Raw genomic sequence first — 57154 nt, forward strand, 5'->3', positions numbered from 1 at the left:
CCTGATCTGGTCATCTTTGTAGTTTCCTGGACTTGGAAACTCATGGATAACCATTCGTCAACTTAGTTCGGCTTATTTTTGAGACACCACACTAGGACGTGCCCGCGAAAGCGTTAGGAGAAGCCCGGCTGCAGCGTTGCGGTGCTTGCCAAGACAGCAAGCCTTGGCGCCACGATCACGCAGCGCGAGCCCTGCTTCAACCGCGCAAACGCGCCAGCAATCCGGCGGTCGAGGGATCGAGCCCCCGCGCATCGCCGGAGGCCAGGCGCGGCTCGATGTCTTTGGCCAGCACTTTGCCGAGTTCCACGCCCCACTGGTCGAAGCTGTTGATGCCCCAGATCGCACCGCTGACGAAAACGCGGTGCTCGTAGAGCGCCAGCAGCGCGCCGAGGGTGGCCGGGTCGAGCTTTTCCAGCACGAAGAAGGTACTCGGCCGGTTGCCGGGAAAATCCTTGTGTCCGTCCGCGTCCGCCTGCCCTTGCAGCAGCGCCTGGGCCTGGGCCAGCGCGTTGGCCAGCAGCTTGGGGTGGTGGCCGGGCAGGTCGTGCGCCGCGTCGCGCACCGCGATGAATTCGAGCGGCACGACGTCGGTTCCCTGGTGCAGCATCTGGAAGAACGCATGCTGGCCGTTGGTGCCGGGCTCGCCCCAGACGACGGGCGAGGTGGCGTAGCCCACCGGCCGGCCGCCCTGGTCCACCCGCTTGCCGTTGCTCTCCATCTCCAGCTGCTGCAGGAAGGCCGGCAGGCGTTTCAGGGCCTGGTGGTAGGGCGCCACGCAGCGGCTGGCGAAGCCGTGGAAGTTGCGGTACCAGACGTCGAGCAGGCCAAGCCGCACCGGCAGGTTGCGCTCCAGCGGGGCAGTGCGGAAGTGCGTGTCCATCGCATGGGCGCCGGCCAGGAACTCCTCGAAGGCCCGGGCACCGATGGCGATCGCGATCGGCAGCCCGATCGACGACCAGAGCGAATAGCGCCCGCCCACCCAGTCCCAGAAACCGAAGGTGGTCGCGATGCCGAAGGCCTGCGCCGCCGCGACGTTGGTGGTGAGGGCCGCGAAGTGCCGCGCCACGTCCCGGCCCCCGGCCGCCGCGAACCACGACCGGGCGCTCTCGGCGTTGGCCATCGTCTCGGTGGTGGTGAAGGTCTTCGACGCGACCAGGAACAGCGTGCTCTCCGGCCGCAGTCCGCGCAGCACCGCCGCCAACTCGTGGCCATCGACGTTGGAGACGAAGTGGAAGCGCTTGCCCGCCGCCCGGTAGCCGTCGAGCGCCAGCACCGCCATCTGCGGCCCCAGGTCGGAGCCGCCGATGCCGATGTTGACGATATCGGTGATCGCCACGTCGCTCCGCACCTGTTCGGCATAGGCCAACATCGCGTCGCGGGTGGCGTGTACCGCTTGTGCGGCCTTTGCTACATTTTCTATAGCATCTAGTCGGCTCACAACGCCGGCTGCGGTCTCTTTTTGTTCGGATTTCGGTGCGCGGAGCAGCGTGTGCAGGACCGCCCGGCCCTCGGTGGCGTTGGTGGCGGCGCCGACGAGCATCGCGTCGCGCTGCGCCTCCACGCCGCATTCGCGGGCCAGCTGCATCAACAGGGCCTCGGTGGCGGCGTCGGTGCGGTTCTTCGAGAGGTCGGCGAAGAGGTGCGGCGCGTCCTGGCTCAGGGTGTCGAAGCGCGCCGGCTCGGCGACGAAGGCGTGGCGCGCATCGAATGTGCGGCCCGTGGCCTGGTAGTGGGCCTGCAGCGCGGCCCAGGCAGGCGCGGCATCGCAGCGGGGAAAGCGGGAGAGATCGTCTTCTGGTCGGGTCATCGGGGCTCCTCGCGGCTCAGGCGGCCTGCTGCTGCAGCAGTTGGTCGAGCTTGCGCGCATCGGCGGTGAAGCCGCGGATGCCTTCGGCCAGCTTCTCGGTGGCCATCGCGTCCTCGTTCAGGGCGAAGCGGAAGCCGGCCTCGTCGTAGTTCACCGGCTCCAGTTCCTTGTGGCGTGCGGCGGCGGGGTCGAGCCCCGGCTGCAGCGGCGCATCGGTGGCGGCCAGTTCGGCCAGCAACTCGGGGCTGATGGTGAGCAGGTCGCAGCCGGCCAGCGCGGCGATCTGTCCGGTGTTGCGGAAGCTCGCGCCCATCACCTCGGTGGCGATGCCGAAGCGCTTGTAGTGCTCGAAGATCTGCCGCACCGACCGCACGCCCGGATCGTTGGCGCCGGCGTTGGCCGCCTCGTCCCAGGCGCTGCCGGCCGATTTCTTGTACCAGTCGTAGATCCGGCCGACGAAGGGCGAGATCAGCTGCACCTGGGCCTGGCCGCAGGCCACCGCCTGGGCGAAGGAGAAGAGCAGCGTCAGGTTTGTATGGACGCCGCGCCGCTCCAGCCGCTCGGCGGCCTGGATGCCCTCCCAGGTGGCGGCGACCTTGATCAGCACCCGGTCGATGCGCACGCCCTCGGCTTCGTACAGCTCGACGATGCGCTCGGCCCGGCTGTAGGTGGCCTCGGTATCGAACGACAGGCGCGCATCGACTTCGGTGGAGACGCGGCCGGGGATGATCGAGAGGATCTCGGCGCCGAAGCGCACCAGCAGGCGGTCGGTCAGCTCATCGAGCGGCCGATCCTTGAACCGGGCGACGGTCTGGTCGAGCAGCGGCCGGTAGTCGGGCTTCTGCACCGCCTTGAGGATCAGCGACGGGTTGGTGGTGGCGTCTTGCGGCTGGAATTGCGCCAGCTGGCGGAAATCGCCGGTGTCGGCCACGACGGTGGTGAACTGCTTGAGGGCGTCGAGTTGGTTCATGCGCATCCTGAGGTTGCTGCTGCTGCGGGAGAAAGCGGGCCGGAGACGGAGTCCGGAACGGTAAAAGTGTAGTGGCCCTCCCGCCGCAGGCCTGTGCGCAGCCGCACGGCGGCGCGGCCGCGGCGCCCGGCCGGTATCGGTCGGCATCGGCAAACCCCGTTAAAGTCGAAGCCTCACAGCACCTGCATCCCCATGTCCTTCGAACTCGTACTGTTTGGCGGCACCGGCGACCTGGCCTGGCGCAAGCTCATGCCTGCCCTGTTCCAGGCGTTCCGCCACGGCACCCTGCCGGCGCGAGGCCGCATCATCGGCGTGGCCCGCGACGATCTGAGCGACGGCCAGTACCGCACGCTGATCCAGTCGCGCTTCGAAGAGGTGGAAGGCGCCAAGCGGCCCAATGCCAAGGAATTCGCCAAGTTCGCCGAGATGCTGCACTACGTGCGGCTCGACGTGTCCAAGCCCGGCGACTACGCCCGGCTGAAAACCCGGCTCGACGAGCGCAACGCCGAGACGGTGGTGATGTACATCGCCACCGCGCCGACGCTCTTCACCACCGCCTGCGAACAGCTGGGCGCCGCGGGCCTGGCCACGCCGCGCACCCGCATCGTGCTGGAAAAACCGTTGGGCCACGACCTGGCCTCCAATCGCGAGATCAACGCCGCGGTGCGGCAGGTCTTCAGCGAGCAGCAGATCTTCCGGATCGACCACTACCTTGGCAAGCCGTCGGTCCAGAACCTGTTCGCCCTGCGCTTCGGCAATGCGCTGTTCGAGCCGTTGTGGCGGCGCGAGCTGATCGCCAACATCCAGATCACCATCGCCGAAGACCTGGGCGTGGAGAAGCGCGGCGCCTTCTACGAGACCACCGGCGCGCTGCGCGACATGGTGCAGAACCATGCGCTGCAACTGCTCTGCGCGATCGCGATGGAGCCGCCGATCAGCGCCGACGCCGACGCGATTCGCGACGAGAAGCTGAAGGTTCTGCGCTCGCTGCGCCTCTGGACGCCCGAGACGCTGGGCCTGCACGTGGTGCGCGGCCAGTACACCGCCGGCACCGCCTACGGCGAGCGGGTGCGGGGCTACCGCGAGGAGCCGGGCGTGGACCCGGCCAGCACCACCGAGACCTTCGTGGCGCTGCGTACCGAGATCGACAGCTGGCGCTGGGCGGGCGTACCCTTCTACATCCGCACCGGCAAGCGGCTGGCCTCCCGCGATTCGCGCATCGAGATCAACTTCCGGCCCGCGCCGCACCCTATCTACGGCACCCCGGTGGGCGGCGCCTTCAATCAGCTGGTGATCAACCTGCAGCCCAAGGACGGATTGGAGTTGCACCTGCTGGCCGAGGGTCAGGTCGAGCGCAAGGGCACCAAGGCCGGCACCCGGTCGGGCACGCAGACCCTCTCTCCGGTGCAGCTGGACCTGGACTTCGACAAACGCTTCGGCTCCGAGCGGGTGGGTGCCTACGAGCGGCTGCTGCTCGACGTGATCGACGGCCGGCTCAACCTGTTCGTGCGCAGCGACGAGCAGGAGGCCGCCTGGCGCTGGGTGGAGCCGATCCTCGACCACTGGCAGAGCGGCCATCAGGAGCCGCGCCCGTATGCGGCCGGCACCTGGGGACCGAGCGCGTCGAGCGCGATGATCGCGCGGGACGGGCATTGCTGGAGCGAAGCCATTTGAGCCCGCCCCCAGGCTCCGCTCACTGCGTGTGCTGCGCCTTCCCCCTCGCCGGGGGCACCACCGGCGGACCGGCGGAGCCGGATCTGCGGTAGTCCTGGGCGTGTGGGGGGCGCGGGTGCCGCTGTGCGCTGTTTTCGGCGGGGCGCGGCGGAAGCGCTTTGTTTGCGGGGGGCGTCCGTGGTTGACGCCGGGGGCATGCTGGATCGGGTGCGGGCGTCGTTGCCATCGCTGGCGCCGGCGGAACAGCGGGTGGGGCGGCTGGTGCTGGCGGATCCGCGGGCGTTCTCGCTGTTGCCGGTGGTCGAGCTGGCCGATAGGCCGCATGTGAGCAAGCCGACGGTCGTGCGGTTCTGCCGCAGTGTGGGCTACGACGGGCTGTCGGACTTCAAGCGCAAGCTGGCCGGCACCGTGGTCGAGGGCGTGCCCTTCATCCACCGCAGCGTGGATGCGGACGACAAGACGGCCGACGTGCTGGTCAGGATGATCGACAACACCACCGCGGCGCTGCAGAAATACCGCAACGAGGCGAGCCCGGTGGCGATCGAGCGGGCGACCTCCGCCCTGGCGGCCACCTACCAGACCGGGCGGCGGATCGAGTTCTTCGGCGTGGGCAATTCGGGCATCGTCGCGCTCGACGCGCAGCACAAGTTCTTCCGCCTGGGCGTGACCGCCATCGCCTACAGCGACGGCCACATGCAGGTGATGAGCGCCACCATGCTCGGGCCGGGCGACTGCGTGGTGATCATCTCCAACTCGGACCGCACCCGCGACCTGATGGACGCCGCCGACATCGCTCGCCGCAACGGCGCCACCACCATCGTGATCACCACCATCGTGATCACCGCCAGCGGCTCGCCCCTGGCCTCGGCCGGGCCTATCCACCTGGCGGCCGACCATCCCGAGGGCTACGACCGCTACAGCCCGAGGGTCTCGCGCCTGCTGCACTTGACCATCGTCGACATCCTGGCGACCTGCGTGGCCTTGCGGATCGGCAACGCACTGCAGCCGGTGCCGCAGCAGATGAAAAACAACCTGCGCAGCAAACGCTACGCCGAAGCAGGCTAGCGGACCGGGGCCGGGACTGCAGGAACGTCCCGCACGTATCCAGTGTGGCCTGCGGCTTCTCAGGGATTGGAAGCGACCGACTGCGAAGTGTCGACCAGGGGCGCCAGCCGCACCGGGCCGTACCAGGCCAGGGCGCGCGAGACGGTGTTGTCGCTGTCGGTCATGACACCGATGCCCGCCAGCATCCCCGGCGCCTCGCCGAACGCCTTTTCGAAATCGGCCCGCACGTCCCGGTCGTAGGCCAGCCATTGGCCCAGCCGCGCGGGGCCGTACTCGACCACGATCGACTTGATGCGCTCGCTGCGCGGATGGGCGATCACGCTGCCGACCGGGCGCTTGTTGCACCATACGTACATCAGCGTGGCATAGGGCATATCTTCGCCGGTCAGGGTGCGGGCCAGTTCCGACAGGATCGCGTCCTTGGTGGAGAAGCGGCTGCGGTCGCCTTCGAATGCCAGGACCACGCGCGAGGGCGCATCGTCGGCATCGCGCCGCGTCATGTCGGCGTCGGTGATCAGGGCCGGCACCTTCCAGGAGAACTGCAGATGGCCGATCGCCTCGGGCGGCACCTGCAGCGGGGTCTTCAGCATGCTGGCCGAGCCGTCGGACCGGGCGCGGACACTCGGCGTCTTGCCGTCGAAGGCGTACTCGTACTCGGTGGACTGCTTGCCCGGAAACTCTTTGTGGACCCATTGCCGGGCCGCGCCGCTGGCATCGGTGCCGCCCCAGCCGAGGGCCGCATCGCTCGCTGTCGCGGCCGGTCGTATCGGCACGGCACAACCCGCCAGAAGTGCCACGACAGGCAGTACCGTGATCCACGCAAAGATTTTCTGCATGGCATGCACCTTACGACAGCCCCTGTTACGCAAGCTAGGTATTTGCCACCATTTCCGGGGGCAAATGGAGCTTCTGAGCACCAGCCCATGAAACCGCATATAAAAAAAGCCGCTGACCCGAGGGCCAGCGGCTTTTCGCTTCGAATTCCAACCGGCTCACGCCGGCGGGAAATCAGAAGGAGTGGCGAACGCCGATGTCGAAGCCGGTCACATTGCGACCTGCCAAGCCAACGCCTGCCAGACCTGCGACGCCTTGACCAACGGTGGTCAGGGTACCGCCACCGGTGCCGACACCGTAAGCAGCGCCACCCTTGTTGCTCACACGGGAAACCGTCGTGTACACCTGGGTACGCTTCGACAGGTTGTAGCCGTAGCCGAGAGCGAACTTGTTCGCGTCGGCGTTGCTGTTCTTCAGGTCGTAGCGGGCCACGGAAGCGCGCAGTTCGCCAGCACCCAGAGGAGCGGTAGCACCGATCAGCAGGGTGTTCAGCTTGGTGTTGGCGATACCGTTTGCGACGGTGCCGTTGTCAACCTTGGACTGAGCGTAGTAAATCACAGGCTTGACGATACCGAAGTCGTACGAAGCGCCGATGTTGGCTTGCTTCAGGTCGCCACCGACTGCGCCGTTGGCAGGCAGGAAGGCTTGCTTGGTTTCGCCGAGCGATGCTGCCACGTTCAGAGGGCCGTTGGCGAAGCCGACGCGACCACCGATGTAGCGGCCCGCCTTGTCGTTGACGGCGGTGGAGGCTGGCTCCGAGCCGAAGCCGTACTGCAGTTGGCCGTAGAAGCCGCCCAGGGTGGCAGGCAGGAAGTAGCCAATGGTGTTGTTGTTGCGGACGGGGTTCGCAAGACCTGGACGGTAGACGTCCATTGCCTGGCCGACGCCACGCGTACCGAACGGATCGAACGTGGTGATGTTCCAGAACGACGGCGAGTAGTCGCGGCCGAGGCGGACTTCACCGAAAGGACCGGCCAGGCTCACGGTGGAGCGGCGGTCGAAAGAAAAGCCAGACGCCTGGCCGTCGTCGACACCGACCGTACCTTCGAGCCAGAAGCTGGCAGCCAGACCGCCGCCGAGGTCTTCGGTACCGCGGAAACCCAGACGGCTGGCGCTGTTACCACCTTGCGACAGACCGACGCGGTTGCCCGCGCCGCCGGAACCGCCGATACGCGTCACAGCGGCGTCGACCACGCCGAACAGGGTGACGGAGGACTGTGCCATCGCGGCGCCGGAAGCAGCCAGCACAGCCAGGGCAATCAGGGATTTTTTCATTGCGAGTTTCTCCAAGGTTAAACATAGGGCTCCGGTACGAGGGGCAAGGCCGGCTCGCACCGTAGCCTGATCCCGCCGGTTCCCCGGGCCAACCTCCTTGATGGAAGTTGGTGTTATTGCAACAGACGCTCGGAGGTTGCGCAAAGGATTTAGGCCGTAAACAGAGAAGAAAAGCCGTTTCGTTGCGACGATGCAACGAAACGGCCTTCACTGCCGAGACGGGTTCTCGTCTGAGGGGGCCTGCCCCTATTTCGACCGAAAACCCGCCGACTTGAGCACGGATCAGAAACCGTGGCGAACGCCCGCCGCGCGGCCGGTCGATTTTCCACCGGCGACCACGTCCGGGGACGCCGATCCGTCGATCGAGATGCCGCGGGAGGCGGCCGTTTGAAGTTTCCGGCGCTTGTGCGGGGCGTGCTATCTTGGCCGTCCGCCGAGCCCTGGAGCACCTTCCGTATGGACCGTTTTCTGATCGCCGCCGACGCCGCGCTCCGCACCCTCTTCGCCGTTCCGCACGGAGGGCGCCCCGCGCCCGAGGGCGTCGCCGCCGAACTCGATCCGGCGCAGCGGCGGCTGGCCGGCGCGCTGATGCGGGTCAACCATGTCGGCGAGGTCTGCGCCCAGGCGCTCTACACCGCGCAGGCCGCGGTCACCCGGGATCCGGCGCTGCGGGCGCATTTCGAGGAAGCCTCCCGCGAGGAGACCGACCACCTCGCCTGGACGCGTCGGCGGCTCGACGACCTGGGTGATCGCCCGAGCCTGCTCAATCCGCTCTGGTACGGCGGCGCCTTCGCGCTGGGCCTGCTGGCCGGCGCCGCGGGCGACCGCGTCAGCCTGGGCTTCGTGGCCGAAACCGAGCAGCAGGTGGGCGAACACCTGGGCAGCCACCTGGAGCGGCTGCCCGAGGGCGACGGCGCCTCGCGCGCCGTCGTGGCGCAGATGAAGGCCGACGAGGAGGCGCACGCCGCCGAGGCACGGGCCGCCGGCGGGGTCGAGCTGCCCGCCCCGGTGCGGCTGCTGATGCGCGGCGCCGCCCGCATCATGACGACCACTGCCCACTACGTCTGAGCAACGGCGCTCGGCAGGCCGGCCTTCAGCTCTCGACCAGGTCGAAGCCGGTCGTGATCGTGGCGGTCGCGCCCAGCATGATGCTGGCCGAGCAGTACTTGTCGTGGCTCATCGCGATCGCGCGCTCCACCGCCGCGGCCGGGATGCCCGTGCCGGTCACGGTGAACTGCATGTGGATCTTGGTGAACACCTTCGGGTCGGCCGGCGCGCGCTCGCTGCTCAGGTGTACCGAGCAGCCCTTCACCGCGTGCCGGCTACGGCGCAGGATCAGCACCACGTCGTAGGCGGTGCAGCCGCCGGTGCCGGCCAGCAGCATCTCCATCGGGCGGGGGGCGAGGTTGCGGCCACCGTTCTCGGGGCGGGCCTCGTCGGGCGCGCCGTCCATCGCCACGACGTGGCCGCTGCCGGTCTCGGCCACGAAGCCCATGCGGGAGCGGGTTCCGGCGGCGCCGGTCCAGCTGACGGTGCATTCCATGGAAGTTTCTTCTTTCTGCGCGGTGAATGTGGCGATTTGCCAACCATTGACGGAAATCGCGGACGGTCTGTTGCATCGCAACAAAGCCTCCCGCTATACTGCATCCAAGCATAACGACTCGGGAACTCCATCAGGAATTACCCGCTCCGCTTGCAACCGTTGTCTCCTCCACCTCCTCTTTTGGTGGATTTAGCCCCTAGCCGTAAGGCTCGGGGCTTTTTTCTTGGCACCGTATGATCGCCCCGCTGCGCACGGCGCGGGCGCCCGGCCCGCTCAACCGCCTGTCATGCCGCTGCCGGCTTTCCCCATGACCGCTGTTCCTACGCCCTCCCCGCTCTCGCCCCATTCCCTCACCCCGGCCGACTACCTGACCCGCATCCTGAATGCGCGGGTCTACGACGTGGCGATCGAATCCCCGCTGGAGCGGGCGCGCAACCTCAGCGAGCGGCTTGGCAACACGGTGCTCCTGAAGCGCGAGGACCAGCAACCGGTCTTCAGCTTCAAGCTGCGGGGCGCCTACAACAAGATGGCGCACCTCTCGGCCGAACAGCTGGCCCGCGGCGTGATCTGCGCCTCGGCCGGCAACCATGCCCAAGGCGTGGCGATGAGCGCCCGCAAGCTGGGCACCACCGCGGTGGTGGTGATGCCGACGACCACGCCGCGGCTCAAGATCGACGCGGTGCGCGGCTTCGGCGGCGACGTGGTGCTGCACGGCGAGAGCTATTCCGACGCCTACCAACACGCCGCCCTGCTGGAGCAGGCGCGCGGCCTGACCTTCGTGCACCCCTTCGACGACCCCGACGTGATCGCCGGCCAGGGCACCATCGCGATGGAGATCCTGCGCCAGGTGCAGGGCATCGGCCAGGGCCCGGGCTCGGATCGGCTGGATGCGGTCTTCGTCGCCATCGGCGGCGGCGGGCTGGTCTCGGGTGTCGCCAACTACATCAAGGCGGTGCGCCCGGGCGTCAAGGTGATCGGGGTGCAGATGAACGATTCCGACGCGATGATGCAGTCGGTCGCCGCCGGCCACCGGGTCACGCTGCCCGACGTGGGGCTGTTCTCGGACGGCACCGCCGTCAAGCTGGTCGGCGCCGAGACCTTCCGCATCGCCGCCAGCGGCCTGGTCGACGGCTTCGTCACCGTCGATACCGATGCGGTCTGCGCCGCGATCAAGGACGTGTTCGTCGACACCCGCAGCATCGTCGAGCCGGCCGGCGCCCTGGCGGTGGCCGCGATCAAGCAGTACGTCGCCACTCACGGCACCACCGGCGAGACCTATGCCGCGGTGCTCTGCGGCGCCAACATGAATTTCGACCGGCTGCGCTTCGTGGCCGAGCGGGCCGAGGTGGGCGAGGAGCGCGAGGCGCTGTTCGCCGTCACCGTGCCCGAGGAGCGCGGCAGCTTCCGCCGGTTCTGCGAAAGCATCGGCACCCTGCAGGGCGGCCCGCGCAACGTGACCGAGTTCAACTACCGGATGGCCGGCCCGTCGGAGGCGCATGTCTTCGTCGGCCTGACCACCGTGGCGCGCGGCGAATCGGTGCGCATCGCCGCGCATTTCGGCGCGCTGGGCTTTCCGGCGCTCGACCTGACCCACGACGAGATGGCCAAGGAGCATCTGCGCCACTTGGTCGGCGGCCGGGTGCCGGTCGATGCGGCCGACGCGGGCGCGTCCGAGCGGCTGCTGCGCTTCGTCTTCCCCGAGCGGCCGGGCGCGCTGCTGAAGTTCCTGCATCTGATGCGGCCCAACTGGAACATCAGCCTGTTCCATTACCGCCACCAGGGCGCCGACTACGGCCGCATCCTCGTCGGCCTGCAGGTGCCGGCCGAGGACGACGCGGCCTTCGCCGCCTTCCTGGCCGACCTGGGCTACCCGTGGATCGAGGAAACCGCCAACCCGGCCTACCGCCTGTTCCTGCGCTAATGGGCGGCCGGGCATCGCCGCGATGAGCCTCGACCCGGTGCGCCGCTTCCTGGTGGCACTGCAGTTCTTCACCCGCATCCCCGTCACCGGCCGGCTTGCCGACTGGGTGGGCTTCAGCCCCGCGATGCTGCGCGCCAGCGCGGCGCATCTGCCGGGCATCGGCTGGATCGTGGGCGGCTTCGCCTGCGTCGTCTACGCGCTGGCCGCCTGGGTCCTGGGCCCGGGGCCGTTCACGCCGCTGGCGGCCGCCGCGCTCTGCACCGTGGCCACCGTCTGGCTGACCGGCGGTTTCCACGAGGACGGCCTGGCCGACGTGGCCGACGGCCTGGGCGGCAGCGCCGACCGCGAGCGGGCGCTCGACATCATGAAGAACTCGCGGATCGGCGCCTACGGCACGCTGGCGCTGGTGCTGGGCCTGCTCTGCAAGGTCGCTTTGCTGGCGGGACTGGGTGCACGCGGCACCGGCACCGCCGTGGTGGCGCTGTACAGCGCCCATGTGCTGTCGCGGTTCGCGCCGCTGCTGCTGATCCGCGCGCTGCCGCACGTGGGCGACACCGCCCGCTCCAAGAGCAAGCCGCTGGCCGACCGGATCGGCCGGTGCGCGGTGGCCATCGCGTTTTTATGGTGTTTCGTGCCGTTGGCCGGCGCCGCATACCGACATGGCGCTATTTATTTAATAGCATGCATGGCGGCGACGGCGCTGGCATGCTATGCCGCCTACCGCTTGTTCAGGCGCCGGCTGGGCGGCTTCACCGGCGACTGCCTGGGTGCCACCCAGCAGGTCTGCGAGATCGCCTTCTACCTGGCCGCGGCCGTGGCGCTGCGATGACCCGGCTCTGGCTGGTGCGCCACGCGGTGCCGCTGCTGGCGCCGGGCATCTGCTACGGCCGCACCGACGTGCCCGCCGACCCGGCCGCCACCCGGCGCGCGGCCGAGGCCCTGGCCGCCGCGCTGCCCGCGGGCTGCCGCGTCGTCCGGTCCCCGCTGCAGCGCTGCACCGCGCTGGCCGACGCCCTGCACCGGCTGCGGCCCGACCTGCCCTCCACCCCCGATCCGCGCCTGGCCGAGATGGATTTCGGTGACTGGGAAGGCCATGCCTGGGACGCGCTCGGCGCCGAACGGCTCGATGCCTGGACCGCCGATTTCGCCCACCATGCGCCCGGCGGCGGCGAGAGCGTGCAGGGCTTCCTTGCACGGGTGGCGGAGGCCTTCGACGAACTCGGGCCATCCGGCGAAGCCGACGTCGCCTGGATCGCCCATGCCGGCGTGGGCCGTGCGGCACGGTTGCTGACGGCCGGTGTCCGGCAGGTGGCGCGGGCGGGCGACTGGCCGAAGGAGGGGCTGGCCTTCGGCGGCTGGGCGGTCGTGGAACTGCCCGCGCCCGCGGCGGGCAAGGCGTCGATCACGCCCGGTTGAGTTTGCTATCGACGCCGCCGATCAGGCATTCGCCAGCCGACGCAGAGAGGCGCACCGCGCCGATCGGCACCGCCCGGCAGCGCCGCCTACTTCAGGACCGGCATGTCCAGCGTCACCGCCGCCAAGCCGTCGCCGCCCAGGTAGGCCCGGCGCGGCCCGACCGATTGCAGCACCACCCCCGGCGCCACCGCGCTGCCCACCCGGAACGGCCGCGCCGGCTGGCCGTCGACGGCGATCAGCGCGGTGCCGCCGGAACTGCGCCCGGCCACCACGCCCAGGAGGGTGAAGCGGGTGGGCGCCGCGGCTACGGCGACCGGCGCGTCGGTAACGGCGCCCAGGGCCCGGCCCACGGCCATCGGATCGGCCGGCGGCCCGGGGACGGCCGCCAGCGGCGCATAGACCGCCGCGACAGGCGGGGCCGCCAGGCGCAGCCCCCAGAAGACGATGCTCCCGACGGCCAGCGCCCAGAGGGCGGTGGTGGCGGCGCGGCGGGTCCGGCGGGCTGCATCGGGCTGTTGCATGCGCGGATTATCATGGAACGTCCGGTGGCTCCGCTGCCCTGTCACGATCGTCATCCGCCATGCATCCCACGACACTCCCTCGCCGACCGCTGCGCCGCATCCGGGCCGGCTTCACCCTGATCGAACTGATGGTGGTGCTGGTCATCATCGGCGTGCTGGCCGCGCTGATCGTACCCAACGTGCTCGACCGTGCCGACGACGCCCGCAGCACCGCCGCCCGCACCGACGTCAACAACCTGGTCCAGGCGCTGAAGCTCTACCGCCTCGACAACCAGCGCTACCCCACCGCCGAGCAGGGCCTGCAGGCGCTGATCGCCCGGCCCACGAACCCGCCGGTGCCCGGCAACTGGAAGCCCTACCTGGAAAAGCTGCCCAACGACCCCTGGGGTCGGCCGTACCAGTACCTCAACCCGGGCGTGAAGGCCGAGATCGACGTGATGTCCTTCGGCGCCGACGGCCAGCCCGGCGGCGAGGGCAAGAACGCGGACGTGGGCAGCTGGCAGTAGAGCGTGTCATGCACCGTGACGTATCCGGGAAAACCGGGCAGAGGCCCGGCAGCAAGGCGCAGGACGCGCCGCGGTATGCATGCCGCGAGCGGACTGCCACGCGGCAGCCGCCGAACGATCCTCCTTTCCGCCCTTTTCCATGATGCAACCGTCCCCGGCCGGCCCGCCCGCCGCCCCGGCCGCTTCCCTGCAAGCGCGGTATGGTGAAGCCGCCTCGGAGCATTTGCTATCGAAAAGAGAGCTAGAGGTCGGCGCGGAATACAGGCTGCAGCCCTTTTCTTTTCAAAAATCCGCTCGTTCCGCCACGCGCCGCCGCACGGCGCGCGGCTTCACCCTGCTGGAGCTGATGGTGGTGATCGCGATCATCGCCCTCTCGACCGCCGGCGTCGCCTTCGCCCTGCGCGACGGCAGCCAGACCCAGCTGGAGCGCGAGGCCGAGCGGCTGGCCGCGCTGCTCGACGGTGCCCGTGCCCAGTCGCGCGCCAGCGGCGTGCCGGTGCGCTGGCGGCCGACGGCGCAGGGCTTCGTCTTCGACGGCCTGCCGCCCGGCGCGCTGCCCAGCGGCTGGCTGGCGCCCGGCGTGCTGGTGGCGGGCGACGCGGTGCTGCGCCTGGGCCCCGAGCCGCTGATCGGCGCGCAGCAGGTGCTGCTCTACAGCGCCGCCCGACCCGACCGCGCGCTGCGGGTGGCGACCGACGGCCTGCGTCCGTTCTCGGTGGCGGCGCCGTGAGCCGCCGCCCGGCCGCCGTGCGCGGCCCTGCCCGCGGCTTCACCCTGATCGAGGTGCTGGTGGCGCTGGGCATCGTCGCCATCGCGCTGCTGGCCGGCAGCCAGGCGACCAGCGCGCTGACCCGCAACGCGCTGCGCCAGTCCGACCTGGTGCTGGCCCAGCTCTGCGCCGAGAACGAGCTGGTGCGGGTGCGCCTGTCGCGGCAGATGCCCGGCATCGGCGACAGCACCGTGCCCTGCGCCCAGGGCGGGCGCGAGTTCGCGGTCTCGGTCGCGGTGCGGCCCACGCCCAACCCGAGCTTTCGCCGAGTCGACGCCCAGGTGCAGGGCGGCGGCGGCCCGGTCCTGACGCTCTCCACCATCGTGGGGCAGTACTGATGGCGGCCCCGCGGCGCAGGCGCCCGGCCCGCATCGGCGGCTTCACCCTGGTGGAGCTGCTGGTCGCGCTGGTCGTGATGGCGCTGCTGGCCATCATGAGTTGGCGCGGCCTCGACGGCATGGCCCGGACGCAGGAGCAGACCAAGGCCCGCTCCGACGAGGTGCTGGCGCTGCAGGCGGGCCTCGCCCAGTGGACGGCCGACCTGGACGCGGTGACGGCGGTGCAGCGGCTGCAGGCGCTCGACTGGGACGGCCGCGCACTGCGCATCACCCGGCGCGGCAGCGGCGGCGACGCCGAAGGCCTGCGGGTGGTGGCCTGGGCGCGCGGCGCCACGCCCACCGGCCTGTCCTGGCTGCGCTGGGAATCGCCGCCGCTCACCACCCGCGGCGAGTGGGAAGACGCCTGGCAGCAGGCCGCCCTCTGGGCCCAGAACCCGGGCGAGGCCCAGCGCGCGCGGCAGGTGGCCATCGCCGCGCTGTCCGAGTGGCAGATCTACTACTACCGCAACAACGCCTGGAGCAACCCGCTCTCCAGCGAAGGCACCGCCGCCACCATCGCCAGCGCCAACGGCATCCCCACCGTGCCCGAGGGCGTGCGGCTGGTCCTGGTGCTCTCGCCCGGCCAGGCGATCAGCGGGCCGCTGGTGCGCGACTGGGTCGGCCCCACCGTGGGCGGGGGCAAGTCGTGAGACCGCGCCACGCCGCCGCGCAGCGCGGCGCCGCCCTGCTCGCCGCGATGCTCACGGTGACGCTGGTCGCCACCTTCGCCGCCGCCGCCATGTGGCAGCAATGGCGCAGCACCGAGATCGAGACCGCCGAGCGCGCCCGGATGCAGGCCGCCTGGATCCTCGTCGGCGCGCTCGACTGGTCGCGGCTGATCCTGCGCGAGGACGGCAACGCCAACCTGCGCAATCCAAGCGGCCCGGCTGACCACCTGGGCGAGCCGTGGGCGCTGCCGCTGCAGGAGGCGCGGCTCTCCAGCTTCCTGGCCGCCGCCGACCGCTCGGGCGCGGGAGCGGAGGCCAGCGACGACGTGCGCGACGCATTCCTCTCCGGCCAGATCCTCGACATGCAAGGCCGGCTGAACCTGCGCAACCTGATCGACACCAACGGCCGCATCTCCGCCTCCTGGCGCGCAGCGTTCCAGAAGCTGTTCGCCCAGCTGGGCCTGCCGGTGCAAGAACTGGACCGGATCGCCGAAGGCATGCGGCAGGCGCTGGCCGGTTCGGCGGCGACGGCCGGAAGCAATATGCCCGGCACGAATACCGGCACCACGACCTCGTCCACCGGCACCACGACGGGCACCACCGGCACCGGCGCCACGGCCGCGACCGGCACGGTGGACCCCGACGCGCCGCTGCTGCCGCAGCGCCTGGAGCAGTTCGCCTGGTTCGGCGTTTCGCTCGGGACTCTGCAGGCCCTGGCGCCCTACGCCACGATGCTGCCCGAAACGACGCCGGTCAACGTCAACACCGCCGATGCCCTGGTCATCGCCGCGGCCCTGCCCGAGATCGACGCCTCGTCCGCCCAGCGCTTGGTGGCGTCGCGCGCCGGCAACTACCTGCGCGACGGCGAGAACATACGCAAGGCCCTCCAGATGGAGACGGTGCCCGATCCAGCCGTCGTCGCGGTCGCCAGCCGCTATTTCGAGGTGCGTGGCCGGCTGCGGCTCGACAACGCGGTGGTCGAGGAACGCTCGCTGGTGCAGCGCGACGGCAATGCGGTCGCCACCGTCTGGCGCGAGCGCGGTGCGATCGGCGTGGCGCAGGCGCTGCAGGCCGCCCAGGAAGCGGCGGCACGTTGAACAGGAGGGCATCGAATGCGCCGGCGCCGCCCGACAGGGTGCGCCGGCGCCGTCCGGCAGACACGGCGCCTCTCTACAATCGTCCCCAACCCGCCGACCACCGTCCATGAGCACCCTGATCGTCTACCTTCCCCCCGACGCCGGTGCCGTGGACCTGCCCTACGTGCTGACGGCCGACGGCCACGCCGCCCTGCGCCAGGCCAGCGCGCGCCCCGCCCTGCTGCCCCAGCCGGGTCGACCCGGCGGCGAGGTGGTGGCGGTGGTGCCGGCCCGCGCCCTGTCGTGGCAGCGGGTGGAGCTGCCGCGCGGCATCCGCGCAGGCAGCCCGCCGCAGCGGGTGCGCGCGGTGCTCGACGGCTTGCTGGAAGACCGTCTGCTCGACGACCCCGCCCACCTGCACTTCGCCCTGGCGCCCGACGCCGCCCCTGGCGTGCCCGCCTGGGTGGCCGTCTGCGACCGGGCCTGGCTGCGCAACGCCCTGCAGCGCCTTGAGGCCGCCGGCCGCCGAGTGGCGCGGATCGTGCCCGAGTTCGCGCCAGACGACGCCGCGCTGCCGCAGCCCCGGCTCCATGCGGTCGGCACGCCCGAGGACGCGCAGCTGGTCGTCGTCGGCGAGCGGTACGGCACCGCCGTGTCGGTGCTGCCGCTGTCGGCCGGTGCGCTGGGCCTGGCCCTGTCGGGCCGGCCGGCCGATGCCGATGCGCCGCCGCCCCTCTTCTGGGCCGAGCCCGCCGTCGCCGCGCTGGCCGAGCAGTTGGCCGGCCGCCCGCTGCCGCTGCAGACACCGGCCGAGCGCTGGCTGGTCGCAGCCCGCGGCCGCTGGGACCTGGCCCAGTTCGACCTGGCCAGCTCGGGCCGCCGCCGCGCCGTCAAGCGCGCCGGATCGCTGATGGCCGGCTTGCTGCGGGCGCCGCAGTGGCGCGCGGCCCGCTGGGGCCTGGGCGTGCTGCTGGTGGCCCAGCTGGTCGGCCTGAACGCCTGGGCCTGGAAGGAGCGCAGCGCGCTCGACGCCCGCCAGTCGGCCCTGCATGCGGTGCTGACGCAGACCTTCCCGTCGGTGCGGGTGGTGGTCGATGCGCCGGTGCAGATGGAGCGCGAGCTGGCGCTGCTGCGCCAGGCCACCGGCGTCGGCGCGGGCGCCGGACTGGAGGGCCTGCTGTCGGCCGTGGGCACCGCGTTGCCGCCGGGCGCATCGGTCCAGTCGGTCGACTTCCTGAACGACGAGTTGCGGCTGCGCGGCTTCGACCCGGCGCAGGTCGCGCCGCTCGTCGAGAAGCTGCGCGCCCAGGGCATCGCCGCCGGCACCGAGGGCGAGGTGCTGGTGCTGCGCCAGGAAGGCATGCCGTGACCGCGTCGCTTCGATCTCGCCGCCCACAAGCCGCACAAGCCGATTCTCCCGACCGCCCCTGCCGACTGGACCCGACCCGATGAACGCCTCGCCTCGCAGCACCCCGGCGGCACCGCTCACCCTGCGCGCCCGCTGGAACGCCCTGGCCGCACGCGAGCGCTCGATGGTGCGGCTGGCGGCGGCCGCCGTCGGCATCGCACTGGTCTGGTGGGTGGCGCTGGCCCCCGCCCTGCGCACCCTGCAGGTGGCAGAGACCCGCCGCAACACGCTCGACGCGCAGCAGCAGCGGCTGCTGGCCCTGCAGGCCGAGGCCCGGCGCCTGAAGGCCCAGCCCAAGGCCGGCTACGACGAATCGCTGCGCGCCCTGGAAGCCTCGGTGCGCGACGGCCTGGCCGGCACCGGGCGGCTGAGCGTCGTCGGCGAGCGGGCCACCGTCACCCTGCGCGGCACGCCGCCCGAGGTGCTGGCCGCCTGGCTGGCCCGGGCCCGCGCCAATGCGCATGCGCTGCCGATCGAGGGCAAGCTGATGCGCAGTGCACCGCCGGCCGCGCCCGTCGGCAACGCCGCCGCGGCCCGGCCGCCGGCGCCCGATTTCTCTCAGAACGCGCCCGCCGCAGTGGTCACCGCGCCGCCCGATCGGGGGCCGCGCTGGGACGGCACGCTCGTGCTGGCGCTGCCGGCGCGCTGAGAACCCGCCCTCCATCGCCCTGATAGCCTTTCGCTCCCCATGGCCCGCCGCTCTTCCTCTGTTTCCCGCCCCGGCCGTGCGCCCTCTGCCGGCTGGCGCTGGGCCACCGTCGGCGCGGTACTGGGCCTGCTGGCCACCCTGGTGCTGTTCGCCCCGGCACGCTGGCTGAGCGGCGCGCTGGCCGACGCCACCCAGGGCCAACTGCTGCTGGCGGCGCCCGCCGGCACCGTCTGGAACGGCACCGCCCAGCTGGTGCTGACCGGCGGCGCCGGCAGCTCCGACGCCGCCGCCCTGCCCGACCGGCTGCGCTGGCGGCTGCGCCCCACCTGGGACGGCCTGTCGCTGCAGCTGCAGGCGCCCTGCTGCACGCCCGAGCCGGTCGCGCTGCGGGTGCACCTGCGCCGCGGCGGCGCCCGCATCGTGGTGGCCGACAGCGGCTCGCGCTGGCCGGCGGCCCTGCTGGCGGGCCTGGGCACGCCGTGGAACACGCTCAAGCCCCAGGGCGACCTGGCGCTGGCCACCCAGGGCCTGGCGGTCGAGATCGCACAGGGCCGGCTGGTGCTGGCCGGCCGCGCGCAGCTGGATGCGCTCGGCATGTCGTCGCAGCTCTCGCCGCTGCGCCCGATGGGCAGCTACCGGCTGGTGCTGGCCGGCGGCGAGCTGCCGACGCTGGGCCTGCAGACCCTCGAAGGCGCGCTGCAGCTCACCGGCCAGGGCCGCTGGGTCGGCTCGCGCCTGCGCTTCGACGGCGAGGCCTCGGCCGCGCCCGACCGCGAAGCGGCGCTCTCGAACCTCCTGAACATCATCGGTCGCCGCAGCGGCGCCCGTTCTCTCATCACCGTAGGTTGACGAATGACCCACCGAACGCCGCGCGCGCCGCGCCCCCAGCGCTTCTTCCAGCGATCCGTTCTGCGTGTTGCTACAATTTCCGTAGCAGCAAGCCTGGGCGGGACGCCGGCTACGGGCCTTTTCGGCTTCAACAGCGCACTGGCGCAGAACAGCCGGGCCGCCCGCGGTGCGGCGCCCCCTTCGGTCGGCGCGCGGGAGCCGGTGACGCTCAACTTCGCCAATGCCGACATCGAGGCGGTGGCCCGCACCATGTCGACCATCACCGGCCGCAACGTGGTGGTCGATCCGCGGGTCAAGGGCACGATGACGCTGGTGACCGAGCGTCCGGTGCCGCCGGCCGTGGCCTTCAACCAGTTCCTGGCGGCGCTGCGGCTGCAGAGCTTCACCGTCGTCGAATCGGCCGGGCTCTACAAGGTGGTGCCCGAGGCCGACGGCAAACTGCAGGGCGGCGCGGTCACCGTCGCGCCGGCCACCGGCGGCGCGGCGGGCAACCAGATCGTCACCCAGATCTTCAAGCTCAATTTCGAGAACGCCAACAACCTGGTGCCGGTGCTGCGGCCGCTGATCAGCCCCAACAACACGATCAACGTGAACCCGGGCAACAACTCGCTGGTCATCACCGACTACGCCGAGAACCTGCAGCGGATAGGCAAGATCATCGCGACGATGGACGTCTCGAACGCGAGCGACGTCGAGGTGATCCCGCTGCGCCACGCGGTCGCGACCGACCTGGCGCCGCTGGTCTCGCGGCTGATCGACGGCTCCGGGTCGGCACCTGTGGCCGGCGGCCTGCCGGGTGCCCAGCCCACCGGCGTGCCCGGCGGCCAGGGCCAGACCGACAACGCCTTCCGCACCACGCTGATCGCCGAGCCGCGCAGCAACGCGCTGATCCTGCGGGCGGCCAACCCGGCCCGGGTGTCGCTGGTGCGCTCCCTGGTGGCGCGGCTCGACCAGCCCACGCAGGACGGCGCCAACGGCGACGCCGGCAACATCCGCGTCGTATACCTGAAGAACGCCGAAGCCACCCGGCTGGCGGTGACACTGCGCGCCGCGATGGCCTCGCTGGCCGCTGCCAGCGGCAACAGCGGGGTGGCGGGCGCCCTGCCCGGCGGCGGCACCACCGGCGTGCCGCAGCAGGGCGGCATGTCGTCGAGCCCTTCGGGTTTCGGCGGGAGCAGCGGCAATGTCGGCAGCTTCGGAGCGGCCGGCGGCAGCAACGCGGCCCTCGGCAGCAGCGCGTCGTCCAACTTCGCCAACAGCGCGATGCCCTCGACCGGCGGCAGCATCCAGGCCGACCCGGCCACCAACTCGCTGATCATCACCGCGAGCGAGCCGCTCTACCGCCAGCTGCGCGCGGTGATCGACAAGCTCGACGGCCGGCGCGCGCAGGTGCTGGTCGAGAGCCTGATCGTGGAAGTGAACGCCAGCAAGGTGGCCGATTTCGGCATCCAGTGGCAGACGGCGCTGGGCAACAGCGGCGACGGCACGGTCGGCGTGATCGGCAACAACTCCGGCGTGGCCGGCAGCAACATCATCGGCCTCGCCCTGGCCGCAGCCGGCGGCACCACGGGCCTGGCCTCGGCCGTGACCAACGGCACGGGTCCTTCGCGCGGCTTCAACCTGGCGCTGGCGCCGCGGATCAACGGCCGCTACTACCTGGGCGCCCTGGCCAACTTCCTGCAGACCTCGGGCGATGCCAACGTCCTCTCGACCCCCAACCTGCTGACGCTCGACAACGAAGAGGCGCGGATCATCATCGGCCAGAACGTGCCGTTCCCGACCGGCTCCTACGCCAACAGCACCGGCAGCAGCACCGTCAACCCGTTCACCACCGTCGAGCGCAAGGACGTGGGCCTGACGCTGCGGGTCAAGCCGCAGATCAACGAGAACGGCACGGTGAAGATGGCGATCTACCAGGAGGTCTCGAGCGTCGACACCAGCACCATCGCCAACCAGAACGGCCCGACCACCAACAAGCGCTCGATCGAATCCAACGTGCTGGTCGACGACGGCAGCATCGTGGTGCTGGGCGGCCTGTTGCAGGACGACTATTCGCTCAGCCAGGACAAGATCCCGGTGCTGGGCGACGTGCCGCTGGTGGGCGGCCTGTTCCGCAACGAGAACCGCAGCCGCCGCAAGACCAACCTGATGGTGTTCCTGCGGCCGGTGGTGGTGCGCGACGCGGCCGAGAGCGATTCGCTGACGCAGGACCGCTACGAGGCGATCCGGGCGCTGCAGCAGAACATCCAGCCCGCGCCGAGCACCGTGATGAACGGCGTCAGCGGCGCGCCGGTGCTGCCGCCGATGCCGGCGCCCACGCCCCGCAAGGATGCGGGCGGCGGCATCCAGGGCACCACCCTGGTCCCGCCACCGCTGCCGCCGACGGTCACCCGGCCGTCGGGCCCGCCGCTGCGCGGTGCCCTGCCCGCCACCGCCGACCCGGCCACCCGCCAGGAAAGCCCGTGATCCGCCCCACTCCCGACCGGCCCGGAGCCCCCGCCTGATGCGCCACCCGCTGCCCTACGCCTTCGCCCGCACCCACCAGCTGCTGCTGGAAGACGACGCCGGCGCGCTCACCCTCTGGCACGGGCCGGTACCCGACAGCGCCGCCTGCAGCGAGGTGCTGCGCAAGTACCCGGTGGCCGCCCTGCAGCGGGCCGAGGTGCCGGTGCTGGTGCAGCGCATCAGCGCCGCCTACGCCCAGGGCGAATCGAGCGCCGCCACGGTGGTGAGCGAGGTCGAGAGCGACGCCGACCTCTCCCGCATGATGCAGGACCTGCCGGCGATAGAAGACCTGCTGGAAACGGCCGACGACGCACCCATCATCCGGATGCTGAACGCCCTGCTGACCCAGGCCGCGCGCGACGGCGCCAGCGACATCCACATCGAGCCCTACGAGCGCCACAGCAGCGTGCGCTTCCGGGTCGACGGCGCGCTGCGCGAGGTGGTGCAGCCCAACCGCGCGCTGCATGCGGCCCTGATATCGCGCCTGAAGATCATGGCCGACCTGGACATCTCCGAAAAGCGCCTGCCGCAGGACGGCCGTATCAGCCTGCGCATCGGCACCCGGGCGGTGGACGTGCGCGTCTCGACCATCCCGTCGGCCCACGGCGAGCGGGCGGTGCTGCGGCTGCTCGACAAGAGCGAGAGCAAGATCAGCCTGGAATCGGTCGGCATGCTGGGCGACGTGCTGCACCGCTTCGAGCGGCTGATCCGGCAGCCGCACGGCATCATCCTGGTGACCGGGCCCACCGGCTCGGGCAAGACCACCACGCTCTACGCCTCGCTGGCCCGGCTCGACGCCACCGCCAACAACATCATGACGGTCGAGGACCCGATCGAGTACGAGCTGCCGGGCGTCGGCCAGACCCAGGTCAACGGCAAGATCGACCTGACCTTCGCCCGGGCGCTGCGGGCCATCCTGCGGCAGGACCCGGACATCGTCATGATCGGCGAGATCCGCGATTTCGAGACCGCGCAGATCGCCATCCAGGCCTCGCTCACCGGCCACCTGGTGCTGGCAACGCTGCACACCAACGACGCCGCCAGCGCGATCACCCGCCTGACCGACATGGGCGTCGAGCCCTTCCTGCTGAGCAGCTCGCTGCTCGGCGTGCTGGCCCAGCGCCTGGTGCGCAAGCTCGACCCCACCGAGACCAGCGGCTACCGCGGCCGCACCGGCGTGTTCGAGCTGCTGGTGGTGGACGACGCGATCCGCGCCCAGATCCACAACCAGGAATCGGAAGCCAAGATCCGCGACATGGCGCTGGCCGGCGGCATGAAGCTGATGCGCGAAGACGGCGAACGGCTGGTGCGCGAAGGCATCACCAGCCCCGAAGAAGTGCTGCGGGTCACGCGGGATTGAGCGCACCCGGCGGGTCCTGCGCGCCAAAATGATGCCCTTGTAGCCGGAGTTCCCCCATGGCCGCCCACCCGCTCGTACGAACGCCCTTCACCGCAGACGACTACCTCGCCTGGGAAGCCACCCAGCCGGACCGCCACGAATACATCGGCGGCGAGACATTCGCGATGGCCGGCGGCGAGGATCGCAACGACATCGTCGCTCAGAACATCGGCTATGCACTGCGCCAGCACCTGCGCGGCAGTCCGTGCGCCGTCTACCTCGGCGGCGTGAAGCTGCAGGTCGATGCCGCAGACGCCTTTTTCTACCCCGATGTCTTCGTCACCCGCGGCGGCCGCGACGCGGCCGACCGGCTGGTCAAGCGCGAGGCGCACCTGGTCGTGGAGATCCTGTCGCCCGACACCGAGGCCTACGACCGCGGCGAGAAATTCGCCCGCTACCGCCAGTTGCCGAGCCTGCAGGAGTATCTGCTGGTCGACATCGCGCGCCGCCGGGTCGATCTGCACCGCAAGGGCGCGGACGGGCTGTGGGTGCTGCATCCGTCCGAAGGCGAGCAGGCCATCGCGCTCGCCAGCGTCGGGCTCGACCTTGCCGCAAGCGTGCTGTATGCGGACCTGCCGGACGCGGCCGGGCGGCCTGTCGCTCCGCCCCCCTGACAGCCGAATCCCTGCGCGCCGGCCGTCCCGACCGCCGACCGCCGTATCGCGGCCGCCCCTGCCACGCGGGCGCCGCCTTCCACGGTGCATGCACAAGACGCCCGACCTTGCCCCGGCAAGGCTTCCCGGTCCGCGCAACAATGGCCGCATGACCGCATCCACCTCGCTCGCCGACATCCGTTTCTCCATGCTCGACCTGGTCCCCGTCCGCGAAGGCGGCACGGTGGCGCAGGCGCTGGCCCTGGCGCTGCGGACGGCGCAGCATGTCGAGACGCTCGGCTTCACCCGCTACTGGATGGCCGAGCACCACAACATGGAGGGCATCGCCAGCTCGTCGACCGCGGTGATGGTGGGCCACGTGGCCGGCGGCACACAGCGCATCCGCGTGGGCTCGGGCGGCATCATGCTGCCCAACCATGCGCCGCTGGTGGTGGCCGAGGCCTTCGGCACGCTGGCCGAGCTGTACCCGAACCGGATCGACCTGGGCCTGGGCCGTGCCCCCGGCACCGACCCGTCCACGATGCGCGCCCTGCGCCGCGACCGCACCGAGACGGTCGACGATTTCCCGGCCGACGTGCTGGAACTGCAGCGCCTGCTGGCCCCGGCCCAGCCCGGCCAGAAGCTGGTCGCCACGCCCGGCGTCGGCACCCGGGTGCCGATCTGGCTGCTGGGGTCGAGCCTGTTCAGCGCCCAGCTGGCCGCCGAACGGGGCCTGCCCTACGCCTTCGCCTCGCACTTCGCGCCGCGGCTGCTGCTGCAGGCGATCGACCTGTACCGCGAGCAGTTCCGGCCGTCGGCTACTCTGGAAAAACCCTATGTGACCATCGGCGTGCCGCTGATCGCGGCGCCCACCGACGAGGAAGCGCAGTACCTGGCCAGCAGCACCTACCAGCGGGTGCTGGGCATCCTGACCGGCGCCCGCGGCAAGCTGCCGCCGCCGGTGGCGAACTTCGTCGACCAGCTGCAGCCGCGCGAACGCGCGGCGATCGAGGACTTCCTGGCCGCCGGCGTGATCGGCGGGCCGGAGACGGTGCGCCGCGGGCTGGAGACGCTGGCCGGGCGCACCGGTGCCGACGAGATGATGTTCGTCTGCGACATCTTCGACCCGGCGCTGCGGCTGCGCTCCCTGGACATCGCCGCGGCGGCGAAGACGCAGGAGCCCGCGCTGGTCGACTGAGGCAGCCGGCCCACCGGCGTCGGCGCCTGGTCTGCGAGAACTGCGAGACCATCCGTTCCAGGTGCCGGCGCATCGCCTGGCGGGCAGCCCCGCCCGGCGCAAGCGCCATGCCGGGGCGCTACCATCCCGCCATGCCAGCCTATTCGTTCGAAGCCCTCGATGCCCAAGGCCAGTCGCGCAAGGGCGTGATGGAGGCCGACACCGCCCGCGCGGCCCGCGGCCTGCTGCGGGCCCAGGCGCTGGTGCCCCTGCTGGTGGAACCGGTGGCGACCGGCAGCGGCGGCAGCCGCGATACCGGCGGCTTTCTCGTGCGCCGGGTCTTCAATTCCACCGGCCTGGCGATCTGGACGCGGCAGCTGGCCGGCCTGGTCAGCTCCGGCCTGCCGCTGGAGCGCGCGCTCACCGCGCTGTCGGACGAAGCCGAGGACGACCGCCAGCGCCACCTGGTCGCCGCGCTGCGGGCCGAGGTCAACGCCGGTGCCAGCTTCGCCCGGGCGCTCGGCCAGCACGGCCGGGAGTTCTCGCCGATCTTCGTCGCGGTGATCGGCGCTGGCGAGCAGAGCGGCAACCTGGGCCTGGTGCTCGACCGGCTGGCCGACGATTTGGAAGAGCGCCAGGCGCTCAAGGCCAAGCTGCTCGGCGCGGCGCTGTACCCTGCCATCGTGACGGTGGTGGCGATCGTCATCGTGCTGTTCCTGGTGGGCTACGTGGTGCCGCAGGTGGCCAGCGTGTTCGCCGGCACCAAACGCGCCCTGCCGTTTTTGACCGTCGCGATGCTGGCGGTGAGCGATGTCGTGCGCCACTACGGCTGGGCGATGCTGCTCGCGGTGGTGGTGCTGGCCTTCGCCGGCCGCGCCGCGTACGCCCACCCGGCGCTGCGCCGCCGGCTCGATGCGGCCTGGCTCACCCTGCCGCTGGTCGGCCGGCTGGCCCGCGGCTACAACGCCGCCCGCTTCGCCGGCACCCTGGCGATGCTGGCCGCCGCCGGCGTGCCGATTCTGCGCGCCCTGCAGGCCGCGGCCGAGACGCTGCACAACACCGCCATGCGCGCCGACGCGCTCGACGCCCTGGTGCTGGTGCGCGAAGGCGCGCCGCTGGCCTCGGCCATGGCGCAGAAAAAGCGCTTTCCCGGCCTGGTCGCGATGTTCGCCCGGCTCGGCGAGCAGACCGGCCAGCTGCCGCTGATGCTGCAGCGCGCCGCGGTGCAGCTCTCGACCGAGGTGCAGCGCCGCGCCGTGTCGCTCGCCACCCTGCTGGAGCCGCTGCTGATCGTGGCGATGGGCCTGGTGGTGATGCTGATCGTGCTGGCGGTGCTGATGCCGATCATTCAGTTGAATCAGTTCGTCCGCTGACGCGGACGACCCCCAGGCTGCGCTTCGCTACGCCCACCCCTGTGAGGGGAAGATAGAGTACGTCTGCTGCGCAGACGACCCCCAGGCTGCGCTGCGCTACGCCACCCCCCTGCGAGGGGGCGACACCGCTGGACCGGCGGAGCCGGATCCAGGGTGTCCCTGAGAATGCAGGGGGTGCGGGGGGCGGTGGGTGTGGGGTGGTGGTTTTGGATCGGAAGTGGCTGGGGTCGGCTTCTTGCGCTGACCGGCAGCTATGAAAAATGTAGCGTCGAGCGGGTGGCTCGACCATAACGGGGTTCTTATGCCGGTGACGCTGGAAGACAAGCTGGTGGTCGCGATCTCGTCGCGGGCGCTGTTCGATTTCGAGGAAGAGAACCGCCAGTTCGATCCGCGCGATCCCGGGCCCTACATGCAGCTGCAGCTGGACCGGCTCGACGTGCCGGCCAAGCCGGGCGTGGCGTTTTCGCTGGTCAGGAAGCTGATGGCGTTCAACACGCCGGGGGTGCAGCGGGTCGAGGTGGTGATGCTCTCGCGCAACGACCCGGTCAGCGGCATGCGCATCTTCCGCTCGGGCGAAGCGGCCAAGGTGCCGCTGGAGCGCGGGGTGTTCACCCAGGGGCGCGACCCGTTCCGCTACCTGCGGCCGCTCGGCGCCCACTTGTTCCTCTCGGCCAACGAGGAGGACGTGCGCGCCGCGCTGAACCTGGGCTTTCCGGCCGCGCGGGTGCTGACCGAATCGGTGCAGGCCGGTGCCACCTATCCGGACGAGGTGCGGATCGCCTTCGACGGCGACGCGGTGCTGTTCTCGGACGAGGCCGAGCGGGTCTTCCAGAAGAAGGGCCTGGCCGCCTTCCAGCGCCACGAGACCAGCAAGGCCGCCCAGCCCCTGCCCGACGGCCCGTTCAAGCCGCTGCTGAGCGCCCTGCACCGGCTGCAGCAGGCCAGCGATTCGGCGACCGTCGGCGGCATGCGGCTGCGCACCGCCCTGGTCACCGCCCGCAGCGCTCCGGCGCACGAGCGGGCGATCCGCACCCTGATGAGCTGGAACATCGCGGTGGACGAGGCGATGTTCCTCGGCGGCCTGGAAAAGGGCGCGTTCCTGCGCGAGTTCGAGCCCGACTTCTTCTTCGACGACCAGACCGGCCATGTCAACTCGGCCGCGCGGCACGTGCCGGCGGGGCATGTGAGCTTCGGCGTCTCCAACCCGCTGCCGACCGCGGCGCCCCCCCTGCCGGTGGAAACCGCCGCCACCCCGCCGCTGCCGCCCGCGGACGGCCGATAAGCCGAATTCCGAAAGAAAAGTGGCTCCAGCCGTTGCTAAACATCGGCTTCCAGCTATGGATTCAAGAGCAAGGGCTACGGCGACGCTCGTGCCGCTTACCAAAGACGACGCGATTCGCAGCCGCGTCACCGCTCCCCCGCCACCGGTGCCATCCGTGCCATCCGTGCCATCCGTGCCATCATCCGGGCATGCCGGCCCGGCCCCGCCGCGGCCGCCTTCGACCTCCCAGCATCCCATCTCCATGCCTTTTTCCGCCCTCGCCCGCCGCCCCGTCCCCGCCACCTGTGCCCTGGCCGCCCTCCTGACCGCCCTGGCCTTCGCCGGCCCCACCGCCGCGCAGACCGGCGGCGCCCAGCCCCGGCAGGCCGCACCGCAGACGGCCACGACGCCCGAGAAAGCGGCCACCGAAGGCACCAAGGGCGAGGTGCTGGCCGCCAAGCAGTTCAAGTGGCTCGATACCGACGGCGACGGCTTTCTCACCCAGTCCGAGGTGGCGCTGTTCCCGCGGCTGCGCGACAACTTCGAGGCAGCCGATACGAACCGCGACGGCAAGGTGAGCTTCGAGGAAATTCGGGTGTTCGCCCAGAAGCACCGGGCCGAGCGGGACCGGGCGCGGCAGGCACCTGCCGCGGTGGGGAATGCCGCGCCGACGGCGCCCGCAGCGGCGACGGCGGCGGCACCGCGCGGCGAACCTGCCGCGGCAGCGCCCGCGGCCGCGGCCGCGGCCGCGCAGGTCGCACCCGCTGTCGCGCCCACCGACAGGCCTTCCTGGTAACGGACGGGTTCCCCGTGTGAACAGCGGCCGCGTCGTGCGCTGCCGGCCGCGCCCGCGGCGCGGTGACCGGGGCCGGCGCTTCAGGCCGCGGCCGACGGCGGCCGCCGCTTGACCTTGCTCGGGTCCGAGTAGACCACCGGCGCGTTCGGGTCGCTCGCCTGGCCGGACGCCAGCGCCTTCTGCGCCAGGCGCTGCTGCTCCTCGGCCAGGTCGACCATCGACGAACTGGCGCGCCAGAGGGACTGCAGGTTGTCCATCAGCAGCTTGCTGATCGGCTCCTTCGGCGGCTCCTCGGGCTCCTCGACGGTTTCCTTCTGGTGGAGGGCGGTCCAGTCGCGGCCGATACTTTCGGCAGCCGAAGAGGGCGTGTTGTCGGGGCTGCGGACGCCCTGGGGCGCGCCGACGAAATCCCGCGTCCGGGCAGCCGCCGTGGCCTGGGTGACGCCCGCCCGCACCGAGCCCTCTCCGGCGACCTGGGCGGACGACGACACACCGCTGCCCGCGGCGGTGGCCATGGCCGACGGGCGATAGAGGGTCAGGTCGACGGGTGGAATCTGCATCATGGCGTGCTCCGGCGAAGGACGGATGGCCAGGGTTGGGCCGACCGTATCAGTGTCTTCGGCGGCTTTTTGCAAACCTTGAGGATTTTTTGAATTATTTCGGATCGGTTGTTTTTTGGCAGCCGGCCGTCTCGCGGTAGCGGTTCCAGCCGCCGGCCCTCAGCTCGCAGGCGGCGCAGATACCGCAGCCGTAGCCCCAGGGGTGGCGGTGGCTGCGGTCGCCCAGGTAGCAGGTGTGGCTGTGCTCGACGACCAGGTCGACCAACGGCGGGCCGCCCAGCTGCTCGGCCATCGCCCAGGTGGCGGCCTTGTCGATCCACATCAGCGGCGTCTCGACCACCAGGCGCCGGTCCATGCCGAGCGACAGGGCCACCTGCATCGCCTTCATCGTGTCGTCGCGGCAATCGGGGTAGCCCGAGTAGTCGGTCTCGCAGACGCCGGTGACCAGCACATCGTGGCCGCGCCGGTAGGCCAGCGCGGCGGCCAGCGTCAGGAACAGCAGGTTGCGGCCGGGCACGAAGGTGTTGGGCAGGCCGCTGGCCTCCATCTGGAAGGCGGTATCCCGCGTCAGCGAGGTTTCGCTGACCTGGCCGAGCACGCCGACCTCCAGCAGATGGTCGTCGTCGAGCCGCGCGGCCCATTGCGGGAACCGGTGGCGCAGCGCGTGCAGCACCTCCAGCCGGGCATCGAGCTCCACCCGGTGGCGCTGGCCGTAGTCGAAACCGACGGTCTCGACCCGTTCGTAGCGCTGCAGCGCCCAGGCGAGGCAGGTGGCGGAATCCTGGCCACCGGAGAACAGGACGAGGGCGGAGCGTTGCATGGCGGGCCTGGAGAGGATCAGCGCCGTGGCGCTATTGAAACGATAGCTGCAGGCCGGCGCTGCACGATGGCTACAGCCCTTTTTTTCTTGAAAACAGCTTACAGGAACCGGTCGAGCAGCTTGCGCGATCCGCGGTCGAGCGCGAAGCGGTCGCGCACCCGGTAGTGCACGCCGTGCCTGTCGGCGATCAGCAAACCGTTGTCGGGCAGGCGGCGCAGGTCGTCCTCGGAGCGCAGCACGAAATGCACCGTGCCGCGGTCGGTCTCCACCTCCCAGGTGCTGGGCGTGGAGAAGGTCGAGACCGACACCAGCCGCCGCACCTCGGGCATGAACTCGCGGGCGGCGAGCGCCGCCTCGACCAGCGCGCGCTCGGCGGCGGGCAGGCCGCTCAGCAGGGCGATCCAGCCGCGCTCGCGCCCGTCGGGGCCGACCAGGGAGACGCCCTCGTCCGACGCCGCGAGCGGAAAGGCGCGCACCGGATGCACCGGCACGCTGCCGGCGGCGTCGGTCAGCACCAGCCGGCCGAAGGCGTCCTGTGCCAGGCCGAACACGGCCGAGGGCTGGGCATCGGGCAAGGGCCGGGCGATGCCCCGGGGGGACACGGAGGGATCAGTCGCCATGGGGATGCCGCGGGGTAGCGCCGTGGAAGCGGGAAAAGCGAGAAAAACGGGAGAGCCGCGCAGGGCGACGGCCGCCGCGCGTGCGACGGGCACGGCCGGCGCCGGACGCGTCATGGGCGCCGCACGGGCCGCGCAGGACGTCGGACACCGGGCAGCGCATCACGATTCTCCCGACGGGTGGGCCGAGTGCGTCGCCAGCGCGGCGGCGGCGGCCTGCACGACGCTCGTGCGGTCTTCCAAGTCTTCGTCGTCCACCCGGCGCACCTGCGCCTGGTAGAGCCGCCAGTAGGCGCCCTGCCGGGCCATCAGCTCGTCGTGCGGCCCCACCTCCACCACCGCGCCTCGGTCCATCACCACCAGCCGGTCGGCCTTGCGCAGGGTGGAGAGCCGGTGGGCGATGGCGATGGTGGTGCGGCCCTGAACCAGATTGTCGAGCGCCTTCTGGATCTCTTTCTCGGTCTCGGTGTCGACCGCCGAGGTGGCCTCGTCCAGGATCAGGATGCGCGGGTCGATCAGCAAGGCCCGGGCGATGCTGATGCGCTGGCGCTCGCCGCCCGACAGGCCCTGGCCGCGCTCGCCGACCTGCGAGTCGTAGCCGTGCGGCAGCCGCAGGATGAAGTCGTGCGCATGGGCGGCGCGGGCGGCGGCGACGATGTCCTCCCGCCCCGCGTCGGGCCGGCCGTAGGCGATGTTCTCGGCGATGGTGCCGAAGAACAGGAACGGCTCCTGCAGCACCAGGCCGATGTGCCGGCGGTAGTCGGCCACCCGGTAATGGCGGATGTCATGGCCGTCGACGGCGATGCTGCCGTCGGTCACGTCGTAGAAGCGGCTGATCAGATTGACCAGGGTGCTCTTGCCCGAGCCGCTGTGGCCCACCAGGCCGATCATCTCGCCGGGGCGGATGTCGAGGTCCATGCCGCGGATCACCGAGCGGCTGCCGTAGCGAAAGCCCACGCCGCGCATCGCGATCGCACCGCGCGGCGCGGTGTAGGGCACCGGGCGGGCCGGCTCGGGCACGTCGGAGCGGTGGTCGAGGATGTCGAAGATCCGCTTGGCGCCGGCCGCCGCTTTTTGCGTCACCGAGACGATGCGGCTCATCGAGTCGAGCCGGGTGTAGAACCGGCCGATGTAGGCCAGGAAAGCGGTCAACACGCCGACCGTGATGCTGTGGTGCGCCACCAGCCAGATGCCGAAGCCCCAGACCACCAGCAGGCCCATCTCGGTGAGCAGGGTGACGGTGGGGGTGAACAGCGACCAGGTGCGGTTGATGCGGTCGTTGACCTCCAGGTTGCGCTGGTTGGCCGCGCGGAAGCGCTGGGCCTCGCGGCGCTCCTGGGCGAAGGCCTTCACCACCCGGATGCCGGGGATGGTGTCGGCCAGCACGTTGGTGACTTCGGAGAACGCCCGGTCGACCTTCTCGAAGCCGGTGCGCAGCCGGTCGCGCACGAAGTGGATCATCCAGGCGATCAGCGGCAGCGGCACCAGCGTCACCAGCGCCAGCCAGGGGTTGATCGAGAACAGGATGACCGCCGTCATCAGCATCATCAGCACGTCGGTCGCGAAGTCGAGCGCGTGCAGCGACAGGAAGACGTTGATCCGGTCGGTCTCGGCGCCGATCCGGGCCATCAGGTCGCCGGTGCGGCGGCTGCCGAAGTAGTCGAGCGACAGGTCCAGCAGGTGCTCGAAGGTGGCGGTGCGCAGGTCGGCGCCGATCCGCTCCGACACCCGGGCCAGCATGAAGGTGCGCGCCCAGCTCAGGCCCCAGCCGACCAGCGCCGCGGCGAGCAGGGCCGAGAGGTACAGCAGGACCTTGGCGGTCTCGATCCGCTGGCCGTTCTGGAACGGAATCAGTACCTCGTCCATCAGCGGTATCGTCAGGTAGGGCGGCACCAGCGTGGCCGCGGTGGAGGCCAGGGTCAGCAGGAAGGCCGCAAGCAGCCGGTGGCGGTACGGCCGGGCGAAGCGCCAGAGCCGCAGCAGCACCCAGGTGGAGGGTGGCGGCGCGGGCGCGGCCTCGTCGGCGATGCCCAGGACCTCGGCCTCTTGCGCGTTGCCGGTCTGCAGCGCGTCGAAGCGTTCGGCCAGGCGCAGCGCCTGCGGATGCGCCGCCATGGTGAAGCGCCAGACGGCCAGGCGCGCCTGTTCGCCGCACAGCTCCAGCGCGGCGACGCCGCCGTGGTCGGAGAGGCGCAGCGACAGGCCGGGGCGCAGCGGCCAGGTCCGGTCGGGCGCACCGGGAATGCCGGAGGCGCGCAGCTCCCGCGCGGTGAGCTGCAGCCGGCCCGCGGCGAAGCGCATCGCCGGGTCCAGGTCAACCGGCACGGTCGCGAGCACGTTTCCACCGGGGCCGGGCGGCAGGGGCGGATCGGGGTTTACCGCAAGGGCATCGACAGGGTCTGGTTTTTGCACCACACGATTCTGACCCAATCTCCCCCCGCCGCAGCAGGGCATCGACCGGTTTCCCACCATGGAACGACCGTACCGCCGCAGGGCACGCAAAATGGCGTCGTTGACAATCAAGGCAACCGCTGCCGACCATAGGCCTATGCAACCGAAGAACGACATCCGCATCCTCCGCGTCAACTACCTGCACGGCTCCAACATCTGGACCTACCGCGAGGTGCTGGAGGTCTGGCTCGATCTGGGCGAGCTGGAGCAGTTTCCCTCGCACACCCTGCCGGGCTTCAACAGCCGCATCACCGCCTGGCTGCCGGCGCTGGTGGAGCACACCTGCGGCGTCGGCGTGCGTGGCGGCTTCCTGCAGCGGCTCGAGGGCGGAACCTGGATGGGCCATGTGCTGGAGCATGCGATCATCGAGCTGCTCAACCTCTCGGGCATGCCCACCACCTTCGGCCAGACCCGCGAGACCACCACCAGCGGCGTCTACCGCATGGTGTTCCGTGCCCAGGACGAGGCCAGCGCCCGGGTGGCCCTGGAGGAAGGCATGGCGCTGCTGATGGCCGCGATCAACGACCTGCCGTTCGACGTGCAGGCCGCCGTCGGACGGCTCAGGAAGCAGATCGACCGCTCCTTCCTCGGCCCCAGCACCGACTGCATCGTCACCGCGGCCAACGAGCGCAAGATCCCGCACATCCGGCTCAACCCGGGCAACCTGGTGCAGCTGGGCTACGGCAACCGCCAGCGCCGCATCTGGACCGCCGAGAGCGACCGCACCAGCGCCATCGGCGAGAGCATCGCCGCCGACAAGGACCTGACCAAGTCGCTGCTCGCGTCCTGCGGCGTGCCGGTGCCCGAGGGCGCCCTGGTCGAGACGCCCGCCGCCGCCTGGGAGGCCGCGCAGAAGATCGGCCTGCCGGTGGTGGTGAAGCCGTCGGACGGCAACCACGCACGCGGCGTGACGCTGGACCTGCGCCAGCAGGCCGACATCGAGGCCGCCTTCGCCCTGGCCGAGGCCGAGGGCAGCGGCGTGATCGTCGAGCGCTTCGTCGAGGGCTACGAGCACCGGCTGCTGGTGGTCGGCGGCAAGGTGGTGGCCGCCACCCGCGGCGAGCCGGTGGCCGTCACCGGCGACGGCGTCTCCAGCGTCGCGCGGCTGATCGACGTGCAGATGAACACCGATCCGCGGCGCGGCTGGGAGCACCAGTTCCCCCTGACCACCATCGACGTGCAGGACGGCGGCGTGCAGCTGGAACTCCACCGCCAGGGCCTCGCCCCCGACAACATCCCCGAGGCGGGCCGCCGGGTGACGGTGCAGCGCACCGGCAACATGGCGATCGACTGCACCGACGAAGTGCATCCCGAGGTGGCGCATGCGGTGGCGCTGGCCGCCCGCATCGTGGGCCTGGACATCGCCGGCATCGACCTGGTGGCGCGCGACATCCGCCAGCCGCTGCAGGCGCAGGCCGGCGCCATCGTCGAGGTGAACGCCGGCCCCGGCCTGCTGATGCACCTCAAGCCCACCCAGGGGCAGCCGCGCCCGGTGGGCCGCGCGATCTGCGACCACCTGTTCTCCGAAGGCGAGACCGGCCGCATCCCGCTGGTCGGCATCGCCGGCACCCGGCACACCGCGGCCATCGGCCGGCTGGTCGCCTGGCTGGCGCACCTGGACGGCCGGGCGACCGGCCTGGCCTGCCGCGACGGCCTGTTCCTGGACCGCCGCCGCTTCCTGGCGGCCGACAGCCGCCACTGGCGCGCCGGCGAACAGCTGCTGATGAACCGCACGGTGCAGGTCGCGGTGATCGAGAACCCGGCCGAGAGCATCCTGCGCGACGGCCTGGCCTACGACCGCTGCCAGGTGGGCGTGGTGACCGATTTCGACGGCATCGAGTCGCTCGCCTTCTACGACGTGCACACCGAGGACCACATGCGCAAGGCGCTGCGCACCCAGATCGACGTGGTTCTGGCCGACGGCGTGGGCGTGCTGAACGCCGCCGTGCCGCAGGTGGCCGACCTGGCGCCGCTCTGCGACGGCGAGGTGATCCTGTACGCCTGCGACCCGGCCACGCCGGCACTGGCCGCGCACTGCGCCGCCGGTGGCCGCGCGGTGGCGATGCGCCAGGGCCGGGTGGCGCTGGTGTCCGACAGCCAGGACGTGCCGCTGTCGGGCCTGGGCCCGCTCGACGCCTGGCGCGGCCGCTTCGGCGCACTGCCCGACGAGGCGATCCTGGCTGCGGTGGCGACGGCCTGGGCGCTGGGTATCGCGCCGGGCCTGATCGGCGCCGGCATCGAGGCCTTCGAGCAGGAGCCGGGTGTGCCGCTGGTGGCCGTCGCGGCTCCCGACGCCGTGCCCGCCTGACCCCGCGCGCTCCCCGCACCGACCGCTCCGAAAGCAATTCACGATGGAAATCTCCCGCATTCGCGCGCTGCGCGGCCCGAACCTCTGGAGCCGCCACATCTCGATCGAAGCGATCGTCACCTGCCCGCCCGACCGCAGCACCATCGCCCACGTGCCGGGCTTCGAGGCCCGGGCCCGTGCGTTGTTCCCGGCCATCGGCGCGCTGCGCCACGCGGGCCACGGCGGGCCTGTGTCGCTCGCCTCGGTGATGGGCGCCGCGGCGCTCGCCCTGCAGGCCGAAGCCGGCTGCCCGGTGACCTTCTGCCGCACCGCCGACACGACCGATGCCGGCGTTCACCAGGTGGTGGTGCAGTACAGCGAAGAGGCCGTCGGCCGCCGCGCCTTCGCGCTGGCCCACGCCCTGGTGCAGGCCGCCATCGCCGACACCGCCTTCGACGTGAAGGCCGCCATCGCCGAGCTGCGCGAGCTGGACGAATCCGAGCGCCTGGGCCCGAGCACCGGCTGCATCGTCGAGGCGGGCGTGGCCCGCGGCATTCCCTACCGGCGCCTCACCCAGGGCAGCCTGGTGCAGTTCGGCTGGGGCTCCAAACAGCGCCGCATCCAGGCGGCCGAGCTGGACACGACCAGCGCGGTGTCGGAATCGATCGCCCAGGACAAGGACCTGACCAAGACCCTGCTGCACGCGGCCGGCGTGCCGGTGCCGCGGGGTCGACCCGCCACCTCGGCCGAAGACGGCTGGGCCGCGGCGCTGGAGATCGGCCTGCCGGTGGTTGTCAAGCCGCAGGACGGCAACCAGGGCAAGGGCGTCACCGTCAACCTGGTCGACCGCGACCACATGGACATCGCCTTCAAGGCCGCGGCCGAATACGGCGACGTGATCGTCGAGCGCTTCCTGCCCGGCTACGACTTCCGGCTCCTGGTGGTGGGCGACAGGATGGTCGCCGCCTCGCGCCGCGACCCGCCGCAGGTGATCGGCGACGGCACCCACACGGTGCGCGAGCTGGTCGAGGAGGTGAACCGCGACCCGCGCCGCGGCGACGGCCATGCCACCTCGCTCACCAAGATCCGCTTCGACGACATCGCGGTACTGCGCCTCTCGACCCAGGGCCTGCTGCCCGAATCGGTGCCGGCGCGCGGCCAGCGGGTGGTGCTGCGCAACAACGCCAACCTCTCGACCGGCGGCACCGCCACCGACGTGACCGACGACGTGCACCCCGAGGTCGCGGCCCGCGCCGTGGCCGCGGCCCGGATGGTGGGCCTGCACATCTGCGGCGTCGACGTGGTCTGCGAGACGGTGCTGAAACCGCTCGAGGAGCAGAGCGGCGGCATCGTCGAGGTCAACGCCGCGCCCGGGCTGCGGATGCACACCTCGCCCTCCTACGGCAAGCCGCGCGCGATCGGCGACGCGATGATCGGCGAGCTGTTCGCGCCCGGCGACGACGGCCGCATCCCGGTGGTGGCCGTCACCGGCACCAACGGCAAGACCACCGCCACCCGGCTCATCGCCCACATCGTGGCCGCCAGCGGCCTGCGGGTGGGCATGACCAACACCGACGGCGTCTACGTCGACGGCCGCCAGACCGACAGCGGCGATTGCAGCGGCCCGAAGAGCGCCCGCAACGTGCTGCTGCACCCCCATGCCGACGCGGCGGTGTTCGAGGTGGCCCGCGGCGGCATACTGCGCGAGGGCCTGGGCTTCGACCGCTGCCAGGTGGCGGTGATGACCAACGTGGGCGCAGGCGACCACCTGGGACTGAACTACATCACCACCGTCGAGGACCTGGCGGTCATCAAGCGGGTGGTGGTGCAGAACGTGGCGCCCGGCGGCTACGCGGTGCTGAACGCCGCCGACCCGATCGTGGTGGCGATGGCGCCCACCTGCCCCGGCGAGGTGATCTTCTTCGGTGCCGACCGCCGCAGGCCGACCATGGCCACCCACCGCGCCCAGGGCAAGCGCACCGTGTACGTCGATGCCGACACCCTGGTCGCCGCCGAAGGCATGTGGCGCGAGACGGTGCCGCTGCGCGACATTCCGCTGACCCGCAACGGCACGATCGGCTTCCAGGTCGAGAACGCGATGGCCGCGGTGGCCGCCTGCTGGGCGCTGGGCCTGGGCTGGGACGTGATCCGCAGCGGCCTGGCGAGCTTCGTCAACGACAGCAGCAACGCGCCCGGCCGCTTCAACGTGATGGACTACCGCGGCGCCACGGTGATCGCCGACTACGGCCACAACCCCGACGCGATGCGGGCCCTGGTCGCCGCCGTCGACGCGATGCCGGCGAACCGCCGCTCGGTCGTGATCAGCGGTGCCGGCGACCGCCGCGACGAGGACATCCGTGAGCAGACAGCGATCCTGGGCGCGGCCTTCGACGACGTGCTGCTGTACCAGGACGCCGCCCAGCGCGGCCGGGCCGACGGCGAGGTGACGGCCCTGCTGCGCGAGGGCCTGCAGGGCGCCGCGCGCACCCGGCATGTGGACGAGATCCGGGGCGAGTTCGTCGCGATCGACACCGCGCTGGCCCGCCTGGCGCCCGGAGACCTGTGCCTGGTGCTGGTGGACCAGGTGGAAGAGGCGCTGGCCCACCTCGCCGCGCGTATCGCCGAGCCCGCGGCGGTGCCGGCGGGCTGAGGCGCCATGGCCCGCTGATGGGTTCAGGGCCGTGGTGGCACGCCGACATGTCCATGGTCATCGGCACACCCGGGTCCGGCCCCCCTTGCCACGCCGACGTCGCGGCATGGCCGGGCGGCCGGATCGTCCGACACCCGAATTTTCGAATGGAAAAGGTCTGCAGCCGGCAAAAAGCGCCGACCTTTAGCTATCATTTATGCAGCAATCGGCCTTTGCTCCACCAGATCACATCTTGATGCCCGACGCCTGCATCACCGCATCCACCGCACGGCTGCGCAGCCGGCCCGCATCTTCGGGGTGTCGGCGGGGGTGCTGCCGATCATGGCCGGCCCGGCCGTCGCGAAACGTCGGAGCACCGCCGAAACGGACCGTGGAGCCGCGGTCGTGCCGGCGGCGGCACCCGTCAGGAAGTGCCGGCCGTCCGCTCGGCCGGTGGCGCGGGCTCCGGCACGGATTCGGCCGGCTCGGCTTTCGCGCGCAGCACCGCGCCGATCTCGGCACCGAAGATCAGGGTGGTCGCGCTGATGTAGAGGAACACCAGCGTCGCCACCACCCCGGCGAAGCTGCCGTACACCAGCGCCAGCTTGCCGGCCGAGCGCAGCGTGGTCGACAGCGTGGCCGCCGCGCCCACCCACAGGGCCGCGCCCACCACCGCGCCGGGGACCACCGTGCGCAGCCGCTGGCGCACGTCGGGCAGCCAGCCGTAGAGCAGCGCGTACAGCAGCGTCAGCGCCAGGAAGGCCACTCCGTAGCGCACGCTGTTGCGCAGCCAGAGCGCCTCCGCGCCGGTGGCATTGGCATCGACCAGCCGCCAGAGATACGGCATCACGATCACCGAGCTGAAGGCCGCGACCACGCCGCCGCCCACCACCACGGTGAACAGCGTGACCTTGATCCGCGCCTTCCAGAACGGCAGGCCGCGCTCGATGCCGTAGGAACGGTTGAGCGCGGTGCGCACCGCCTGCATGCCCGACGACGCGGTCCACAGCGTGACCAGCAGGCCGATGGTCAGCAGCGCCTGGTTGCGCTGCGCCAGCACCTCGTCGATCACCGGCTGCACCGCCTCGCGCACCACCTGCGGCGCATAGCCCATCACCCGCCCCGCCATCGCCGCCGCGTCGCCCGGCTGCCCGATGTAGCCGGCCGCGGCCGACACCAGCAGCAGCAAGGGAAACATCGCCAGCACCGACGAGAACGCCATGCTGCCCGCCTGGTTGGCGCTCTGGTGCAACACGTAGTTGCGGACGGCGAGCAGCAGGACGCCGAGGATGGGCGTGGCGAAGGCACCGTCGCGCAGGTGGGCCAGGGTGGTGGAGAGGCGGCTCATGGGGCGGGATGCGCGCGCATGGCGTGCGGGCGGCACGGTGCAGTCGTGCAGCACATCCTGTGCGGCATGGCGCAACCGGGAACGACGAGGCAAGTTGCGAAGGCCATGGGCGAGAAAGGGACGGGCGTTGATCGAACAGCCATCCTACAAGGCGGCAACCCTGCAGATGCGTACGCCAACCGCCCGCCCCGGCGCCACCCGTGTCCGACGCCGGGCCGGCACGCCGGCCACCAACGCGCTCTGGCCGTTTCGCGCCGGCAGCATGCGGAGCACCGCCTGCGCCGCGCCGGCCGGGCCGCCGCCGCCGTGCAGCGCTGCTGTCAGGAGATCGTCTGCGTCGTGATCGTCGTCAGGTATTGCCCGTTGGGATATCGGTAGCGGTTGCCGAGACTTTGCAGCAGCGATGTCATCTCGGCTGAGCTAGCGGTGAATTCGCCATAGTTGGGATCGAAGAGCGTGGTTATTCCATTCGACGCGGACGTCGCGACCGTGTGCGCTTCACCGCCAGCGAAGTAAAGGCTGAGCAGGTGCTTCGAATCCTCTCGCGTGATATTTTTGACCAGTCGCGAAAGGCTCGAAGGCTTGCCGAACTCGTATTTTTTGACCTCTTCGGACGGTGTCAAACCGGCCTCGTGGAACATGGTGTTCAGGGCCCGCAGATCCGCTTCGGCCGAGGTTGCTCCCTGGTGCCGGAGGGAACGCTTGAGGTCCTGGTAGTGCTGCTGCTGCGCGGCAGCAACGGCGTGGTTTTCCCGTTCGGGCATCAACGCGGTCATCCGATCCGAAGCCCCGTTGCCGAGGCCGAGGAGCCACTGCGCCGTCAGGCCGACACAGATGCCATGCACATTCGCCCCGGCCAGTTCATCCGTTCTGTAGTCGAAGACAGAGGTGCTGTGCCGGGCCGGAGAGCCCGGGCTGGAGCTGGAACTGGCGGAGCTGGAACTGTCGGCATACGGCTTGCTTGCACAGCCGCCGGTTTTGTCGGGCAGTATTCCAATGCGCGACCGACCGCGAGGCACAATCGCAAGCCCTAATGCAGGCAGTGCCTGCGAAAGCTTCGGAAAAGACCGCAGGGCCCCTGGTGCGCTTTCACTTGCCCCCGGGACTTGCGCAGAGAGATCCAGCACCGGACCGTCGAGGGGATATCCGACAGGGTGCGCAGTTGAAAGGCTACCGAGAATGCAATCGTCCATGGCGTGAACCTCGCGACTGGAAATGGGGCTCGATTTCAAGTCGGTCTCGGATGAAATCCCGGGAGATCGCGAAGCGTTCGACGGACGTGCGAAGAAGCCGTGGTGAACAAACCGTCGCGGCCGTCGGTCGGTGTAGGACGTGTCTCCGAGCGCCTGCGGATAATCTCCCCCCGATGACCCCTTCCCGCACTCTTCGGCTTGCAGCCCCATTCCGGCGCCGCACGGCGCTGTCCACCGTCGCGGCATGGCTGCTGGCACGTGCCGCGGACGCCCAACCGGCAGCACCGTCGCAAGAAACCGTCTGGCCCCGCGATCGCGCCGTGCCCGGCGGCGTCGCCCACCTCTCGCTGGGCCCTGCCGCCGCACGGCCGGTGGCCCAGAGCGGCGAGGTTCCCCTGCTAGTGCTGGGCGATCCGATCGAGTGGACCGCGCTCGTCGGCATTCCGCTGGCCGCAGCGCCCGGCACCGCCGAGATCGCAGTGGCCGACGCGCACGGCACGGCGCCGCGGCGCATCGCCTACCGCATCGCGGCCAAGCGCTATGTCGAGCAGCGCCTGCAGGTCGCGCCCGGCACCGTCGACCTTTCGCCCGAGAACCAAGCCCGCTACGAGCGGGAGCGCGCCCACCTCGCGACGGTGATGGCCCGCTTCACCGAGCCGCTGCCACGCGAATTGCAGATGCGGGTGCCGGTGCCCGGCCGGCGCTCCAGCTCGTTCGGCCTGCGACGGGTGTTCAACGGCCAGGCGCGCAATCCGCACAGCGGCATGGACATCGCCGCGTCCACCGGTACGCCGATGGCGGCGCTGTTCATCGCGGGGTGACCCGCCATCGGCAGGTGACCCGCGCGGTCAGCAGTTGCTGAAATCCGGCTTGCGTTTCGCCATGAACGCACTGAACGCTTCCTTGGCTGCCGGCTCCTGCAGCATGCGGCCGAACACCGCGCCTTCGTCGCGGATCTGCTGGGCGACGAGGGCGGCTTGGCCCTGCTTCATCAGGCGCTTGGTGGCGACCAGGGCGCTGAGCGGCTTGGCCGCCAGCTTCTTCGCCTGGGCCTGGGCGATGCCGTTGACCTCGGTGGGAGGGACCACGCGGTTGACCAGGCCGACTTCCAGCGCGGCCTCGGCCATGAAAGGCTCGCCCAGCAGCAGCGCCTCGGCCGCGCGGTGGTAGCCGAACATCTGCGGCAGCAGCAGGCTGGAGCCGCCCTCGGCGCAGACGCCCAAGTTGACGAAGGGCAGCGAGAAGGCGGCGTTGTCGCCGGCGTAGACCAGGTCGCAGTGCAGCAGCATCGTGGTGCCGATGCCGACGGCCGGGCCGCAGACGGCGGCGATCAGCGGCTTGGAGAAGCCGGCGATGCCGTGCAGGAACCGGAAGACCGGCGAGGTGTCGGGGTCTTCCGACGGCGCCTGGCCGCCGGCCGACGCGGCCAGGAAATCGGCGATGTCGTTGCCGGCGCTGAAGATGGCGGTGTCGCCCTGCAGCACCACCACGCGCACGGCGGTGTCGGCATCGGCGGCCTGCAGCGCCTCGGCCAGCGCGGTGTACATCGCGCGGGTGATCGAGTTCTTCTTGTCGGGGCGGTTGAGGGTGAGCGTGGTGACGCCCGCTTCGGTGTAGATCAGGATGTCGCTCATGGGGGCTCCTTGGGATGCGGGATGGGGATGCCGGGCCTGCCGTGGCGCACCGGCCGGTGCGGACCGGACTGCGAGGGGCGAAGACGCACGCCGGCGCGGCCAGGACCTGCGACGCGGCGTCGGAGGGTGCGTAGGGTACCCCGGTCAAACCCGCTCGAAGATGCCGGCCGCGCCCTGGCCCATGCCGACGCACATCGTGACCATGCCGTACTTGAGCTGCTCGCGGCGCAGCGCATGCACGACGGTGGCCGCGCGGATCGCACCGGTGGCGCCCAGCGGATGGCCCAGCGCGATCGCGCCGCCCATCGGGTTGACCTTGGCCGGGTCCAGCCCCAGCGTGTCGAGCACCGCCAGCGACTGCGCGGCGAAGGCCTCGTTCAGCTCGAACCAGTCGATGTCCTGCTGCTGCAGGCCGGCGTAGCGCAGCGCGGCCGGGATCGCCTCGATGGGGCCGATGCCCATGACCGCGGGCGGCACGCCCTTGCTGGCGAAGCTGACGAAGCGCGCCAGCGGCGTGAGCCCGAAGCGCTGCACCGCCGCGCCGCTGGCCAGCACCAGCACGCCGGCGCCGTCGGAGGTCTGCGAGCTGTTGCCGGCGGTCACCGTGCCGCGAGCCGAGAACACGGTGCGCAGCCTGCCCAGGCCTTCGAGGCTGGTGTCGGGGCGGACGCCCTCGTCCAGGCCGACGGTGCGGGTCTTGAAGGTCACCTCGCCCGTGTCCAGGTCGGGCGTGCGGTCGGTCACCTCGATCGGGGTGATCTCGTCGGCGAACGCGCCCGCGGCCTGCGCGGCCAGCCCGCGCTGGTGGGATTGCAGCGCGAAGGCGTCCTGCGCGTCGCGCGACACCTTCCACTGCTGCGCCACCTTCTCGGCCGTCAGCCCCATGCCGTACGCGATGCCCACGTCGCCGTCGCGCGCGAAGATCGAGGGCGAGAGCGAGGGCGCGTTGCCCATCATCGGCACCATGCTCATGCTCTCGACGCCGGCGGCGATCATCACCTCGGCCTCGCCCACGCGGATGCGGTCGGCCGCCATCTGCACCGCCGACAGGCCCGACGCGCAGAAGCGGTTGACGGTGACGCCGCCGACGCTGGTCGGCAGCCCGGCCAGCACGGCGGCGATGCGGGCCACGTTGAGGCCCTGCTGCGCTTCGGGGATCGCGCAGCCGCAGACGATGTCCTCGATGGCCGCCGGGTCCAGGCCCGGGACCTGGGCCAGCGCGGCTTTCAGCGTGGTGGCCAGCAGGTCGTCCGGCCGGGTGTTGCGGAAGAAGCCGCGGTGCGATTTGCCGATCGGCGTGCGGGTGGCGGCGACGATGTAGGCGTCTTGGACTTGTTTCATGGCTGTGGTTTCCGGATGTCGTGTGTTGCGCCCTCTCCCGCACGCGGGAGAGGGCTGGGGTGAGGGCCGCCTTCCTGCAGCGCCCGCAGAATCTGCTCCCGCACCGCATCGGTCTGCAGCAGCATGTCGTCGTTCCAGAACCGGAGGACGCGCCAGCCTTTGGACTGCAGGAAGCGGGTGCGGTCGGTGTCGTAGGGCACGGCGTCGGCATGCTGGCCGCCGTCGAGTTCGACGATCAGCTTTTCTTCGATGCAGGCGAAGTCGGCGAAATAGGGGCCGATGGGGTGCTGGCGGCGGAACTTGCAGTCGGCCAAGCGTCGGTCGCGCAGGTGGTACCAGAGCAGGGATTCGGCATCTGTGGGGGTGGTGCGGAGTGCACGCGCCCTCACCCTAACCCTCTCCCGCGTGCGGGAGAGGAGACCAGGCAGGGATGCGCTCGTTTCCCTGCCATCGCCGAAATGGACAGCGGGCGCATCGCCGAGGCCAAGCCTATCCGGCACGTCCTGCCCTTCCTGCCCTTCCTGCCCGTCCCGCATGTTCTGCATGTTCTGCATGTTCTGCATGTTCTGCATGTTCTGCATGTGCTGCATGTGCTGCATGTGCTGCATGTGCTGCATATCCGGCGTATCCGGCGTATCCGGCGCGCCATCCTGCTCCCTCTCCCGCACGCGGGAGAGGGCTGGGGTGAGGGCCTTCGCAGTCGCCACCAAAACCACTCTCAATTCCGCACCGGCTTACCTGTCGACAGCATCCCCATGATCCGCTCCTGCGTCTTGGGGTGCACGATCAGCGAGCAGAACGCCTTGCGCTCCAGCGCCATCACATACTCCTCGGTCACCAGCGTGCCGACATCCACGTCGCCGCCGCAGACCACGTGCGCGATCAGCCCGGCGATGTGGAAATCGTGCGCGCTGATGAAGCCGCCGTCCCGCATGTTGACCAGCTGGCCCTTGATCGTGGCGACGCCGCTGCGGCCCGCGACCTTGAAGCGGCGCCTCGGCGGCGCGCGCCAGCCGGCCTCGGCCATGGCCTTGGCTTCGGTGAGGGCGACGTACAGCAGCTCGTCCTTGTGCGGCACGACGATGTCGCTCTCCAGCAGGTAGCCGAGCTTGCGCGACTCCAGCGCGCTGGTACCCACCTTGGCCATCGCCGCGGCGGTGAAGCCCTCGGTGAGGAAGGGCAGCAGGTCGCTGCCGGTGCTGGCGGCGGCGTTCTCGGCCGCGCGGCGGGCGATGTAGGCCAGGCCGCCGGCGCCGGGCACCAGGCCCACGCCGACCTCGACCAGGCCGATGTAGCTCTCCATCGCGACGACGCGGCGGGCCGAATGCACCGCCAGCTCGCAGCCGCCGCCCAGCGCCAGACCGCGCACCGCCGACACCACCGGCACGCCGGCGTAGCGGATCTTCAGCATCGTGTTCTGCAGTTCCTGCTCGGCGCCCTCGATCGCGTCGACGCCGGCGACCACGAAGGCCGGCAGCATCGCCTGCAGGTCGGCGCCGACCGAGAACATCTCGTCGGGCGACCAGATCACCAGGGCGTCGTATTCGCGCTCGGCCAGCTCCACCGCGGCGGCCAGGGCCTCGGCCACGTCGGGGCTGATGGCGTGCATCTTGGAATGGATGCTGGCGATCAGCACCCGGCCGCGCGACGGATCGCCTGCGGATTCGCCCAGCGTCCAGACGCGCACGTCACCGTCGTCGCGGAGGGTGGTGCCGGTCTCGGCCACGGTGGGCGCGCCGCTGCCGCGGACGGTCTCGGCAAACAGCTGGCGGGCATGCACCGGCAGGCGGCGCACGGGCACGAAGCGGTTCTCCGCCGCGCTCCACGATCCGTACAGCGTGTGCACGCCGCCGGCCTCGGCCACCGGGCCTTCGAAGACCCACTGCGGCAGCGGCGCGGACGACAGCGCCTCGCCCCGGTCGATGTCGTCCTGCACCATCTTCGCGACGTCCAGCCAGCCGGCCTCCTGCCACAGCTCGAACGGGCCCTGCTGCATGCCGAAGCCCCAGCGCATGGCCAGATCGACGTCGCGCGCGCTCTCGGCGATGGTGGCCAGGTGCACCGCGGCGTAGTGGAAGCCGTCGCGCAGGATCGCCCACAGGAATTTGCCCTGGGCGCCTTCGCTGTCGCGCAGCAAGCGCAGACGCTCGGCGGCGGGCTTCTTCAGCATGCGGCCGTACACCTCGTCGGCCTTGGCGCCGCCGGGCACGTAGTCGCCTTCGGCCAGGTCGAAGCGCAGGATGTCGCGGCCCACCTTCTTGTAGAAACCGGCCTTGGTCTTCTGGCCCAGATTTTTCATCTCCAGCAGCTTGGCCAGGACCGCGGGGGTGCCGTAGCTGCCGTAGAACGGGTCGTACTTCGTGTCCCCTGCGCTCGCGTCGGCGCTCAGGTTGTCCTGCAGCGTCTTGACGACGTGGGCCAGGGTGTCGAGGCCCACCACGTCGGCGGTGCGGAAGGTGCCGCTGCTGGCGCGGCCCAGCTTCTTGCCGGTGAGGTCGTCGACCACGTCGGGCGTCAGGCCGTACTTCTCGGCCTCCTTCAAGGTCGCCAGCATGCCTGCGATGCCGACCCGGTTGGCGATGAAGTTGGGCGTGTCCTGTGCGCGCACCACGCCCTTGCCGAGGGCGCGGGTGACGAAGGTCTCCAGGTCGTCCAGCACCTGCGCATCGGTGGCGGGCGTGGCGATCAATTCCACCAGCGCCATGTAGCGCGGCGGGTTGAAGAAATGGATGCCGCAGAAGCGGTGGCGCAGCGCCTCGGGCACCGCCTCGCTCAGCGTGGTGATCGACAGGCCCGAGGTGTTCGAGGCCAGGATGGCGTGCGGTGCGACGTGCGGCGCGATCTTCTCGTACAGCGCCAGCTTCCAGTCGAGCCGCTCGGCGATCGCCTCGATCACCAGGTCGCAGCCGGCGAGCTGGCCGAGATCGTCCTCGTAGTTGGCCTGGCCGATCAGCACGGCGTCTTCGGGCACGCCCAGCGGCGCGGGCTTCTGCTTCTTCAGGCCTTCGACCGCCCGCGCGACGATGCCGTTCTTGGCCGCGCCCTGGGCGGTGTTGCCGGCCTGGTCCTTGACCGGCAGGTCGAACAGCACCACCGGCACCCCGACGTTGACGAGATGCGCCGCGATCTGCGCGCCCATCACGCCCGCGCCGAGCACGGCGACTTTCTTCACTTGAAATCGTGTCATGTTCTTGTGATCCTTAATTCTTCATAGAGGCACGCTGCCCCCGCGGGGTTTCGCTCCCTCTCCCTCCGGGAGAGGGCGGGGGTGAGAGCGCCCGCTCGGCATGGCGACTGCCACAAGCCAGCGTCGCGCGGCCCTCATCCCAGCCTTCTCCCAGAGGAAGAAGGAGCAAGACCGGAGCCGACCTGCCTGGCTACCTTTTCCATTTGGCAAGAAGCCATACAGGCACCGACCTGACCGACTCCCTCTCCCCGTGGGAGAGGGCGGGGGTGAGGGCGCCCGCTCGGCATGGCGACGGCCATCTGCCAGCGTTGCGCGGCCCTCATCCCAACCTTCTCCCAGAGGGAGAAGGAGCGAATCCAAGGGCATCGGTCGCGTGCATCAAGGCACGCGTTGCCACACCTGCGTGCGCCAGAAAGGCCCCAGGTAGCCGCGCACTTCCATCCGCGCGCCGCCGTCGATCGGGGTGAAGCTGGCCCGGTATTCCTTGCCGTTCTCCGGGTCCAGGATCTGCCCGCCCTCCCACACCGCCTTGTCGGCCGCCTTCTGGCCGCCGCAGATGATGTCCAGGCCGACGATGGGCTTGTCCTTGCGGTCGTCGGTGCATTCGATGCAGCGGGCGGCCGGGTCGGCGTCCTTGCGCAGCACCTGGGCCACGCGGCCGGCGAGCGCGCCGGCCTGCTCGGTGATGACGACCTGCGACTTCGGCTCGCCGGTCTTCTCGTCCACCGTGCGCCAGGTGCCGACCGGGCCGGTCTGCGCCTGGGCCTGCGCCGCACCCGCGAACGCTATCAAAACAATAGCTATATGCCGGTAATTCATGAGGGCCTCCGGTACTTTTTGCTTGAAGTTCAGGCGAACACCGCGTCGGTGTCCATCAGCGGGCGGGCGCCGGCGCGGGCGGTGCGCATCAGCGTGGCGGTCTCGGGGAAGAGCTTGGCGAAGTAGAAGCGCGCGGTCTGCAGCTTGGCCAGGTAGAAGGTGTCGGTGCTGCCCTCGGCGATCTTCTTGAGCGACACCTGCGCCATGCGGGCGAAGAAATAGCCGAAGACCAGGTGGCCCGCGACGCGCAGGTAGTCGACCGCGGCGGCGCCCACCTCGTCGGGGTTTTGCGAGCCCTTGAAGCCGATCTCGGTGGTGAACTTGGTCATCTGGTCGCCCAGGGTGGCGATCGGGTTGATGAACTCGGCCATCTTCTCGTTGACGCCCTCCTCCTCCACCAGCTTGGCGACCAGCTTGCCGAACTTCTTGAGCGACGCGCCGTTGTTGCCGAGGATCTTGCGGCCCAGCAGGTCGAGCGACTGGATGGTGTTGGTGCCCTCGTAGACCATGTTGATCCGCGCGTCGCGCACGAACTGCTCCATGCCCCATTCGTGGATGTAGCCGTGGCCGCCGAAGACCTGCTGGCACTGGGTGGTGGCGTTCCAGGCGTTGTCGGTGATGAAGGCCTTGACGATCGGCGTCAGCAGCGCGACCAGCTCGGCAGAGTCCTTGCGCACCTTCTCGTCGGGATGGTGGATCTCCTTGTCGAGCAGCAGCGCGCAGTAGGTGGCCATGGCGCGGCCGCCTTCGGCATAGGCGCGGGCGGTGAGCAGCATCTTGCGCACGTCGGGATGCACGATGATCGGATCGGCCGGCTGGCTCTTGTCCTTGGTGCCCGAGAGGCTGCGCATCTGGATGCGGTCCTTGGCGTAGGCCACCGCGTTCTGGTAGGCCACCTCGGTCAGGCCGAGCGACTGGTTGCCCACGCCCAGGCGGGCGGCGTTCATCATCACGAACATCGCCGCCAGGCCCTTGTTGGGCTGGCCCACCAGGGAGCCGGTGGCGCCGTCGATCACGATCTGCGCGGTGGCGTTGCCGTGGATGCCCATCTTGTGCTCCAGGCCGCCGCAGTAGATCGGGTTGCGGTCGCCCAGGGAGCCGTCGGCGTTGACGTGGAACTTGGGCACCGCGAACAGGCTGATGCCCTTGCTGCCGGCCGGCGCATCGGGCAGGCGGGCCAGCACCAGGTGCACGATGTTGTCGGTCATGTCGTGCTCGCCGGCGCTGATGAAGATCTTGTTGCCGGTGAGCTTGTAGCTGCCGTCGGCCCGCCCGTCCTCGCAAGGAATGGCCTTGGTGCGCAGCAGGCCCAGGTCGGTGCCGCAGTGCGGCTCGGTCAGGCACATGGTGCCGGTCCATTCGCCGCGGGCGAGCTTGGGCAGGTAGAGCTTCTTCTGCTCCTCGGTGCCGTGCACGTGCAGCGCCTCGTAGGCGCCGTGCGACAGGCCCGGATACATCGTCCAGGCCTGGTTGGCCGAGTTCATCATCTCGTAGAAGCACTGGTTGGCGACGAAGGGCAGGCCCTGGCCGCCGTAGGCCGGATCGCAGGAGAGCGCCGCCCAGCCGCCTTCCACGTACTGCCTGTAGGCCTCCTTGAAACCCCGGGGCGTGGTGACTTCGTGGGTGGCCTTGTCGAGCGTGCAGCCCTCCTCGTCGCCCGGCAGGTTCAGCGGGAAGATCACCTCGGCGGCGAACTTGCCGCCCTCTTCCAGCACCGCGTTCAGTGTGTCGGCATCCACCTCGGCATGCTGCGGCAGCGCCTTGAATTCCTCGGTGACGTCGAGTAGCTCGTGCAGCACGAACTGCATGTCGCGCAGCGGGGGCGAATAGATCGGCATGGGGTCTCCAGGAGGGATGGGATGTGGGGGGGGTGGGAACGAAACTCAGGCCGGCCGCACGGGCGGCGTCCCGTAACGCAGCAGGATGTTGGCGAAGCCGGTCTGCGCCCGCACCAGCGAACGCGGCGAGCGCAGGAAACGCGCCTCGTAGTGCAGCGCCAGGATCAAGCCATGGATCTCGAAGACCATCTGCTCCTCGTCGGCGTCGGCGCGCAGGTGGCCGACCCGCTTGGCCTGCACCAGCGCCCGGTGCAGCGCCCGCAGCCAGGTCTTGACCGAGCTGGCGAGCGCATCGCGCACCGGGCCGGGCCGGTCGTCGAACTCGGCCGCACCGCTGATGTAGATGCAGCCCGAATCGATCTCGGTCGAGGTGCGGCGCATCCAGTGGGCGAACAGCGCCCGCAGCCGCGGCAGGCCGCGCGGCTCCTTCAGCGCGGGGTAGAACACCTCGGCCTCGAAGCGGGCATGGTACTCGCGCACCACCGAGATCTGCAGCTCTTCGCGCGAACCGAAGTGGGCGAAGACGCCAGACTTGCTCATCTGCGTCACCTCGGCCAGCGCGCCGATCGACAGGCCTTCCAGCCCGATCTGCGTGGCCAGCCCCAACGCCGCATCGACGATGGCAGCCTTGGTCTGCTGGCCCTTCTGCGACACGCGGCTGTCCCGCGCTGCGGCGCCCGCGGTCGGAGGGGGTGCTTCGGAGGCGAGGGCGGTGGGAGAGATAGGTACCATGAAATAAAAAGAACGATCGTTCTATTTTGCAGGAAAAGCACCGGGCGGCAAACCCCCGGCGGCAGCGGCCGGCGACGTCGCGCGCGCGACGTTCACGGTCCGCTAGAGCGTGTCGGCGCCCCGGATGCGTCGGCTGAGCCGCTGGCCCCAGCGGATGGCGGGCCGCTCGACCCAGCACCATGACGCCGCCGCCAGCACCAGCGTGACCGGCCCGGCCGCCCCCACCAGCATCCAGGCGCCGTCGACGCCGTGCGCTTTCAACACCAGGATCACGCCGAAGTGCCAGACGTAGATGCCGTAGCCCAGTACCCCGATCCCGCGCGCCAGCGGGTTCGCCACGATCCATTGCGGCGCGATGACCGCTCCTACGAGGAAGGCCGCGACAAAGGGCCAGAGCAGGTACGGCCGCTCCCACTCGAAGAAGCCCGGATCCCCTCCCCAGGCCCAGGCCACCGCCGACGAGCTGGCGAAACCGAGCCCCAACAGTCCGGCCCAGAGCAGCCACCGGCCCATGGCGGCCGGCACCCGCGCGATGCCCACGGCGATCGCCATGCCGATCACGAAAGGCACGACCCGGAACTTCAGTCCGATGCCCTGCCAGGGAATCTGCACCAGCTGCAGGTGGTCGAAGACGAAAAAGCTGCTCGCCGCCAGCGCGGCCAGAGCCGGCAGCGCATGCCTGCCGCTGCAGCGGCAGGCCACGACGAAGAGCGGCAGCACCGCGTAGAACAGAAGCTCCTGCTTCACCGTCCAGAAGTGCATGTCGGCCTCGACCAGCGCCAGGTGGGACAGCACCCGGCTCCAGCCGCCGAAGGCCGGCACCAGCCATGCATAGATGGGCAGCGCCACGCAGAGCAGCGGCCAGATGCGCAGCAGCCGCCGCGCGGCGTAGCCCGCCAGGTCGCGGGCGGTGAAGCGGTAGGCCCGGTCCACGAACGGCCGGAACAGCAGGAAGCCGCTGAGCATGAAGAACAGCCACACACCGGAGCCGCCCCAGGCATGGAAGCCCACGGAATGCGCCCAGAACACCATCGCCGCCGCCCAGCCGCGCACCCCGTCCACCGCGGCCGACCGGGGCGGCGCGCCGTCTACCGGCAAAACGGGATCGGGCGCGGCCACGGCCGCCTTCAGGCGGCCAGCTCGATCGCCGGCCGCAGCGCGGCGATGCGCTGCGCCATCCGCTCCTTCGCGGGCAAATAGGTGCCGGCGAAGATGTCGTTGCGACGCTTGCGGATCTCGACGTTGGCGGGCGTCCGGAAGAGCGAGGTGACCTTGGGCACGTAGGCGAACACGTTGCCGTCGGCATACACGTTCCACATCACCCAGTCCTCGAGCGCGTCCATGTCCACGTCGAAACCGCCGCGCTCCTCGAACAGCCGGCGCTCGAACAACACCGACTGGATCGCCATGTAGTTGCGATCTCGGAGCAGTTCCAGGTGGAACTCCTGTCTCAGCACAGGCGGCACCGTGTAGAGCACTTCCTCGTAGTCGGCCGAGATGCCGTTGGGGAAGTCGGTCTCCACTTCCCAGGCGGGCGAATAGGCCGCGACCGTCTCGGGCTGTCGCAGCAGCGCGTGCGCCAGCACCTCGACATGGTCGGCGAAGACCAGGTCGTCGTCGTCCAGGAACAGGCACCAGCGGCCTCGCGCCGCCGCCAGGCCGGCGTTGCCGGTGGCCGAGCGGCCTTCCTTGGGCGTGGCGACGAAGCGGCAGTCCATGCCGGTGACCGCGGCCACCTCGCGCACCACCGCGCCCAGGCAGTCGCCGCCGTCCTGCACCACGATCAGCTCGACGCGCGGATAGGTCTGGTGGGCGACCGAGAGCATCGCCTGGCGCAGCAGCCGCTCGCGGCCCTGAAAGGTGCGGGTGATGACGCTGACCAGCGGCGGATCGGCCGGCAGCGGATGGCCTTCGACGAAGGCGCCGTCGCGGCGCAGTTCGTAGTCCCAGACCTGGAACGGAAAGACGGCCTTGCTCGACCGGCGTGCCGCCAGCGCCAGCGGCGCCTTGACCACCAGCTTGGCGAAGTTGCGCAGCAGCGCCTTGCGCGAGCCGGGAAACGCCTGCGGCAGCGCCAGCAGGCCGAGCGCCATCAGCGGGACGACGGTGACGTCTGCGGGCTTGCCGTACTTGAGCCGCAAATACAGGTTGGCGAAGGTGCTGCCCAGGTACTGCACCGGCTTGACCTGGCCGGCGTTCTCGTAGGCGTAGTGGGTGACCACCGCCGTCGGGCAGTAGCGCAGCACCCAGCCGGCGCGGCGCAGGCGGTAGGACATTTCCACGTCCTCGCCGTACATGAAGATGTTGTCGTCGTAGCCGCCGATCGACTGGAACGCCGAGCGGCGCAGCAGCACGCAGGCGTGGCTGTTCCAGTTGGTGGCGCCGGTGACCGGGTCGTAGAACTTCGGGTGTTCGTACGGCTTCTGGCGCAGCTCCCACGAGGCACCGCGCTCGTCGTGCAAGGCGATCGCGACGATGCGCTTGAGCGCGTCGGGCTCGAACTCGAGGTCGATGTTCGACACCAGCCCGAAGGGCGAGCGCCCGGCGCCCAGGCCCGCGTTGTGGCCCGCGCCGAAGCCGTTGTTGGGGCACTGCAGCAGTTGCGCGTCGAGCCCCTCGGCCACCAGGCCGCGCACCGCCGCCTGCAGTTGCACGACGGTCTGGTCGGTCGACTGGTTGTCGACGAAACGCAGGTGCAGACGCTCGCGCGGATAGTCCAGCAGCCGCAGGCTGGCCATGAAGCCGTCGATCCACTTGCCGTTGTTGTGGGTCACCACGCTGATGTCGATGTCGGGCCAGGCGGTCGGTTGCGGCGGGCAGAGTACGTCGGCGGCCAGCGCCGGCCCCGCCGTGTAGGCGTTGCGGCGCTCGACCAGTTGCGCGACCGCGTCGAGCCGCACGCTGGTCGTGCCGACAAGACCCGAGGCCGCGATGACACGGGCCCGCAGCCGGGTGAGGAAGCCGCGCATCGGATGCGGCAACCGGCGCATCGCGCGCGACAGAACCGAGCGGGTGAGGCGCTTCGCCTCGCCGTACTCGCCCCGCGCGAGCAGGCCGAAGAAGCGGATCGGCCGGGTGATCTTCCACGAGCGGCTGGAGACGAGCGCGCGGATGTCGTCGACCGCCTCCTGGTGGCGAAGGGTCAGTTCCTGAACCTGCTGTTCCAACGCGGCGCTCTGGGCCTCCACCGCGTGGATCCGTTCACGCACCGCAGCGTTTTCCTCGCGCAGCGCAGCGTTGTCGTCACGCAGGATACGCTCGCGTCGTCCGGCGTCGGCCAGCTGCTCGCGCATCTCGCTGCGCTCGTGGTTCAGCGTCCAGACGCGCGCATTCGCCTCTATCAACGCGTCGTCGAGCACGGCGTTCTGATCCTGCACCACCTCCAGTCGCCGGTGCCGCGACTCGGATTGCGTCAACAGCGCATCTGCATGCTGGCGCAGCGCGTCCGCATGGGCGTGCAGGGCCTCGGTCTGCTGACGCAGCCAGGCCGCATGCTCCTGCGCGGTCTGCAGTTGCTCCTGCACCCGCAGCAACTGGGCGCGTTCTTCCGCCAGGGTGTGCTCGATGCGCGAAAGGCGCGCCAGCTCCAGCTGCATCACCAGCAAGGTGTTGGCCTGTCCGACGGAATGCTGCCGGTACTCGATCAGCACAGCGGGCACGCGGACCGGTTTCCAGCCCTGGGCCAGCATCCGCACGAAGAGGTTGTGGTCTTCCGGCCCGCCCGAATCCTGGTAGCCGCCGACCGCGTCGAACGCCTCCTTTCGGTACATCGACGAGCCGTGCATGAAGTTGTGCGTCGACAAATGGGCCAGCGCCTCGGGCGTCGGCTCCGGAAAGCGCCAGACATAAACCGGCCAGCGCTCCAGCTTGCTGCTGCCGATCCGCTCGGCGCCCACCTTGGCCGCCAGCTCGGCCGCCCGGTGGCCGAACAGCAGCATGTCGGTGTAGGCGACGGCGGCATCGGGCCGGCGGTCGAGCGCCGTGCGGCACTGTTCGACATAGTCGCAGCGCATCCGGTTGTCGGCGCCGAGGAAGGCGATGTAGTCGCCGGTGCAGAGGCCCACCGCCTTGTTGAAATTGGCGACGATGCCCAAGTTACGCTCGTTGAGCACCACCTTCGCGACATCGCGGTAACGCCGCGCGATCTCCTGCGATCCGTCGGTCGAGGCGTCGTCGATCAGGATGATCTCGTCGGGCGCCAGGGTCTGGCGCAGGACCGAATCCATCGCCTGCGGCAGAAAGGCGCCGTAGTTATGGTTGGCGACCACCACGCTCACCCGCTTGCGGGCGAAGCGGCTGCTCTCCAGCGCCGTCACCCGGTTGAGCTGGTAGCGGTCGGTGTCGTTGCCGGCGATGCACGAGAGCGCACCGGCGAAATGCGATCGCACCAGCGCCACCGCTTCGGCGTCGTGGTTGCCGTGCGGATAGGCGAACCAGTCGAAGTGCGGCGCCGGAAAGCGTGCCTTCAGGGCATCGGGCACGGCGATCTCGGCGCGCAGCGCATCCTGTGCCAGATCGGCCAGGCGGCAGTGGCTGGCGGTGTGCCACTGCACCCGGCCGCCGTGCTGCGCCATGGCGTCGAGCTGCTCCAGAGTGCAGAAGCGGGCCGGCGGCTCGACCGAATCGAAGGCGTTGTCGCCGCCGATGTAGTCGCCGGTCACGAACAACTCGAACGGGTATCCCCACTTCTTCAGCAGCGGAAAAGCGAACTGGTAGACGTTCTCGTAGACGCCGTCGAACGTGATCGCCACGTGGCGGGGGTTGCGGCTGTCGTAGGCGTCCAGGTGGACGACGTCGTAGCCCGCCAGGTCGGCCAGCTGACGGTCGAAGGCGTCGGCGGTCACCCACCACTGGGTGGGCGCCGTGGCTGCGACCTTGTGGTACAAAAGGATCATTTCAGGTACACCTCGAGCCGGTGCATGTAGTCCCGGTACGGGTAGAGGCTCAGGTCTGCCAGTGCGTAGGGGAAACGGGGCGGCTGCCAGCTGTCGATGTGGCAGGACACCAGGACGCCGCCCGGCCGCAGGATGCCGTCGATCGCCTGCAGCACCACCGACGACGCCGCGCCGATGTACTGCGGGTACAGGACGCCGGTGATCACCACCAGGTCGAATTCGCCCTCCACCACCTGCGGCAGATCGAACACCGAGCCGGCGCGGAAACTGAAGCGCGCGGCCTCGGCGGCCGACAGCGTCGCCTTGCGCTTGTCGGCCCAGCCGACGGCAGCCGGCGATACATCGACACCGACGACCGCGGCGCCCGGCAGGTCGAAAGTCAGGAAACCGTCGCCGCAGCCGATGTCGAGCACGCGGCCGAAAGCGCGCTCGGGCAGGATGCCCAGGATTTCCGACTTGCGACGCATGTCCTGCGGATTGTTCTCGTAGCCCCACGGATCGGGCTTGTCGTAATGGCGGTCGATGTCCGCCAGCGGTTGCAGGCTCATGGCAGTGAGGGGGAAGATTGCAGTTCGACCGCGATAGGGGGCGTGACCAGCGCCCAGCGCTGCACGCCCGGCTCGGGCGCGCTGACGAAGGAGGCCGCGAGGTCGATGTAGTCGACATACTCGGTGTTCAGCACCGGCGTGTAGTCGACCAAAAACACCTGGATGCCGAAACGCCCCGGCCGCAGCCGGTTCTCGAGCGAGAAGCGCACGGTGTAAGGCTCGCCCAGGGTGCAGCCCTTGAGGTCGAGCCGCTCGTTGTGGGAATTGGTGCCGACGATCAGCTGGCCCGCCGCGTCGATCAGGTACAGCGCGATCGTCGGGTTCTCCAGCGGCGCGGTCAGGCGGAAGCTCACCTCGATCGCCAAGGCGCCGCCGAATTCGACCGAGGGCTCCTCGCCGTGGGTGCCGTTGACCGCCACCGCGAGCACCTCGCCCTGGGCGCGGCTGCCGTTGCGGTGGGGCGCGACCCGTACCGCGAAGGCGGCATGCAGCGCGGCGTCGAGGGCCGCATCCGGCGCCCGCCGCGGCGCTTCCAGCACCGGGCCGTCGGCGGCCGGCCCGGCCATGCCGGCCTCGGACTCGCGCACGTCGGCCAGGTAGCGCATGCAGGCGTCCTTGGCATCGCCGTAGAAGACCGCCTCGCCCTTCTTCAGGTAGAGCGCGCGGCTGCAGAGTCGCTGCACCTGTTCGATGTCGTGGGTGACGAAGAGCACGGTGCAGCCACCGGCAGCCAGTTCCTTCAGCTTGCGCAGGCACTTGAACTGGAACGCGAAATCGCCCACCGACAGGGCCTCGTCCACGATCAGGATCTCGGGGTCGACGTGGATCGCGGCGGCGAACGCGAGGCGGGCGAACATGCCGCTGGAATACGTCTTGACCGGCTGGTCGACGAAATTGCCGATGTCGGCGAACGCGGTGATGCTGTCGAAGCGCTCGTCGATCTGCTGGCGGGTCAGGCCCAGCACGGTGCAGTTCATGTAGACGTTTTCACGGCCGGTGTAGTCGGGGTTGAAGCCCGAGCCCAGCTCCAGCAGGGCCGAGATTCGGCCGAAGGTCTCCACCGTGCCGGTGGTCGGCGACAGCGTTCCGCAGATCATCTGCAGCAGGGTCGACTTGCCCGCGCCGTTGCGGCCGATGATGCCGACCGTCTCGCCGCGGCGGATGTCGAACGCCACGCCCTTCAGCGCCCAGAACGAGCGGTAATAGCTGCGCTCGGCCAGGCCCAGCAGGCGCCGCAGCCGAGGCACCACGAACTGGCGCAGGCGCAGTGTCGGCGCGTCGTAGATCGAATAGCACTTGCCCAGGTCCTGGGCGCGGATAGCGGGAGCGGCCTCAAAGGACATCGGCGAATCCCTTGCGCGTCTTCTGGAACCAGAAGAATCCGGCCCACGCCACCAGCACGGCGCCGAGCGTGTAGCCGGCCAGGCCCGGCCAGTTCGGCAGATGCCCCCAGATCAGCACCTCGCGGGCCTGCTCGATGATGAAGGTGAGCGGATTGAGCAGCATCCACTTCTGGACGCTGGCCGGCAGGGACGCCACCGGATAGAACACCGGAGAGAGGAACAGCAACACGGTGGTCAGCAGGGCCGTGGTCTGGCCGATGTCGCGCAGGAATACGCCGAGCGACGCCAATATCCAGCCGATACCCAGGCAGACGATCACCAGCGGCAGCAGCACCAGGGGCAGGAAGCACACCGTCCAGTGCACGAAGCCGTTGAAGATCGCGAAGGCGATCAGCAGCACCAGCAGGCTCACCGCGCTGTGGAAGATCGCGCCGCCGAGCGTCACCACCGGCAGGGTCTCCAGCGGAAACACCACCTTCT

General features: G+C 70.4%; 48 protein-coding genes (1 of these 48 cut by a window edge). 24 read left to right on the forward strand and 24 right to left on the reverse strand.

Translation table 11 applies throughout. The features are described from left to right. Positions 1-196 precede the first annotated feature (196 nt). Both pgi and tal read right to left on the reverse strand, forming a co-directional pair. Positions 197-1807 (reverse strand): glucose-6-phosphate isomerase, encoded by a 1611-nt coding sequence (pgi, locus tag DFQ15_RS11560; protein ID WP_110466129.1) that lies wholly within the window; start codon positions 1805-1807, stop codon positions 197-199. A gap of 16 nt (positions 1808-1823) precedes the next feature. Then, positions 1824-2777 (reverse strand): transaldolase, encoded by a 954-nt coding sequence (gene tal / locus DFQ15_RS11565; RefSeq protein WP_110466193.1) that lies wholly within the window; start codon positions 2775-2777, stop codon positions 1824-1826. A gap of 192 nt (positions 2778-2969) precedes the next feature. On the opposite strand from tal, the gene zwf reads away from it, so the two are divergent. Both zwf and DFQ15_RS11575 read left to right on the forward strand, forming a co-directional pair. Further along, positions 2970-4451 (forward strand): glucose-6-phosphate dehydrogenase, encoded by a 1482-nt coding sequence (gene zwf / locus DFQ15_RS11570; RefSeq protein WP_110466130.1) that lies wholly within the window; start codon positions 2970-2972, stop codon positions 4449-4451. Between the two features lie 195 nt (positions 4452-4646). Continuing rightward, positions 4647-5516: a MurR/RpiR family transcriptional regulator gene (locus tag DFQ15_RS11575; protein ID WP_110466131.1), complete on the forward strand. Its 870-nt coding sequence runs from the start codon at positions 4647-4649 to the stop codon at positions 5514-5516. Positions 5517-5575: 59 nt separating this feature from the next. Here DFQ15_RS11575 and DFQ15_RS11580 read toward each other — a convergent pair whose 3' ends face one another. Both DFQ15_RS11580 and DFQ15_RS11585 read right to left on the reverse strand, forming a co-directional pair. Continuing rightward, complete coding sequence (locus DFQ15_RS11580) at positions 5576-6352, reverse strand: DUF3047 domain-containing protein (protein ID WP_110466132.1); 777 nt, start codon at positions 6350-6352, stop codon at positions 5576-5578. A gap of 172 nt (positions 6353-6524) precedes the next feature. Then, positions 6525-7625 carry a porin gene (locus tag DFQ15_RS11585; protein WP_110466133.1) on the reverse strand — a complete coding sequence of 367 codons (1101 nt, stop codon included), beginning with the start codon at positions 7623-7625 and terminating at the stop codon, positions 6525-6527. Between the two features lie 456 nt (positions 7626-8081). Between DFQ15_RS11585 and coq7 the strand changes: the two genes are divergently transcribed. Then, positions 8082-8693 (forward strand): 2-polyprenyl-3-methyl-6-methoxy-1,4-benzoquinone monooxygenase, encoded by a 612-nt coding sequence (gene coq7, locus DFQ15_RS11590; protein WP_110466134.1) that lies wholly within the window; start codon positions 8082-8084, stop codon positions 8691-8693. A gap of 25 nt (positions 8694-8718) precedes the next feature. Here coq7 and DFQ15_RS11595 read toward each other — a convergent pair whose 3' ends face one another. Beyond that, positions 8719-9168: an OsmC family protein gene (locus DFQ15_RS11595; RefSeq protein ID WP_110466135.1), complete on the reverse strand. Its 450-nt coding sequence runs from the start codon at positions 9166-9168 to the stop codon at positions 8719-8721. 307 nt (positions 9169-9475) lie between these two features. Between DFQ15_RS11595 and ilvA the strand changes: the two genes are divergently transcribed. Genes ilvA through DFQ15_RS11610 form a run of 3 tightly spaced genes read left to right on the forward strand, consistent with a single transcriptional unit; the run spans position 9476 to position 12505 of the window. After that, entirely contained in the window at positions 9476-11089 is a 1614-nt protein-coding gene (gene ilvA / locus DFQ15_RS11600) for a threonine ammonia-lyase, biosynthetic (protein WP_110466136.1), read from the forward strand. Between the two features lie 22 nt (positions 11090-11111). Continuing rightward, the gene (locus DFQ15_RS11605; RefSeq protein WP_110466137.1) at positions 11112-11918 is read left to right on the forward strand and encodes an adenosylcobinamide-GDP ribazoletransferase; all 807 of its coding nucleotides are present in this window, start codon (positions 11112-11114) and stop codon (positions 11916-11918) included. Continuing rightward, a complete protein-coding gene (locus DFQ15_RS11610; protein ID WP_110466138.1) occupies positions 11915-12505 on the forward strand; it encodes a histidine phosphatase family protein in 591 nt (196 codons plus the stop codon). Before DFQ15_RS11605 ends, DFQ15_RS11610 begins: the two co-directional genes overlap by 4 nt. 86 nt (positions 12506-12591) lie before the next feature. Here DFQ15_RS11610 and DFQ15_RS11615 read toward each other — a convergent pair whose 3' ends face one another. Continuing rightward, positions 12592-13026, reverse strand: a complete 435-nt coding sequence (locus DFQ15_RS11615; protein ID WP_110466139.1) for a type II secretion system protein N — start codon at positions 13024-13026, stop codon at positions 12592-12594. Positions 13027-13085: 59 nt separating this feature from the next. Here DFQ15_RS11615 and gspG point away from each other — a divergent pair, with 59 nt between their 5' ends. The 15 genes from gspG (at position 13086) to DFQ15_RS11690 (ending at position 28432) form a co-directional block, all read left to right on the forward strand. Then, entirely contained in the window at positions 13086-13532 is a 447-nt protein-coding gene (gene gspG / locus DFQ15_RS11620; RefSeq protein WP_110466140.1) for a type II secretion system major pseudopilin GspG, read from the forward strand. A 265-nt stretch (positions 13533-13797) separates the two neighbouring features. Then, the gene (locus DFQ15_RS11625) at positions 13798-14262 is read left to right on the forward strand and encodes a pilus assembly FimT family protein (protein WP_259292658.1); all 465 of its coding nucleotides are present in this window, start codon (positions 13798-13800) and stop codon (positions 14260-14262) included. After that, a complete protein-coding gene (gene gspI, locus DFQ15_RS11630; RefSeq protein ID WP_110466141.1) occupies positions 14259-14639 on the forward strand; it encodes a type II secretion system minor pseudopilin GspI in 381 nt (126 codons plus the stop codon). The genes DFQ15_RS11625 and gspI overlap by 4 nt, the downstream gene beginning before the upstream one ends. Continuing rightward, a complete protein-coding gene (locus tag DFQ15_RS11635) occupies positions 14639-15328 on the forward strand; it encodes a PulJ/GspJ family protein (RefSeq protein WP_110466142.1) in 690 nt (229 codons plus the stop codon). The genes gspI and DFQ15_RS11635 overlap by 1 nt, the downstream gene beginning before the upstream one ends. Next, positions 15325-16443: a type II secretion system minor pseudopilin GspK gene (gene gspK, locus DFQ15_RS11640; RefSeq protein WP_233504430.1), complete on the forward strand. Its 1119-nt coding sequence runs from the start codon at positions 15325-15327 to the stop codon at positions 16441-16443. Before DFQ15_RS11635 ends, gspK begins: the two co-directional genes overlap by 4 nt. 106 nt (positions 16444-16549) lie before the next feature. Beyond that, positions 16550-17791: a type II secretion system protein GspL gene (gspL, locus tag DFQ15_RS11645; RefSeq protein WP_110466143.1), complete on the forward strand. Its 1242-nt coding sequence runs from the start codon at positions 16550-16552 to the stop codon at positions 17789-17791. A gap of 79 nt (positions 17792-17870) precedes the next feature. Next, positions 17871-18479, forward strand: coding sequence for a type II secretion system protein GspM (gene gspM / locus DFQ15_RS11650; RefSeq protein WP_110466144.1), 609 nt, complete (start codon positions 17871-17873; stop codon positions 18477-18479). A 39-nt stretch (positions 18480-18518) separates the two neighbouring features. Next, the gene (gene gspN / locus DFQ15_RS11655) at positions 18519-19328 is read left to right on the forward strand and encodes a type II secretion system protein N (protein ID WP_110466145.1); all 810 of its coding nucleotides are present in this window, start codon (positions 18519-18521) and stop codon (positions 19326-19328) included. A gap of 3 nt (positions 19329-19331) precedes the next feature. Further along, on the forward strand, positions 19332-21794 hold the full coding sequence (gene gspD, locus DFQ15_RS11660) for a type II secretion system secretin GspD (RefSeq protein ID WP_110466146.1): 2463 nt from the start codon (positions 19332-19334) through the stop codon (positions 21792-21794). 37 nt (positions 21795-21831) lie between these two features. Continuing rightward, the gene (locus DFQ15_RS11665; protein ID WP_110466147.1) at positions 21832-23193 is read left to right on the forward strand and encodes a GspE/PulE family protein; all 1362 of its coding nucleotides are present in this window, start codon (positions 21832-21834) and stop codon (positions 23191-23193) included. A gap of 56 nt (positions 23194-23249) precedes the next feature. Next, entirely contained in the window at positions 23250-23846 is a 597-nt protein-coding gene (locus DFQ15_RS11670) for a Uma2 family endonuclease (protein WP_110466148.1), read from the forward strand. Between the two features lie 148 nt (positions 23847-23994). After that, the gene (locus DFQ15_RS11675) at positions 23995-25023 is read left to right on the forward strand and encodes an LLM class flavin-dependent oxidoreductase (protein WP_110466149.1); all 1029 of its coding nucleotides are present in this window, start codon (positions 23995-23997) and stop codon (positions 25021-25023) included. A 131-nt stretch (positions 25024-25154) separates the two neighbouring features. After that, a complete protein-coding gene (gspF, locus tag DFQ15_RS11680; RefSeq protein ID WP_110466150.1) occupies positions 25155-26375 on the forward strand; it encodes a type II secretion system inner membrane protein GspF in 1221 nt (406 codons plus the stop codon). Positions 26376-26676: 301 nt separating this feature from the next. Beyond that, complete coding sequence (locus DFQ15_RS11685; RefSeq protein ID WP_110466151.1) at positions 26677-27657, forward strand: 5'-nucleotidase; 981 nt, start codon at positions 26677-26679, stop codon at positions 27655-27657. Between the two features lie 241 nt (positions 27658-27898). Continuing rightward, positions 27899-28432: an EF-hand domain-containing protein gene (locus DFQ15_RS11690; protein ID WP_110466152.1), complete on the forward strand. Its 534-nt coding sequence runs from the start codon at positions 27899-27901 to the stop codon at positions 28430-28432. Between the two features lie 80 nt (positions 28433-28512). Here DFQ15_RS11690 and DFQ15_RS11695 read toward each other — a convergent pair whose 3' ends face one another. The 4 genes from DFQ15_RS11695 to DFQ15_RS11710 form a co-directional block, all read right to left on the reverse strand. Further along, positions 28513-28995, reverse strand: a complete 483-nt coding sequence (locus DFQ15_RS11695) for a hypothetical protein (RefSeq protein WP_110466153.1) — start codon at positions 28993-28995, stop codon at positions 28513-28515. Positions 28996-29086: 91 nt separating this feature from the next. Next, entirely contained in the window at positions 29087-29812 is a 726-nt protein-coding gene (gene queC, locus DFQ15_RS11700) for a 7-cyano-7-deazaguanine synthase QueC (protein WP_110466154.1), read from the reverse strand. 98 nt (positions 29813-29910) lie between these two features. Beyond that, a complete protein-coding gene (locus DFQ15_RS11705) occupies positions 29911-30414 on the reverse strand; it encodes a cyanophycin metabolism-associated DUF1854 family protein (protein ID WP_233504432.1) in 504 nt (167 codons plus the stop codon). A 177-nt stretch (positions 30415-30591) separates the two neighbouring features. Further along, positions 30592-32790 (reverse strand): cyanophycin metabolism-associated ABC transporter, encoded by a 2199-nt coding sequence (locus DFQ15_RS11710; protein WP_407703883.1) that lies wholly within the window; start codon positions 32788-32790, stop codon positions 30592-30594. Positions 32791-32977: 187 nt separating this feature from the next. Between DFQ15_RS11710 and DFQ15_RS11715 the strand changes: the two genes are divergently transcribed. Further along, on the forward strand, positions 32978-35188 hold the full coding sequence (locus DFQ15_RS11715) for a cyanophycin synthetase (protein ID WP_110466156.1): 2211 nt from the start codon (positions 32978-32980) through the stop codon (positions 35186-35188). A 43-nt stretch (positions 35189-35231) separates the two neighbouring features. After that, a complete protein-coding gene (cphA, locus tag DFQ15_RS11720; RefSeq protein WP_110466157.1) occupies positions 35232-37817 on the forward strand; it encodes a cyanophycin synthetase in 2586 nt (861 codons plus the stop codon). A 403-nt stretch (positions 37818-38220) separates the two neighbouring features. Here cphA and DFQ15_RS11725 read toward each other — a convergent pair whose 3' ends face one another. Continuing rightward, positions 38221-39144: a YihY/virulence factor BrkB family protein gene (locus tag DFQ15_RS11725; protein WP_146228726.1), complete on the reverse strand. Its 924-nt coding sequence runs from the start codon at positions 39142-39144 to the stop codon at positions 38221-38223. 320 nt (positions 39145-39464) lie between these two features. Then, a complete protein-coding gene (locus DFQ15_RS11730) occupies positions 39465-40337 on the reverse strand; it encodes a YopT-type cysteine protease domain-containing protein (RefSeq protein ID WP_110466159.1) in 873 nt (290 codons plus the stop codon). 173 nt (positions 40338-40510) lie between these two features. Here DFQ15_RS11730 and DFQ15_RS11735 point away from each other — a divergent pair, with 173 nt between their 5' ends. Further along, a complete protein-coding gene (locus tag DFQ15_RS11735; RefSeq protein ID WP_158529058.1) occupies positions 40511-41158 on the forward strand; it encodes a hypothetical protein in 648 nt (215 codons plus the stop codon). A gap of 27 nt (positions 41159-41185) precedes the next feature. On the opposite strand, the gene DFQ15_RS11740 is transcribed toward DFQ15_RS11735, so the two are convergent. The 12 genes from DFQ15_RS11740 to DFQ15_RS11795 form a co-directional block, all read right to left on the reverse strand. Then, complete coding sequence (locus DFQ15_RS11740; RefSeq protein ID WP_110466160.1) at positions 41186-41971, reverse strand: enoyl-CoA hydratase; 786 nt, start codon at positions 41969-41971, stop codon at positions 41186-41188. A gap of 144 nt (positions 41972-42115) precedes the next feature. Continuing rightward, positions 42116-43312, reverse strand: a complete 1197-nt coding sequence (locus tag DFQ15_RS11745) for an acetyl-CoA C-acyltransferase (RefSeq protein ID WP_110466161.1) — start codon at positions 43310-43312, stop codon at positions 42116-42118. Then, positions 43309-44019, reverse strand: coding sequence for an endonuclease domain-containing protein (locus DFQ15_RS17845; protein WP_233504434.1), 711 nt, complete (start codon positions 44017-44019; stop codon positions 43309-43311). Before DFQ15_RS17845 ends, DFQ15_RS11745 begins: the two co-directional genes overlap by 4 nt. A gap of 11 nt (positions 44020-44030) precedes the next feature. Further along, complete coding sequence (locus tag DFQ15_RS11755; protein WP_110466162.1) at positions 44031-46499, reverse strand: 3-hydroxyacyl-CoA dehydrogenase/enoyl-CoA hydratase family protein; 2469 nt, start codon at positions 46497-46499, stop codon at positions 44031-44033. Positions 46500-46877: 378 nt separating this feature from the next. Next, entirely contained in the window at positions 46878-47318 is a 441-nt protein-coding gene (locus tag DFQ15_RS11760; RefSeq protein WP_110466163.1) for a DUF2147 domain-containing protein, read from the reverse strand. 29 nt (positions 47319-47347) lie between these two features. Continuing rightward, positions 47348-49156 (reverse strand): acyl-CoA dehydrogenase C-terminal domain-containing protein, encoded by a 1809-nt coding sequence (locus tag DFQ15_RS11765; protein ID WP_110466164.1) that lies wholly within the window; start codon positions 49154-49156, stop codon positions 47348-47350. Between the two features lie 45 nt (positions 49157-49201). Then, positions 49202-49888: a TetR/AcrR family transcriptional regulator gene (locus DFQ15_RS11770; RefSeq protein WP_110466165.1), complete on the reverse strand. Its 687-nt coding sequence runs from the start codon at positions 49886-49888 to the stop codon at positions 49202-49204. 102 nt (positions 49889-49990) lie between these two features. Further along, positions 49991-51007: an acyltransferase family protein gene (locus tag DFQ15_RS11775; RefSeq protein WP_146228727.1), complete on the reverse strand. Its 1017-nt coding sequence runs from the start codon at positions 51005-51007 to the stop codon at positions 49991-49993. An 8-nt stretch (positions 51008-51015) separates the two neighbouring features. Further along, a complete protein-coding gene (locus DFQ15_RS11780; protein WP_110466167.1) occupies positions 51016-54783 on the reverse strand; it encodes a glycosyltransferase in 3768 nt (1255 codons plus the stop codon). Further along, positions 54780-55331 (reverse strand): class I SAM-dependent methyltransferase, encoded by a 552-nt coding sequence (locus tag DFQ15_RS11785; RefSeq protein WP_110466168.1) that lies wholly within the window; start codon positions 55329-55331, stop codon positions 54780-54782. The genes DFQ15_RS11780 and DFQ15_RS11785 overlap by 4 nt, the downstream gene beginning before the upstream one ends. Further along, positions 55328-56674 carry an ABC transporter ATP-binding protein gene (locus DFQ15_RS11790; protein ID WP_110466169.1) on the reverse strand — a complete coding sequence of 449 codons (1347 nt, stop codon included), beginning with the start codon at positions 56672-56674 and terminating at the stop codon, positions 55328-55330. Before DFQ15_RS11790 ends, DFQ15_RS11785 begins: the two co-directional genes overlap by 4 nt. Further along, positions 56664-57154, reverse strand: the 3' portion of a protein-coding gene (locus DFQ15_RS11795; protein ID WP_110466170.1) for an ABC transporter permease. The gene runs 304 nt beyond the window's last position; the window shows 491 of its 795 coding nt (coding positions 305-795); its start codon lies beyond the right edge, outside the window — the gene reads right to left on this strand; it ends in the stop codon at positions 56664-56666. The genes DFQ15_RS11790 and DFQ15_RS11795 overlap by 11 nt, the downstream gene beginning before the upstream one ends.

The organism is Xylophilus ampelinus (genome assembly GCF_003217575.1).
GTDB classification, from domain to species: Bacteria; Pseudomonadota; Gammaproteobacteria; order Burkholderiales; family Burkholderiaceae_C; genus Xylophilus; species Xylophilus ampelinus.

What these genes read in the sequence shown, in the direction of transcription:
- pgi (WP_110466129.1), bottom strand. Translation starts at nt 1,807, where the DNA reads ATGACCCGACCAGAAGACGATCTCTCCCGCTTTCCCCGCTGCGATGCC.
- tal (WP_110466193.1), bottom strand. Translation starts at nt 2,777, where the DNA reads ATGAACCAACTCGACGCCCTCAAGCAGTTCACCACCGTCGTGGCCGAC.
- zwf (WP_110466130.1), top strand. Translation starts at nt 2,970, where the DNA reads ATGTCCTTCGAACTCGTACTGTTTGGCGGCACCGGCGACCTGGCCTGG.
- DFQ15_RS11575 (WP_110466131.1), top strand. Translation starts at nt 4,647, where the DNA reads ATGCTGGATCGGGTGCGGGCGTCGTTGCCATCGCTGGCGCCGGCGGAA.
- DFQ15_RS11580 (WP_110466132.1), bottom strand. Translation starts at nt 6,352, where the DNA reads ATGCAGAAAATCTTTGCGTGGATCACGGTACTGCCTGTCGTGGCACTT.
- DFQ15_RS11585 (WP_110466133.1), bottom strand. Translation starts at nt 7,625, where the DNA reads ATGAAAAAATCCCTGATTGCCCTGGCTGTGCTGGCTGCTTCCGGCGCC.
- coq7 (WP_110466134.1), top strand. Translation starts at nt 8,082, where the DNA reads ATGGACCGTTTTCTGATCGCCGCCGACGCCGCGCTCCGCACCCTCTTC.
- DFQ15_RS11595 (WP_110466135.1), bottom strand. Translation starts at nt 9,168, where the DNA reads ATGGAATGCACCGTCAGCTGGACCGGCGCCGCCGGAACCCGCTCCCGC.
- ilvA (WP_110466136.1), top strand. Translation starts at nt 9,476, where the DNA reads ATGACCGCTGTTCCTACGCCCTCCCCGCTCTCGCCCCATTCCCTCACC.
- DFQ15_RS11605 (WP_110466137.1), top strand. Translation starts at nt 11,112, where the DNA reads ATGAGCCTCGACCCGGTGCGCCGCTTCCTGGTGGCACTGCAGTTCTTC.
- DFQ15_RS11610 (WP_110466138.1), top strand. Translation starts at nt 11,915, where the DNA reads ATGACCCGGCTCTGGCTGGTGCGCCACGCGGTGCCGCTGCTGGCGCCG.
- DFQ15_RS11615 (WP_110466139.1), bottom strand. Translation starts at nt 13,026, where the DNA reads ATGCAACAGCCCGATGCAGCCCGCCGGACCCGCCGCGCCGCCACCACC.
- gspG (WP_110466140.1), top strand. Translation starts at nt 13,086, where the DNA reads ATGCATCCCACGACACTCCCTCGCCGACCGCTGCGCCGCATCCGGGCC.
- DFQ15_RS11635 (WP_110466142.1), top strand. Translation starts at nt 14,639, where the DNA reads ATGGCGGCCCCGCGGCGCAGGCGCCCGGCCCGCATCGGCGGCTTCACC.
- gspL (WP_110466143.1), top strand. Translation starts at nt 16,550, where the DNA reads ATGAGCACCCTGATCGTCTACCTTCCCCCCGACGCCGGTGCCGTGGAC.
- gspM (WP_110466144.1), top strand. Translation starts at nt 17,871, where the DNA reads ATGAACGCCTCGCCTCGCAGCACCCCGGCGGCACCGCTCACCCTGCGC.
- gspN (WP_110466145.1), top strand. Translation starts at nt 18,519, where the DNA reads ATGGCCCGCCGCTCTTCCTCTGTTTCCCGCCCCGGCCGTGCGCCCTCT.
- gspD (WP_110466146.1), top strand. Translation starts at nt 19,332, where the DNA reads ATGACCCACCGAACGCCGCGCGCGCCGCGCCCCCAGCGCTTCTTCCAG.
- DFQ15_RS11665 (WP_110466147.1), top strand. Translation starts at nt 21,832, where the DNA reads ATGCGCCACCCGCTGCCCTACGCCTTCGCCCGCACCCACCAGCTGCTG.
- DFQ15_RS11670 (WP_110466148.1), top strand. Translation starts at nt 23,250, where the DNA reads ATGGCCGCCCACCCGCTCGTACGAACGCCCTTCACCGCAGACGACTAC.
- DFQ15_RS11675 (WP_110466149.1), top strand. Translation starts at nt 23,995, where the DNA reads ATGACCGCATCCACCTCGCTCGCCGACATCCGTTTCTCCATGCTCGAC.
- gspF (WP_110466150.1), top strand. Translation starts at nt 25,155, where the DNA reads ATGCCAGCCTATTCGTTCGAAGCCCTCGATGCCCAAGGCCAGTCGCGC.
- DFQ15_RS11685 (WP_110466151.1), top strand. Translation starts at nt 26,677, where the DNA reads ATGCCGGTGACGCTGGAAGACAAGCTGGTGGTCGCGATCTCGTCGCGG.
- DFQ15_RS11690 (WP_110466152.1), top strand. Translation starts at nt 27,899, where the DNA reads ATGCCTTTTTCCGCCCTCGCCCGCCGCCCCGTCCCCGCCACCTGTGCC.
- DFQ15_RS11695 (WP_110466153.1), bottom strand. Translation starts at nt 28,995, where the DNA reads ATGATGCAGATTCCACCCGTCGACCTGACCCTCTATCGCCCGTCGGCC.
- queC (WP_110466154.1), bottom strand. Translation starts at nt 29,812, where the DNA reads ATGCAACGCTCCGCCCTCGTCCTGTTCTCCGGTGGCCAGGATTCCGCC.
- DFQ15_RS11715 (WP_110466156.1), top strand. Translation starts at nt 32,978, where the DNA reads ATGCAACCGAAGAACGACATCCGCATCCTCCGCGTCAACTACCTGCAC.
- cphA (WP_110466157.1), top strand. Translation starts at nt 35,232, where the DNA reads ATGGAAATCTCCCGCATTCGCGCGCTGCGCGGCCCGAACCTCTGGAGC.
- DFQ15_RS11725 (WP_146228726.1), bottom strand. Translation starts at nt 39,144, where the DNA reads ATGAGCCGCCTCTCCACCACCCTGGCCCACCTGCGCGACGGTGCCTTC.
- DFQ15_RS11730 (WP_110466159.1), bottom strand. Translation starts at nt 40,337, where the DNA reads ATGGACGATTGCATTCTCGGTAGCCTTTCAACTGCGCACCCTGTCGGA.
- DFQ15_RS11735 (WP_158529058.1), top strand. Translation starts at nt 40,511, where the DNA reads ATGACCCCTTCCCGCACTCTTCGGCTTGCAGCCCCATTCCGGCGCCGC.
- DFQ15_RS11740 (WP_110466160.1), bottom strand. Translation starts at nt 41,971, where the DNA reads ATGAGCGACATCCTGATCTACACCGAAGCGGGCGTCACCACGCTCACC.
- DFQ15_RS11745 (WP_110466161.1), bottom strand. Translation starts at nt 43,312, where the DNA reads ATGAAACAAGTCCAAGACGCCTACATCGTCGCCGCCACCCGCACGCCG.
- DFQ15_RS11755 (WP_110466162.1), bottom strand. Translation starts at nt 46,499, where the DNA reads ATGACACGATTTCAAGTGAAGAAAGTCGCCGTGCTCGGCGCGGGCGTG.
- DFQ15_RS11760 (WP_110466163.1), bottom strand. Translation starts at nt 47,318, where the DNA reads ATGAATTACCGGCATATAGCTATTGTTTTGATAGCGTTCGCGGGTGCG.
- DFQ15_RS11765 (WP_110466164.1), bottom strand. Translation starts at nt 49,156, where the DNA reads ATGCCGATCTATTCGCCCCCGCTGCGCGACATGCAGTTCGTGCTGCAC.
- DFQ15_RS11770 (WP_110466165.1), bottom strand. Translation starts at nt 49,888, where the DNA reads ATGGTACCTATCTCTCCCACCGCCCTCGCCTCCGAAGCACCCCCTCCG.
- DFQ15_RS11780 (WP_110466167.1), bottom strand. Translation starts at nt 54,783, where the DNA reads ATGATCCTTTTGTACCACAAGGTCGCAGCCACGGCGCCCACCCAGTGG.
- DFQ15_RS11785 (WP_110466168.1), bottom strand. Translation starts at nt 55,331, where the DNA reads ATGAGCCTGCAACCGCTGGCGGACATCGACCGCCATTACGACAAGCCC.
- DFQ15_RS11790 (WP_110466169.1), bottom strand. Translation starts at nt 56,674, where the DNA reads ATGTCCTTTGAGGCCGCTCCCGCTATCCGCGCCCAGGACCTGGGCAAG.